Genomic DNA, 57,671 nt, shown 5'->3' with positions numbered 1-57,671 from the left:
GTCCGCATAGGATGAGTGACCAGTCCGGTCTGCGGAACGCAGCGTATGGACAGCAGGTCGGGGCGGTTGTGGCGGCGGCCGTCCCAGCAGGCAGCGGAGGAGAGGGATGAGCAACCGTACGAAGCTGCGTCCGCAATCGCGCGGGCCCGCATCGGTCGCCAAGACGCCCACCGGCCGCCGGTTGGCGTCACTTGCCTTGGCGTTCGCGCTCGGGGCCCTGCTCGCCGGTCCGATCGGCGCGGTCACCGCCGGCGACGATCCGGCCATGACCGACGAGGTGGCGCAGCTGCGCGCCGAGGAGGCTCAGCGAGACGCCGCCCAGATCGTCGACCTCACCGCCCAGGCCAGACTGGTGCAGCAAAGTCTCGTACCCGTTCTCGACGGGCTGGCCTCGGCGGTGCCGATCGGCGGGGAGCCCGGACCGCTCGCAGCCGGAACTGATGTGACCGGCTGGCAAGCGACGACAGCCAAGGCCGTCGAAGGCTTCGCCAACCCACCATCAGCCGGCACGGGCGTCAACATCGCCCGCTCCGGGTTGGCCGCAGCCGTACGGACGCTCGACATCGCCGTCGACACCTACGCGGCCGCGCTGGCCGTGCCAGCCGCCGCTCGCCCGCAGCTACTGGAGCTGGCCGGACGCCAGCGAGACGCCGCCGTCGCCACCTGGTCGACCGGCGCCACCCAACTCGACGTACTCAACATCGACGCGGGCAACGGACACGCCCACGTCTTCCTGCCCGCTGTGCCGGGCCAGGACGGGCTGACCGCCGACGGTGCTCCGGAAGGCAAGTAAGGTGCGCCGATCCCAGCCGCCGCGGCATTCGTACCACTGATCCTGCCCGCTCACTCGAGGAACCGGTCAGCGGGACTCGCGCGCTCGACCGGAGTACCGGCACCTGGTCCGCCACTACGACCGCGACCTGGTCGGTGGTTGCCGGCCGGGCTCGGTCGGCAACCACCACGACGGTCTAGTGGTCGGTGCAGCAGGGGGTCGGGTCCGGCACCTCGAAGGGCGCCAACCGGCCTCCGGCCACTGGCATCGTGACCAGGGTCAGCTGCCCGTCACGCCACTGCGGCCGGACGAAGTCCCGGGTGTCAACGAGCGTTTCGGGTGCGACCGGCAGTCCGCCGAGCTGGACCACCCGCTCGATGGCGCTGACGGCCAGTACCTCGTTCACGGTCAGCGTGCCCACCAGCCGCTCCGCGCCGGGAAAGAACACCGCTCGGCCGGACCGGCGGGCCGTGTGTTCGGCGGCGGCGCGGTCGGCGGCGTCTCGGTATCCGGGTTCGGTAGATGGCAGGCTGGCTGGAATATCGGTGTCGGTGGTCAGGCTGATCGCGACGTGCGGGTACGGCACCTGCGTCAGATGTGTACAGGCGACGAGCCCGGGCAGGCCGAGCGGCTGCACGTGTTGGCGCAGCCAGTGCTCGGCTTCCCGGTCCGTGCGATGCCCGAAGCTGAGCCCGAGCATCGAGGCGGCGGTGATCAACTCGGCAGGACCCAGATCGGGTTGGCGTAGAACCACAGGTCCTGCCACGGGTCGGCGGCGCCGGCCACATCGAGGGCTGGACCGACCGGGTCTACCCCGGCGCCCATCAGGCCTGGCTGGCTGCGCTTGCCGTCGGTGCCGCGTACCCGCAGGTAGAACGGCTCGTTGATGCGGCCGAACGAGTAGGTGAAGGAGATCCGCCCGGTGCGCTTGTTGACCTCGAAGGACTTCACGACACGGGTGTTCGGCGCGGTGAAGGTGTCCTTGTCGGAGACCGCGCCGGTGACCTTGCCGGCGATCAGGTCGACGCGGGCCAGCACCGGCACGAACTGCGACCAGTTCGGGGTGTCGGCCAGGTCGATGTCGATGGTCACCTCGACGTTCGTGCCGCGCTTGACCCGTAGCACGCCGCCGAGCGCCGTCCCGGAGTTCCCCCGGCGGTCACCGGCGACGCGGGCCCGTACGTCGAGGCCCTTGATCAGGCCGCCGTGGTCGACCCAGACCCGCCCGGCCCGGAGGCCGTCCATGACCGCCTTGTAGCTGAACGAGCTGGCGCCGACGTGGGTACGGCTGTACTGGCCCGGCCAGTAGTCGCCGGCCTCGGTCAGCAGCGGTCCGTACACCGGGTCGTTGGACTTGCCGTTGAGGTCGAAGTTGCTGTCCGGGCCCCGCTGCGAGGTGTCCAGGTAGTTGACGTGCGAGTCCGAGTTCGCGCTGATCCACCAGGCCTTGCCCTCGGCGAGCAGGCTGTCCCAGAGCCCACCGACGGTGGCGGTCATCCAGTCGTAGCCGCCCCAGGTCCGGTAGCTCTCCGCCGGGTAGCCGGCGAACGAATCCGCCGACGGGCTGTTGTCGTAGTAACCGCGGTTGCGACCCGGGGTCGCTCGGGGCAGCCCGGCCGCCTGGTGGCCGGGAGCACCCTCCATGCCGACCGCCACGGTCGGATCGGCGTCGCGCCAGGCCCGGATCTCGTGCGGCGAGTCGATGCCGCGCCGTGCCGGGTGGTTGGCCAGGAAGAGCGCCCCGTCGACGCGGCGGCGGCGGACCTGCTCGCCGAGGAACTTGATTCCGGCGATCGCGAGCGCCTCGTTGGCCGGAGACGAGCCACCGGCGTTCTTGACAGAACCGTCGAACGCGTTCTCGAACTCCTTCAGGACAGCGACCTCGTTACGTCCCGGGTGCACGAAGACCGTGGCGTGCTCGGCCGCCGGGATGTTCCACTCCATACCCTGGTACACGAGCAGGTCCTTGATCTGCTCCCGCGTCGCGACGATGTCCGGATTGACCTTCTCCACGCCGATCTTGGCATGCGCGACGCTGCCGTGGTCGGTGATGACGATCCAGTCCAAGCCGTACGCGTGCGCGTGCCGGGCCTGGTCGATCACCCGGTACTGAGCGTCCGAGCTGTACTGCGTGTGGATGTGGTGGTCACCGGCGAGCCACTTGAACCCACCCGTGGAGTCCCCGTCGTGACCCCGACCGTGGTCGTGGTCGTGGTCGTCGTCACCGTGGTCGTGCGCGAACGCCGGCGTGCCGCCCAGCACGGTCGCCGCAGCGGCGGCGCCGGCACCGAGCAGACCCGCGCGGCGCAGGAAACCACGGCGGGAGACGTCCGCGGGAGACAGTTCGCTGTCCGGCACGGAAAGGTCAAGCGCTGGCGGTACGTCCGCGTCGGCCGCATGGTCGTGATCGTGGTGATGCGGGTGGCCGTGGCCCATGTGCTGCTCCCTCAAAGGGTGAAGTCGTCGTCGCCAACCTCGTGCGGTAGCAGGAACAGCAGGTGACGCCCCGACATCGCACATGCGAACATGCGACTGCCAGCATGTGGGCTAATGAACCGGTTCGATTCAACCTCCACGCACAGCGCCAGGCCCGTCACCAGCCGGTATATGGCACCAGCCGCCTGGCGTTACACCCCGCGTAAGGTGCCATCCGTGCTTTCGGGCGAGCATCTTGCCAGGCGGTTATGCAGACAAGATCCGCAGGTTAAAACCACTATTTCTTGTTGCCAAACTATTGCAACTCTGCCACCGTGATCAGCCAAGGATGTTGGTGACCTGGCAGCGAATGAGCCAGCCATCTCAGGTCAGGTCATCAACTCCTGCCTCAAGCCGCCCGACGCCGAGTTGAGCGCTTCGGACTGGCCAGCTTTCCGTCGATACCTCATCTCCGCGGGAGACTTCCACGATCTGGATCCGTCCTGCCCTCCGGCCGGCTCGTGTCGTGGAGACGACCTCTTCCCAAAGTCGGAAGTGGTCAGGGTCGGCGACGTCGGCCCGTCTGCGGGAGGCGTTGCGCCCTCGTCGGGATGTGTCTCGCAAACGCCGTTGGCGAAACACGCCCGACCGGTCCGGCCAACACAGTCGTGGCCGGCCGTGAATGTGACGCCTTCTCTTAATCCGCGGGTTCGGGGTTCGAGTCCCTGGCGGCGCACCAGCGAGAACGATCCAGGGGCGGTCCACTGCGACCGCCCCTGACCCCTTTCTGATCCCAACGTCAGGCCTCATCGGTACGCCCTGCTCGTAGCGCAGCGTCGCGCACGAGTGGCGTAGATCCATCACAAGGCATCCAGACGGATGGCGGGATTACGTGCCGAGGGCAGGGCGGGTGGAGCGAGCGGACTACTCGGCCCAGGACCGGATGCACCCGTCGATGAGTTCCACGCGTTCCTCGACGGTTCCGGCGGGTACGTCGACCAGCTCAAAGCCGTGGTTCCGGTACGCCTGCTGGTGAACCCGCTCGAACGTGACCGACTGCGCGAGGCTGATCCGGCGCACCGCTGTCGGTCTGATGAACCCGAGCAGATGAACGAAGAAGACCCGAGGCTGATAGATCCCCTCCGCGGTCGCGCGGTCAACCTCCTTCATCAGGATCGGCGTTACCGGCAGGCCGAGGTAGCGGGCCAGCGCGAGCGTGCAGATCGGCGACCGGTCGAAGATCTGGACCGTGGTTGCCGGCGGTGCGGGTTGCTCCAGACGCTCCCGCTGGAGGAGCGTGATCGCGTCGATGAACCCCGGATCGCGCCACGCCTCGTCGCGGCCCAGGGCTTGCAGGTGGACGTTGACGTCGGTCGCCGCCTCGTCGACCACGGCGTATCCGCGGCCCCGCAGCGCCGCCAGGATCGTTGTCTTGCCGGCGCCCGGCGCGCCGGTGATGATGTATCGCCGCATAGCGGCAGATCCTCCTGGGCGTGGCGTGGCGCCGGCGCACTCGATGGGCGGCGAACAGAGTGATAGTGATGCGTTCCGTAGTCGGCCAATTGCTGCGGGTGTCACTGGCGTCAGTCGATGGCCGCACGGCTCGTCGAGGGGATGCCTCGGGCGAGCCGACGCCGACCTTCGGAAGTACCGGTAAATAACCGAAACTTTCGGTTGAGAAACCCGGAACAGTCTGTCAGCCTAAAGCCATCCATCGATGTGACCGCTAACATGATCTTTCTACCCTCTGGAGGTCCGTCCGCCTGGCGAGCGCCCATGGCTCCGCGACGCTGAATCAGTCCGCCACCCCAGAAGGTCGATACGTTCCACGACCAACCGTCCGGTCGGTCGACTGGGGATCACTCACCATAACCACCCGGTGCTCTTCCGGAACCCGAATCGGCCCACGTCCTGTCGCGGTCCCCGCCGGTCGGGCGTACGGGGCAGTATGGCCGACCTCGCGAGTTGGGCGAGCCCTTACCCGAACAGCGCCGGAACGTCGTTATCCCACAACTGGAGGATCAGAATGATCTCCCGGACCCGTCCCTCCGGGCGTCGATTCCGAGCACTCGTGGTTTCCGGATTCGCCGCGATAGTTGCGACCCTGACCGTATCGCTACTACCCAATCTCGCCCAGGCCGCCGAGGCTACCCTCGGCGCGGCCGCAGCCCAGTCGGGCCGGTACTTCGGCGCCGCGGTCGCTGGCGGCAGGTTGGGCGACAGTGCGTACACGACGATCTTGAATCGGGAGTTCAACAGCGTCACCGCCGAGAACGAGATGAAGATCGACGCGACCGAGCCGCAGCAGAACAACTTCACTTTCGGTAACGCCGACCGAATCGTCAACCACGCCCTGAGTCGGGGTTGGCAGGTGCGTGGGCACACCCTGGCCTGGCACTCGCAACAGCCGGGCTGGATGCAGGGCATGGAGGGCAGCGCGCTGCGCTCGGCGATGCTCAACCACGTCACCCGGGTGGCCACGTACTACCGGGGCAAGGTTGTGGCCTGGGACGTGGTGAACGAGGCGTTCGACGACGGCAACAGCGGCGCGCGTCGCAACTCGAACCTGCAGCGTACGGGCAACGACTGGATCGAGGCGGCGTTCCGGGCCGCGGACGCGGCGGACCCGAACGCGAAGCTGTGCTACAACGACTACAACACCGACAACTGGAGTTGGGCCAAGACCCAGGCCGTCTACCGGATGGTGCAGGACTTCAAGCAGCGCGGTGTGCCGATCGACTGTGTCGGTTTCCAATCGCACTTCAACGCCAACTCGCCGTATGCGAGCAACTACCGCACCACGTTGTCGAGTTTCGCCGCTCTCGGTGTGGACGTGCAGATCACCGAGTTGGACATCGAGGGTTCGGGCAGTTCGCAGGCGACCACCTACCGCAACGTGGTCAACGACTGCCTCGCCGTTCCTCGCTGCAAGGGCATCACGGTGTGGGGCGTGCGGGACTGCGACTCGTGGCGTTCCAGTGGCACCCCGCTGCTGTTCGAGTGCAACGGCAACAAGAAGGCCGCGTACACGTCCACCCTCGAGGCGTTGAACAGCGGCACCCCCGTGCCCACCACCCCGCCGGCCACGACCACCCCACAGCCGACTCCCACCGGGTCGGGCCCGATCAACTCGAACGCGTGGTACGAGGTGGTGAACCGCAACAGCGGTAAGTTCCTGGACGTGTGTGGGGTCTCCACGGCCGACAACGCCTGCATCCAGCAGTACGCCCGCTCGGGCGGGCAGAACCAGCAGTGGCAGTTCGCCGACTCCGGCAACGGCTACTACCGGATCCGGGCACGGCACTCGGGCAAGGTGCTGGACGTGTCCAACTACTCGACCGCCGATGGTGGCGCGATCGTGCAGTACACGGAGCACGGCGGGTCGAACCAGCAGTTCCGGGTGGCCGACTCCGGCGGGTACTACCGTTTGATCAACCAGGGCAGTAACAAGGCGGTGGAGGTCCAGAACGCGTCCACCGCCGACGGTGGACGGGTGGTGCAGTACACCGACCACGGCGGCACGAACCAGCAGTGGCAACTGATCCAGGTCGGCGGATCCACCGACCCGACGCCGACGCCGACGGCCAGTGTGACGCCGACACCGACACCGACGGGCGGTGGATGCTCCCTTCCGTCGTCGTACCGCTGGTCATCCACGGGCCAACTGGCGACCCCGAGGTCGGGGTGGGTCTCGCTCAAGGACTTCACCTACGCCCCCTACAACGGCAGGCATCTCGTCTACGCCACGACGCACGACACGGGAACCACGTGGGGCTCGATGAACTTCGGCCTCTTCTCGAACTGGTCCGAGATGGGCTCGGCGAGCCAGAACGCGATGTCTTCGGGCACCGTCGCGCCTTCGCTCTTCTACTTCGCCCCGCGGAACATCTGGGTGCTGGCCTACCAGTGGGGTGGGCCCGCGTTCTCCTACCGGACGTCGAGCGACCCCACCAACGCGAACGGTTGGTCGTCGCCGCAGACGCTGTTCTCGGGGAGCATCTCCAACTCCAGCACCGGACCCATCGACCAGGCGGTCATCGGTGACGGCACGAACATGTACCTGTTCTTCGCCGGGGACAACGGCAACATCTACCGGGCCAGCATGCCCATCGGGAACTTCCCGGGCAGCTTCGGCTCGTCCTCGACGGTGATCATGAGTGACTCGACGAACAACCTGTTCGAAGGGGTCCAGGTCTACAAGATCCAGGGCCAGAACCAGTACCTGATGCTCGTCGAGGCGATCGGCTCGCAGGGGCGCTACTTCCGGTCGTTCACGTCCAGCAGTCTGGGCGGTTCGTGGACACCGCAGGCCGCAAGCGAGAGCAATCCCTTCGCCGGCAAGGCCAACAGCGGCGCCACCTGGACCAACGACATCAGCCACGGCGAGCTGATCCGCAGCAACGCCGATCAGACGATGACCGTGGACGCCTGCAACCTGCAGTTGCTCTACCAGGGGCGTTCCCCCAGTTCCGGCGGCGACTACGGACTCCTGCCGTACCGGCCGGGTCTGCTGACGCTGCAACGCTAGTGGCGTCACGCAGGCCCAGCCCGGGTGTTCCTGACCTTCGCGGGAAACGGGCGAACGCCGAACCTGGCGAACGTTCACACGGCTCGTGGTCAGGATCGAATGGATCTGGAGCGGCGGGCTCGGCACAGGCCGAGCCCGCCCTTCCGAAGGGTCGCTGTCCGTACTCGTCGCTTCAGGCAGGCGTGGGCATCGTCGCTGTCCATGACCACCTCCGGTCCACTCGACCCGTACCGTGGTTCGGCTGTCGGATGGTGGTGGAGGGACGGGCTGCCCGCCGAACACGCCCTGTCGGGGCAAGTGAAAGGAACAACACGTGAAGTCAGCCCTTTCCACCGTCAGGACCTCGTTGCTGGCAGTCGCGGTGCTCGTCTCCGCCACGTTGCCGGCCGTAGTTACGGATCAGATGCCGGCCTCGGCGGCGGCCCAGGCGACCTACTATGTCGCTCCGGACGGTAACGACGCCAATCCAGGAACGATCACATCCCCATTTAGAACCGTGCAACGCGCGCGGGACGTCGTTCGCACGGTAAATACGAATATGACCGGCGACATCTACGTGTACCTTCGCGGCGGAAGTTATCCGGTAGGCAGCACGATCGAGTTCGGGTCGGGCGACTCTGGCACCAATGGCTACCGGGTCATATATGCTGCCTATCCCAACGAGACGCCAGTTCTCGACGGCGGTGTTCAGGTGACCGGGTGGACCCAGCACAGCGGTAACATCTGGAAAGCGCCGCTCGATCGGGCCAACAAGCTGCGTACGCTCTACGTCAACGACAAGCGTGCCCATATGGCCTCGAAGACGATTAGCTCGGCGGGATGCTACGGAACCTACAACATCACGGCCGGGCAAGCCGCGTGGGCCTGGGAATCAGGGTCGCAGTGCGATGGTGCCAAGTACAGCATGTCCGACTTCCCTGCTGTCGCCCGCAATCAGGATGATATCGAGATCGAAACGGGGACCACCTGGACCACCGCCATCGTGGGAGTCCGCCAGGTGACCACCAGTGCCGATGGCGCGAACCGCGTGGCGCTGTTCCAGCAACCAGGTGCGGCCATCGCCCAGGGCGCGTACAACGGTAACGCCCAGGTCGGCGGCACCCACAAGGTCATGAACGCCTACGAGTTCCTGGACGCGGCGGGCGAGTTCTACTTCGACAAGACCAGCCGGACGCTGTACTACTACAAGAGCAGCACCGAAAACATGTCGACCGCGACGGTATTCGCACCGAACAACGTGTCCACCGTACTGCGGATCGCCGGCACCTCGACGAGCAGCCACGCGCGTAACATCACGTTCTCCGGCCTGACCGTGCAGCACTCCGACTGGAACCTGTTCAACGTTGCCGGTTCCGCGTTCAAACAGGCGCAACAGGGCAATCTGGGCGCGCAGGCGTATGCGAAGGGGAACTTCCACGTCTACTACTACCGCAACGTCGACGTTACCCCCGGCATCATCGACGTGCAGAACGCCGACGGCATCGTCCTGCTGCGGAACCGGGTCCAGCACACCGGCGCCGACGGGATCAACATGATCAACGACGTGCAGGGCACGCAGTTGGTCGGGAACTACACCAATGACATCGCTGGGTCCGCTATCACCGTGGGCCATCCCCAGCACGTCTACATCGGAGACCACACCTCGACCAATCGCGAGAAGTATTCCCCCCAGGTCGAAGGGCTGCCGAAGAACATCGACATCAGGAACAACTACGTCTACGACAGTGCGGTCCTGTTCAACGGGCACAGCCCCATCTCGGCGTACTTCGTCGATACCCTCACGGTCCAACGCAACCGTATCGAGAAGGCTCCGTGGTCGGGCATAACGCTCGGTTGGGGATGGTGGAACTTCGACGGATCATCCGGCTCGATCGTACCCAACCGACCTACCACGACGGCGAGAAACAACAACATCAGCTACAACCACATCATCGACACGGTGCAGCGCCTCAGCGACACGGCTCCCATCTATACCCTGGGCAGTCAGCCGGGAACCACAATCAACAACAATTATCTGCAAGGCGTTCCGGCCGGCCACAAGTATGGACTTCACCCGGACGAGGGCTCGGCGTACATAACGTTCCGGGACAATGTCCTGAGCGTGGACAAGAATATCACCTGGCTTATCAACTCGGACGACTTCGGGCGCAAGCACGATCTGAGCATCACGCAGATATACGGCCCGATCAACAAGGTGTCCGAAAAGAACCTGCCCAACAGCACCATCCACGATATTCTCGTCTCCTCCGACTACGTCTGGCCGGCGGCGGCCTATGGCATCGCCGTGAACTCCGGACTCGAGGACTCCTTCCGGGACATCATCCCGCCGAGCAATCTCTCCATGCCGGACTACGTGTTGCCGGCCAGCACGTTTGTCGGCGGCGGAACGTCGTCGATTCCGATTCGAGGCACCGGCGACGCGACCAGGACGGTCTGGTTGGCGCCCTCCGGTACGACCACCTTCGTCGCGGGCCCGACGATGACCAGGGCAGCCGGAACCGCCACCTCCATCGCTGTCCCCACGTCGGCGGGTGAGTACCGGCTCTACGTCCTCGACGCGCAGGGCAATCGATCAGCCGAGTCCACGTCGATCGTCAGGCAGCAGAGCAGCGGCGGCGGCCTACAGAACGTACAGCTCGTGGGCGGCCAGTCGGGCCGGTGCGTCGAGGTGCCTGGCGGCACGACCGCCAACGGCGCTCAGGCGCAGCTCTGGGACTGCTCCGGCAGCACGAATCAGCGGTGGACCCACACCGCGAGCAGGCAGCTGACCGTGTACGGCAACAAGTGCCTGGACGCGTACGGGGCGGGCACGACCAACGGCACCACGGTCGTCATCTGGGACTGCCATGGCGGACTCAACCAGCAGTGGAACGTCAACGCTGGCGGCACCGTCACGAACGTCCAGTCCGGGCTGTGTCTCGATGCCGATGGCGCTGCCACCGGCAACGGGACAAAGATCATCCTTTGGTCGTGCAACGGCGGTGCGAACCAGCAGTGGAGCCCACGCAACTGAACCACCAGACCCGGGGCCGGGCCGACCCTGCCCGGCCCCGGGCCAACCCGCCACGGCGGCGCACCGGCGACCTCCGTCGCGCTAGGGGGCGATCCGGTACGCGCGGATGACGGTCTGTTCCGCGGAGTTGCCCGCGGAGTCCGTCACCGTTGCCCGTAGGGAGACGAATCCGGTCGTGTTCGGGTGCGTCACCGAGACGGTCCGGGTGTTGCCGGATCCCGAGACGGTGGCGTTGGTCCAGGACGCCCCGTCGTTGGTCGAGTACCGCACGGCCACGGTCCGCAGGCTGCCCGGTGTCGAGCCGGGCTGTGCCGCGAGCGTCACCGGGAACGTGAACCTGGTGGCGGCCCTCGCGGCGTTGTTGTCGTCGAGGGTCGGGCGGAACGAGGTGGTCCACAGCGGAAGCGGAACGGGCGCGCTGCCGCTCGGGGATCTCGAACCGAACGTCCACGCCGCGGTGATCCGGGTGGAAAGCTCGGCCGGTGCCGGCCGCTCCACCGTGCCCTCCAGCCGGTAGGTCGATCGGCCCGCCGGTACCGTCACGTCGGGCCAGGGGCCGTCGGTGTTGTCGGCGATGATCATCCCGTTGCGACGGAGCGTGTACTGCGGGGTGGCGCCCCATCCGGAGTGCCCGAACCCGTCGCCGAGGATCGTCGGATCCAGCCGGATGGTGTTGCCGGTACGGTGCACCCCGTCGGACGATGCCCCCAGTGCGGAGTACGACGGGCCGAGCACGGGCTCGTTCCACCCCTCGGTGACCGTGCTCCCTGCGGTGTACGCGCGCGGCGCGCTCTCCAGCGAGATCGTCGAGGCGCGCGACGCCGGATGGAAGTCCGCGAACGTCGAGAACCAGCGCAGACCGTTGCCGGTGCTGTAGTACTCGGTGTGGTTGAAGGGCAGGTCGAACCCGATCGCGAACTGGCCGGCCCACAGCTGGTCGCCGAAGAACGGGTACGACGACTTGTTTCCCCGGGTGTTCGGGGCGCTCTCGGCGAGCCGCGCGTCCACCCGTGCCAACGACGTCGTCCGGTAGGACTGGGTGAACCCGGTCGGCACGTACTGCTCGAACCGCGTAACAAGGTGGTAGCTGCGGGGCGAGTTGAAGAAGTCGTCGCCCGGCCCCGGCTGGGCGAGTGTGATGTTCAGGAAGCTGGACAGCCCGGTGGTGCGTTGGTCGGGGTCGACCTGGCCGAAGGCGATCGGGTTACTGCCGGCGTCGAACAGGTTGCTGTACGTCCGCGTGTTGCTGGCGTCGTCGAGCCACGTGTAACCCAGTTCGACGCTGAGCGGCCGCTCGTCCGGGTCGTCGGTGACGTCGACCTCGACCGGCCGCGCCGCACGGGCGTCGAGGGTGATGGTCTGGTCGTGGTCGATGCGCACGCTCGGGCTGACCAGCATCGTCTCCCGCGCGTCCGGGTCGGCCGAGTCCCCGATCCGGGACTGTAGGAAGTACCTCCCCTGCCGGATGTACCGGGTCATCGGCTCGCTCTCGGTGCCGAGGAAATAGTCCTGCCCACCGTCCAGGGAGAACAGTATGGTACTGCGGGAGGTGGCCGGCTCGCCGGTGCTGGTGAGGTGGTGGAACGTCACCTCGCCACCGGCAACGGCCCGGTCGACCGCGTAGGGGGTGACGACCCGGAGGTTGTCGCCGGCCGTCGCCGTGATGGCTCCGCCGTAGTGCCCCTCCGCGCCGTCGACCGCGGTGTTGGCGGTGAACCGCACGGTGGCGCTGCCGCCCGCCGGTACGGTGACCGACGAGGCACCGAGCGAGAACATCCCGGCCGGTGCGGCCGCGCCGTTCGGGTCCCGGCTCGTCAGCGCCAGGTTGAGGGTCAGGGCCGAGGCGCCGGTGTTGGTGTACGTCACGGTGCGGTCGAGCACCGGGTCGTCGTCGTGTGGGTGGTGCTGACGGCCCAGGCTGAGACTCGGCGGGTCGGCGAACACCGTCTGGTCGTACCCGCGACCGATGTCGAGCCGACCGGCGCCCTGTTCGAAGACCGGAGTCGGCTCGTGGGGTTGGGCCGAGCCCATCAACGCCGACTTGAGCTGGGCCCCGGTCCACTCCGGGTTGCGCTGGGCGAGGATCGCCGCCGCGCCGGCCACGTGCGGCGCGGCCATCGACGTGCCGTCGAACTGTACGTAGGACTCGCCGGGCGGCGTCGAGACCCCCGTGGAACTGGCCGCCGCGGTGATGCTCTGGCCGGGTGCGGTCAGGTCCGGCTTGATCGCGGTGTCGCCGACGCGAGGGCCCCGGGCGCTGAAGTCGGCCAGGTAGTCGTCGTCGCGGACGGCGCCGACCGACAGCGCCGCGTCGGCGGTGCTGGGGCTCTCGACCGTCATCTCGCCGGCGCCCCTGTTGCCGGCCGAGACCACGAACAGCGTGCCGTGCTGCGCGGTGAGGGTGTTGACGGCCTCCTCCATCGGGTCGATGCCGACGGTGTCGGCCCCACCGAGGCTGAGGTTGACCACATCCGCGCCCTGCCGCGCGGCCCACTGCATGGCGGCGATGATCGCCGACTCCTGGCAGTTGCCCGAGGCCGCCACTATGCAGACCTTGCCGTTGAGCAGTGCTGCGCCGGGTGCGACGCCCTTGTAGGCGCCGTCGGACGCCGCGCCGGTGCCGGCCACGATCGACGCCACGTGGGTACCGTGGCCGAGCATGTCCCTGGTGTCGGGCTCCGAGGTGAAGTTCTCGGCGGCGACGACCTTCCCCACCAGATCGGGGTGGGTGGTGTCGATGCCCGAGTCGAGCACGGCGACCTTCGCGCCGGTGCCGTCGTAGCCGGCGGCCCAGGCCGTGGGCGCGCCGACCTGTGGCACGCTGCTGTCGAGGTTCAGGCTCAACTTGCGGTCCAGCCACACGCCGCCGATCTCGGCGCGCAGCTCCCGCCGGCCGGCGCCGGTGGTGATCTCGTTCCAGAACGACGCCGCCGTGGCGGACGACGACTCCACCGCGGCTCCGCCCACGCTGGGCAGGTCCCTGGCGAGCCGCGCGCGGCCATTGCCGAACCGTTCGCGTGCCGCCGGGCCGCCGTTCTTGCCGTACTTCACGATCAGCGGCGTGCCCCCGCGGCTGCTGTCGTAGCCGTACGCCGCGAGCGTGGTCACGTCGAACAGGTTCCGGTCGAGCTTGCCCTCCACTACGAGGTTCTCCGCGTCGGACGGCACGACGTGGACGTGCCCGTCGACGTCGCGGTACGTGGCGAAGTGGATACCGCGCCGGTGCTCGGCCGGATCGATCTTGACCGGGCCGGTGGCGTCGAGGGTCACCCGGTCACCGGTGAGCAGCGTTACGACGCGGGTGGTGTCCGGCCTGGTGTTCTCCCGTGCGGTGTTCACCCGTGCGGTGTGCTCCCGCGCCGCCGAGACCGTGGGTGTGGGCCGAGGCTCGGCGGACGCGCCGACCGGGGTCGTGCCGACGAGTCCGGCTGCCGTGATCAAGGCAGCCGCGGCAGACGCCAGGTAGAGGCGTTGTCGCATGCGGTGCTCCATTCCGGACGACCGACCGGAGCTTCACGGCGGCACTGCCGTCCACCCGGTCCGGTGGAGGGACATCTTCGAGGCTCGCTGGTCAGTGTCTCCACGCCGTGAACCATCGATAGACATTGAACTCCAAAAAACGTCCCAGTGGATTGGTGCCCTCGGGGCTGCGCACCCCTCGTCGTGACCTGCTCCGGGTACACCCAGCCCTACGGGCGGAGTACCCCTGGCTGTACCACCATGTCGGCAGTAGCCGGGATTGGTCGCCACCTTCCTGGTCCATACCGTTTTGGACATCGAAAGACGTTCCGTCCTTGCCCTCGGGTCGGGCGTCACGAATGGGGATCCGGCCGAGTGGGCGCCGGGCCCGATCGGAAGGAGTCGACAATGTCCAACCCGGAGTCTTTCTCGCGCCGTCGCACGTCCTGGGGTCGTACCGTCGGAATGTTGTCCGTGGCCGCCGCGGTCCTTGCCGTCGGCATGCCGGTCGCACAGGCCCAGGCGCCCAGCCGGACCGGGGCGGAGGCCGCGACGGGCTGGTCCGGGATCGTCCGCGAGCCCGTCTCGATCGGCATGGAGAAGAACTGGACGTCGAAGGGCGAGTTGACGTACCCACGGGGGGCGGGCAAGCGGCTGCCACTGGTGGTGCTGCTGCACGGCAGCGGTGACAACGACATGGATCAGACCCTGCCCGAGGGTGCCGGTTCCATCTTCAAGCCCGTGGCCCAGGCCATCAACCGGAAGGGCTACGCCGTCCTGCGCTTCAACAAGCGCGGCGTGACCGACGTCGGGCCGGTGCTGACCGACGACGTCGCCCAGCTCAACCCGCCCGAGCCGTACGAGCAGATCCTCCGCGACGCGGCGTCGGTCGTCCGCTTCGCGGCCAAGCTGCCCAGGATCGACCCTTCCCGGATCCTCCTGCTCGGTCACAGCGAGGGGACACAGGTCGCCAGCAACCTCGCCGCGAAACCCGCCGCCGCCGGCATCCCCGAGCCGGCCGGGGTGATCGCGATGGGCGTGGTCGGCTCGAACATCCGCGAGCTGATCACCTACCAGCTCTTCGGCGCCCGGCTCGCCCAACTGCATGAGGAGTTCGACGTCAACGGCGATGGACAGCTCACCGCCCGGGAGTCGGTGGACGGGCTCATCGGACAGCCGGACGAGCTGGTCACGTACTACCGGAAGGTGCTGTTCTCCGGCGCGACGCTGAACCCGGCGACCGACCGTGACCGCGACGGCAGACTCGCCATCGACGCGGAGGTCGGCCCGGTCCTGCGGACGGAGAGCGGCATCGACAACTACCCGTACGCCAAGGACATCCCGCCGGACATCAGCGCCTACCTCCTGGACATCGACCGGTTCAACGACGTGACGGAGGACCTGCCCAGGTTCGGCGGCCCCACGCTGCTGCTGAACGGCGAGAACGACGTCCAGACCCCGGCCCGCTCGGCGCTGATCGCGGACGCGGCCATCGCCAGGGCCGGGCGTACGGACCACACGGTCATCACCTACCCGGGGGTGGGGCACGCGATGAACGTCACCTCCAAGTTCACCGGCTCGTACGGCGAGCCCGACGCGGCCGTCCTGGCCGACCTCGGGCGCTGGCTCGAAGAGCACCGCTGAGCACCACGGCACCCGAGCAGCCCGCCCCGCCCCGCTTCCCTCGGGACGGGGCGGGCGGTGCGACCATGCGGACGTGGGCAACAGCTTCACCGCGTACGCGGCATCGGACGGACCCGGCGACCTCTACCTCTCCAACGGCGGTACGGACGTGTTCTTCGACGTACTCACGCTGGCGGGCTGCCAGCTCGCCGAGACGCCGTGGCAGCAGAACCTCGTCCTGCTGTTCGCCGACGGCCACCGCTACTCGCGAGGGTTCTCCGGCTTCGACCTCGGCGAGATCCCGTGGACGGGCGACTGGCAGGCGGAGCAGGAGTTTCTCCTCCGGGTCATCGACACGGCACTCGCGCGCCACGGCTGGCACCGGCTCCGTTACGACCCTCCCGCCGCTGCCGGGTACCTCGCGAGGTACCGCGAAATGGTGGCGGCGTTCACGCCGGTGCCGGTCGACGCTCCCCGGTGGGGGGACTGGCGGACGGCTCCGGCACCGAGCCTGCTGACCCGCTGCCCCGAACACGACCTGTACGAGGGGGAGGCCGGATGCCGCCTCTGTGATCCGTCGATCCAACCGATCGGACGGCAGTGACCGGGGCCGGCGCGATCGCGCCCGCCCGATGAATCGCCGTTACCAGTGCCAGTCGCGCCAGGCCAGCAGGTGTCGCTGCCCGCGTGCCGCCGTACTCGTCCGTCGGGCGATCCGGACGAGCAGTGGCGCGACGAGCCAGAGCAGCACCAGGGCGTAGCCGGCGAGGGCGGCGCGTTGCGGCCCGGTCAGGGCCGGGGTCTCCACGAACGGCAGCCACAGTGGGCTGTACTCGGGGGTGAAGTGGCAGAGCGCCTCCAGGCGCCAGTTGTTCTCGTAGCAGATCCATGGTCGTAGCTGCCCGTACACGAGGCTGTTGGCCGCACCCCACACCGAGAGCAGTACGGCGCCGAGGGTGCCGAGGTGCGCCAGGACTCCGGCCCGCTCGGCTCCCAGGCACACGGCCAGCGCCAGGCAGGCCGGCAGGATGGCGAAGAGGAAGAACCGTGGCCCCCAGTACATGCCGCCGTACCAGCCCCACCAGGGCGCGTACACCAGCACCAGGCCGGCCACGAAGACCGTCCAGAGCAGGCAGATCGACCGGATGTCGCCGCCGGCCGGGTCGCCCTCCTCCCGCAGCCGCCGCCGTACCGGGAGGAAGAGTCCTGGAGTGAACCAGAGCAGTCCCTTGCCGAAGGAGAAGAGGATGGCCGCGACCCCGAGCGGAAAGGGATAGGAGAAGCCGGGCTCGCCGGAGTACGGCATGACGGTCTCGCCACCGCCGTTGTTCGCATAGGAGCTGTGCAGCGGATCGCCGAACCGTAGCCACGCCTCGGCGATGATCAGTATCGCGGCGGCCAGCAGCACCGACAGGTAGCGGATCCGTCGTTCGCGGAAGCAGAGGACGGCGACGACGAGCCCGAGCGCCACGATGGTCGGCGGCGTGTTGGCGACGCCGAGGACCACCGCGACCCAGCCGGCGAGCCGGGTCCACCGGCCGGTCCCCGTCAGCGTCGCGGCGAGCAACCCGACGCCGACGGTCATCGCGGTGAAGACCTCGCCGTAGAAGTCCTGCACATGCGCGGCGATCATGCTGCCGGCGACCAGGAGCAGCAGAAACCGGCGGAGCAGTCGCGGATCCGTCCGGTCGCGGAGCAGGGCGTGGATCGCCGCCAGGCCGAGCGCGAAGAGCAGCAGGTTGTACTGCACCACCACGACCTGCGGGTTGCCGTACCAGCGGCCGACCGCCCAGAGCGGGGTGGCGAACAGCGGACCGATCAGCGAGTACGGCAGCTCCGAGATCTGGTGCCGTTCGAGGAGCTGGATCAGCGCCCAGTACCGGGCGAGGCCGTCGCCCATCATGGGAGGTCTGGGGGTGACCGCCAGGAGCACCAGGCCGGCCGCGATCAGGATCCGCTCCACCACGGCCGCCGTTTTCCCGCCCGGGGGACCCGGCGGAGGCGGCTGCCGTGCGTCGGCCTCCGGCTGTCCCTCCGGCTGTCCCTCGGGCTCGTCCCGGACGTCGCTGGCCGACGGCGCGCTCATCGACAGTCCCCCTTGTCGGGCCAGCGCATGCCGGTGGAGGTCGGGTCACCGGCGACGTGCCGAACAACGTATCGAATCTATAGAGACGATCCTGAATGTCAATGGTCTTGGTCGCCATTGTTCTTATGGAAACGGCGGAGACACTCGGAGATAACGCAGGAAGGCTAGGTTCCCGGAATCGTCGAGTCACCTTTCAGAAAGGGCAACCAAGGCAGTTCCGAATTTGGGTGGAATCAGGGGACATCCGGGGGTAGGGCGAGATCCGGGCTGGTCCCCGGCCTCGACCGGATCAGAAGGTGAAGTGCGGGTTTCCGGCGGTCAGCCGCACCGTGAAGGCGTCCGGGCCACGGTGCATCGCCACGTGACCACAGGACTGATAGGTGATCCACAGGCCGAGGCCGCCCGAAGACCCGTTGCGGGCCGGGATCAGGCCGGCGAAGGGGTCCTTCGGCCCCGTACCGCCGTCGCTGACGGCGACGACGATGCGGTCCTCGCCGGTCCAGAGGCGGAGCCGGACCGGTGGGCGCCCGTACCGGAGCGCGTTGGTCACCGTCTCGCTGACCGCGACGACCAGGTCTTCGACGTCGTCGATCGGCAGGTGGCCCGGGTCGGCGCCGTACACGGCACGGCGGGCCTGCGTCGGCGTGGGATCGGTCAACTCGACCACCGGCGTGGTCCGCTGGAGCGGATCCGGCAGCAGCGCACGCGCCTCGGTCAGGTACGCGGTGGGATCGGTGTAGGTGTCGCTCGGGACGTGTCGGCCGTCCGCCGTGGCGACGCGCGGATGGGTCCGCATGATGTCGCTGAGCACCGGCGCGGGCGTGATCCGGGCGTCGTAGGCGCACATGCTCCACAGCGGGAAGTCGTCGTACACCCGGTTGATCGCCGATTCGTACCGGGCCCACCAGTCCCAGGTCGCGCCGAGCGCGACGCGCGGCACCTCGCCGATGATCCTGATCTGCCGCGCGCCGTCGGCGACGTGCTCGGCGAGCAGTTGCTGGTACGCCTTGATCGCGGCCGCCGGTCGGGCGTACACGTCGCCGCCGGTCAGGAACGTGACCGGTGCACCGGCGGGAAGCGCGGCCCGGACCAGTGTCTCGTTCTGCTCTCCGAAGGACACCACGGTCGGCTCTCCCGCGGCGACACCGTCGAGCAGGAAGGGCACCGCCACGGCGAGCAGTTCGGCGTCGGACCGGTAACAGACGGCCTCGTGGTAGTAGCCGTCGTGTCCGGCGGCCGCGCCCGTTCTCATCGTGCCGTCTCCACCCGGATGTCGGACAGGGCCAACAGGTCGACGAGGCGGGCGGCCGTGGACCGCGAGGTGCGCAGGACCGCGGTCGCGTCGAGCCGGCGGGCGTGGTCCCGAAACCGCGTCAGGCAGTGATGGTCGATGAACCGTAGGTCGGTCGCCCACAGCACCAGTTCACCGTCGACGGGACGGAGGTCGGCACGGTCCAGTGCCGTCGAGAAGAGTTCGAGGTTGAACTTGTCCAGTTCGCCGGCCAGTGCGGCGGCGCCTTCGTCGGGGCCGCACGCGTGCAGCCGGAACAGGGCCTCGTCGGCGTTGCTCTCGGGATGCATGCACGCCAGTTCCGCGACCGCCTCGTCGCCCAGTTCCCGCCGGTCGTAGCCGCACATGGCCGACATCGGCCGGGTCCGCATGTACCGGTCGATCAGGTGCTCGTACCGCGCGAAGGCGGCCCGTCGCGCCGGGGTACGTACCAGCGACGTGGCGTCGGCCACCACCCGTAGCCCGCTGTGGCCGGTCGCCAGGGCCTGCTCGGTCGCGGCCTCGTAGACGGCCACCTGGGCGGCGGGATCGACAGCGTCGCCACGGTACGTCGAGGTCAGCGGGACGGCCTGGGCCGATCCCTGGTCGAGTGCCGCCGCGAAGCCACTGACTTTCCGCAGTTGCTCCACAACGTTCCGTGGCTGTTCCGTGGTGACGAGCCAGACCTGCTCGCCGGCCGCGATCCCCTCGACGAGAAACTCCCGGGTCCGACAGTCGAAGTCCACCGGATCGTCGTACGACCAGCAGAGGTGACCGTACGGCGGCGCAAACTGCCCGATCACGCCGGTCGCCCTCATGGCCACAGTTTAATCCGGCCCGGCACGGCTGCTCGGACCGCGATCACCTGACGCAGCGGAGGTGCCTCCGGTCGACCGGCACCGTCAGGTCGGTAGGCCCCGATTCGCCTCGGCGAGGAACTCGGCCAGCACCTCGGTGTGGGTGGAGAAGGCGAGTTCGGCCGGCTCCGTGAGCACGAGCCATTCGGTGGACTCCTCGGTGGGTGCCGAGGCAGGCAGCGAGTCGGCCCGCCGCGCCGGCAGCACGCCGAAGATCAGCAGGGTTCCACCAGCCGGCGCGCTGTGCACGGCGAACGGCCGTACCGCCTCGGCGGACCCGACCAGCCCGGTCTCCTCACGCAGTTCCCGGACCAGAGCGTCGCGCCAGTCCTCGCCGTGTTCGATGAAGCCGCCGGGCAGTGCCAGCAGGCCCCGGGCCGGCTCGATGTCGCGGCGCTGCACCACCACACCGGTCCGGGACGGGGTCAGCACCGGCAGGATCGCCACCGCCACCGGGGTCGGATTGCGCCAGGTGGTCTGGCCGCAGGCGGGGCACACCCGGGGCCAGGTCGCCGGGGCCGGGTAGGCGGTGCCGCAGTACGAGCAGTGCGAGTGCAGGACGCCGGTCACGCCGCACGACGATACCGGTCGGCCCCGGCAGGGCCCGGCTGCCGCGGTGACCCCGTCGGCCGTCAACGCGTCGAACCGGGGCTGGAGTTCGTCGAGAGCCGGCCGTCCGAGTCGGCTCAGCTCCGTACCGCCGCCGGGGCGTGCCGGGACAGGTCCTGGATCTTCCCGCCGAGCGGCCGTGGCCGGGCCCGCCAGAGCCAGGCCACGTCGCGGGCGAAGGACCAGACGAGCATGGCCAGCGCCAGTCCGACCCAGGCGATCGCCAGCGGCCGGGGCAGGATCCCGCTGACGGCGACCACCAGCATGATGCCTTGGAGCGCGGCAACGGTCTTCCGGGAGAACCGGGGCGGCAGGGCCGCCCGCAGCCACGGCAGCACCCGGGCCGCCACGACGAAGACGTAGCGCAGGGCGCCGATCGCGAGCACCCAGGGGCCCAGGGAACTCGCGACGAAGGCGCTCAGCACCAGGATGAGGAAGGCGTCGACCTCCATGTCGAAGCGGGCGCCGAGCGCCGAGGTCGACCCGGTACGCCGGGCCACCTGTCCGTCGACCGCGTCCAACGCCAGCGCGACGGTGGCCAGGGTCACCAGCACCGCGATGGGGGTGTGTCCCCGGAACGAGTCGGCCACCAGCGCCGCGACGCCGCCGACCAGGGTCGCCCGGGCCAACGTCACCTGGTTGGCCGGTCCCAGCACGTACCTGCCGGATCGGCGCAGCGCGTGGCTGAGCAGCAGCCAGGTGGTCAGGGCGTACGCCGAACCGAGCAGCCACCCCGCCGGGCCGAGCCCGACGCCGGCCGCGAGCGCCGCCAGCAGGCCGAACTGTACGACCATTCCGACGGCCGGCTCGTCGACCGGTGGTACTGCGACGGGGCGTTCGCTGACAGTCACCGTTTCTCCCTCGTCCTGCGGCACAATTCAAGATCCGCGTATCGTTACCGCGTTCCATCCCATGGACACGGGAAAAACGGACCTACGGTTCAGCCAACCGAGCACGGATGCCGAGAAAGGGACTGCCGATGACGCACAGTGGTCGCGCGTTCTGGCTCCGTGCACCGGGTCAGGGCGAGATCCGGCCCGTCACGCTCGCCGGGCCAGGGCCCGACGAGGTGCTGGTCCGGACCCGCTACTCCGGGGTGAGTCGGGGCACCGAGACGCTGGTCTTCCGGGGCGGGGTGCCCGAGAACCAGCACGCGGTGATGCGGGCCCCGTTCCAGGAGGGCGACTTCCCGGCGCCGGTGAAGTACGGCTACCTCAACGTCGGCGTCGTCGAGGAAGGCCCGGCGGACCTGCTCGGCCGTACCGTCTTCTGCCTCTTCCCCCATCAGACCCGGTACGTGGTGCCGGTGGATGCGGTCACCGTCGTACCGGACGGGGTGCCGGCGGCTCGGGCGGTGCTGGCGGGGACCGTGGAGACCGCGGTGAACGCGGTCTGGGACGCGACTCCGCTGGTCGGCGACCGGATCGCGGTGGTCGGCGCCGGCATGGTCGGTTCCGCCGTGGCCGGCGTGCTCGCCCGGTTTCCCGGCGCGCGGGTGCAGCTGGTCGACGCCGACCCCGGCCGGGCGACGGTGGCGGCGGCGCTCGGCGTCGACTTCGCGCTGCCGGCGGACGCGGCGGAAGGGTGTGATCTCGTCGTGCACGCCAGCGCCACCTCGGCCGGGCTCACCCGCTCGCTCGAACTGCTCGCGCCGGAGGGCACCGTCGTCGAGCTGAGCTGGTACGGCGACCGTCAGGTCAGCGTGCCGCTCGGCGAGCACTTCCACTCCCGGCGGTTGGTCGTCCGCGGCTCCCAGGTGGGTACCGTGTCACCGAACATGCGGGGTCGGCGTACCTTCTCCGACCGGCTGGCGCTCGCCCTGGAGCTGCTCGCGGACCCCGCGTTCGACGCGCTGATCACCGGCGAGTGTGACTTCGAGGAGCTGCCCGAGGTGTTTCCCCGGCTTGCCAGCGGCGAACTTCCCGCGCTGTGTCAGCTCGTCAGCTATCGCTCCGAGTCCGGCGACGGGCCGGCCGGCTCCGACATCCGTGGAGGGTGAAACCGTTGTTCAGCATTACCGTCCGTGACCACATGATGATCGCGCACAGTTTCCGGGGCGAGGTCTTCGGCCCGGCCCAGCGGTTGCACGGGGCGACCTTCGTGGTGGACGCCACGTTCCGCCGCGCCGAACTCGACGCCGACAACATCGTGGTCGACATCGGCCGGGCCAGCGAGGAACTGCGCGGCCTGCTGGGCGAGTTCAACTACCGGAACCTCGACGACGAGCCCGCGTTCGCCGGCATCAACACCTCGACGGAGGCCCTGGCCAAGGTCATCGCCGATCGGCTGGCGGAACGGGTGCACGCCGGAGCGCTCGGCGAGGGCGCCCGGGGGCTGGCCGGGATCACGGTCACCCTGCACGAGTCGCACATCGCCTGGGCGAGCTACGAACGATCGCTTTGACTTCCTCCCCGTCCTAACGCTAACGGGCGGGGATTCCCTGGATCACCCTAGGGGTTTCCTGTTTCCCGGCCGATTGCAGAAGGGAGGGCCCTTGCTGTCTCACATCAGCTCCGCAGGCATCGCCGGGTTCGGTCCCGGCTACGGCTCGACCGGCCGCAAGAATGTTCTTGGCCGCGTTGTGGTCCCGATCGTGTCGAATGCGGCAGTCGGGGCAGGTCCAGGCCCGGGTGGACAGGTCCAGCGTGACGAGCAGGTGCCCGCAGGTCGAGCAGGTCTTGCTGGACGGGTACCAGCGGTCGACGACGACCAGGGTCCGACCGGCGCGTTCGGCTTTGTATTCGAGCTGGCGTCGGAACTCGCCCCAGCCGCAGTCGGAGATCGCCCTGGCCAACCGCCGGTTGCGGACCATGTTCCTGACGGCGAGGTCTTCGACCGTGATCAGGTCGGCGGAGCGGACCAGCCTGGTGCTGGCCTTGTGGAGGAAGTCCTGTCGGGCGTTGCGGACCTTGCGGTGCGCGCGGGCGACTTTCGCCCTGGCCTTGCGCCGGTTGGCGGAGCCTTTCCGGCAGCGGGCCAGGCGCCGCTGGTAGCGGGCCAGGTTACGGGCCCTGCGGTCCAGGTGGCGCGGGTTGGCGATCCGGTCGCCGTCGGAGGTCACGGCGAAATCCTTGACCCCGAGGTCGACACCGATCTCGTGCCCGGCCGGGTCGGCGGGGATGGGGCTGTCGGTGTCGGCGGCGAAGGTGGCGTACCAGCGGCCGTCGGTGTCCCGGGGGATCACCACCATCGTCGGATTCAGGGCGTTCAGGTCCAGGTTGGGCCACGACCAGGCGACCGTCAGGGGTCCGTCGGTCTTCGCGACGTACAGTTCGCCGTTTTTGATCCGGAAGGCGGAGCGGGTGTAGTGGGCCGACTGGCGGCCGTCGCGGGACTTGAAGCGCGGGTGGCGGGCGCGGCCGGCGAAGAAGTTCACGAACGCGGTGTGCTGGTGCCGCAGTGTCTGCTGCAACGGTACGGAGGAGACCTCGGACAGGAACGCCAGTTCGGTGGTCTTCTTCCAGCCGGTCAACGTCGCGTCGGTCTGCCGGTACGAGGTGCGTTCGCCGCGCTGGTGGTAGGCGGCGTGCCGGGCGGCGAGGGTCTTGTTCCAGACCAGGCGTACGCAGCCGAAGGTGCGGTGGAGCACCGCCGCCTGTTCCGGGGTCGGGTAGGCGCGGCATTTGTATGCCGTACGCATGTTCGAAGATTATTCAAGGTGGGGCGTTGAGTAAGGCGACACGCCGCAGGTCGGTGGGGTCCGCTCGCGGACCGTCCCGGCTCCGCCGGACCGCTCCTGACGGAGTCCGGATTCCTTCCCGGTCTGAAGGCCGGAGCATTCTCCGGAGGATCCGGTGACCGAGCGGACCGCCCGGCCCGGGGCGGAGGCGAACCCGGTCTACGTGGTCCTGCCCGGCGACGTCGACGACCAGGCGTCGCCGAGCGGCGGCAACGGCTACGACCGCCGGGTGTGCCGGGGACTGGCCGCCACCGGCTGGCAGGTGTCCGAGCTGCCCGTCCCGGGGGCCTGGCCCCGGCCGGGACGGTCCGACCGGGCGGGACTGGCCGAAGCGCTCGCCGGCGTACCCGATGACGCCGTCGTGCTGCTCGACGGCCTGGTGGCCTGCGGCGTTCCCGACGTCGTGGCCGCCGAGGCCGACCGGCTGCGCCTGGCGGTGCTGGTCCACCTCCCGCTCGCCGACGAGACCGGGCTCGCCCCGGCCGAGGCGGCGGAGCGGGACGCGCGGGAGCGGGAGACCCTGCGAGCGGTCCGGGCGGTGATCGCGACCAGCGCCTGGACCGGACGCCGGCTCGTCGAACACCACGGGCTGCCCGCCGCGCGGGTCTCCGTCGCCCCGCCGGGCGTGGACGCCGCACCGCTGGCATCGGGTACGGCGGACGGCTCCCGGCTGCTCTGCGTCGCCGCGCTGACCCCGCGTAAGGGCCAGGATGTGCTGGTCGAGGCGCTCGCCACCATCGCGGAGCTGTCCTGGACCTGCCACCTGGTCGGCCCGCTCGGCCGGGCCGTGGAGTACGTCGACCGGCTCCGCCGATCGGTCGTCCGGCACGACCTCACGGACCGGGTGGTGTTCACCGGTCCCCGCGGCGGGCCCGAGCTGGCCGCGAGCTATGCCGCCGCCGACCTGCTGATCCTGCCGTCGCACTCCGAGACCTACGGCATGGTGGTCACCGAGGCGCTGGCCTGCGGGATACCCGTGCTGTCCACGGAGGTGGACGGCATACCGGAGGCCGTCGGGCGGGCTCCCGACGACAGCGTCCCCGGGCTGCTGGTCCCGGCGGCCGACCCGGTGGCGCTGGCCCGAGCGCTGCGTCGCTGGCTCACCGAGCCCGACCTGCGGAGCCGGTTGAGGACGGCGGCCCGGGACCGTCGGGCGACCCTACTCGGCTGGGAAACCACCGTACAGACCATGTCCGGCGTGCTGGAACGGCTGCGCCGGGAGCCCCGGAGGGCCGGATGAGCGACGACAGGACGGGTACGAGCCGGATGAGCGACGACAGCACCACACCGAGCCAGGACGAGTTGGACGAGGCCGCGCGGTACAGCCTCGCCTGGCTGGGGCTGCGGGAGCCGGCCGACGCACAGGCCCGCGCCACGGAACTGCTCGAACCGCTGCGCCGGCAACTGGCCGGGACATCCCGACCGGTGATCCACGATCTGGGCTGCGGCAGCGGTTCCATGGGGCGCTGGCTCGCCCCCCGGCTGCCCGGCCCCCAGCACTGGATCATGTACGACCACGATCCGGACCTGCTCGCCCACGCCGCCGCGAACATGGTCGGCAGCGCGGCGGACGGATCCCCGGTCACCGTCGAGACCCGGCGGGCCGACATCACCCGGCTGACCGCCGACGACCTGGCCGGGGCCACCCTGGTCACCGCCTCCGCGCTGCTGGACCTGCTGACCCTGGAGGAGGTGGCCGGGCTCGCGGCGGCCTGCGTCGGCGCGGGCAGCGCGGCGCTGCTCACCCTCTCCGTGCTCGGCCGGGTGGAACTCGCGCCGGCCGATCCTGCCGACGCCGAGATCGCCGCCGCGTTCGACGCCCACCAGCGGCGGAACAACGGCGGTCGGCGCCTGCTGGGCCCGGACGCCGTCGACGCCATGACCCAGGCGTTCGGCCGGCTCGGCGTCCAGGTGCAGGTCCGGACCAGCCCGTGGCGGCTCGGCCGGGACCAGGCCGCGTTGACGGCGCAGTGGCTGCGCGGCTGGGTCGGCGCCGCGTACGAGCAGCGGCCGGAGCTGGCCGACGACGGCTATCTGAGTCGTCGACTGGCCGCCGCCGAGGCGGGTGAACTGCGGGTCGTCGTGCACCACGCCGACCTGTTCGCGAGATTGGAATGAACTTTTGGCGCCGCTGCCTCGTAAGGGTCTGAAGAAGGCTCATCGAGGGAGGACCCGTTATGCGCGGCGCCAGCCAACCACCGCTCGCGGCACAGTCAGGCCGTGCGGCGTCGTGACGCGTACCTTCTGGGCCTGGGCCCGGGTGCTCGGCGGCGCCGGCATCCTCGCGCTGCTGCTGTGGCGACTCGGTAGCGGCGCCTTCCTGGACGGCCTGCACGTGATCGACGGCGGCACGCTGCTCGTCGCGGCCGGAATCGGCCTGCTGACCACCGTCTTCAGCGCCTGGCGCTGGTGCCTGGTGGCCCGTGGGCTCGGTATCCCGCTGCCGCTGCGGGGCGCCGTCGCGGACTACTACCGGGGACTGTTCCTCAACGCGGCGCTGCCCGGCGGCGTACTCGGGGACGTCCACCGCGCGGTACGGCACGGTCGGGACGTCGACGACGTCGGCCGGGGCGTCCGGGCGGTGGTCCTCGAACGTGCCGCCGGCCAGGTGGTGCTCGTCACGGTAGGGGTGGCGGTGCTGCTCGCCAGCCCGCTCCCCGGACACCTGCCGGCCCGGTTCGGCGCGCCGTCGGCCGTGACGCTCGGGTTCGTGGCGGCCGGGCTGGTGGCGGTCGGGCTCGCCGTCGGGCTTGCCGTACGGCTGCGGCGCCGGAACAGGTCCGCCGGGTTCGGCTCCGATGGGGCTCCCGCCGGAACGTCCCGGTGGGCCCGCGCCTGGCGTACGGGGCTCTCCGACGTACGGCTCGGGCTGCTCGCCCGGCGTAACTGGCCGGGGATCGTGGTGGCGTCCGCCGTGGTGCTGGCGGGACACCTCGCCACGTTCGTCGTCGCGGCCCGCGCCGTCGGGGTGTCGGCACCCGTCACCGAGCTGGTGCCGCTGATGCTGCTGGCCCTGCTCGCGATGACGCTGCCGGTGAACATCGGCGGCTGGGGTCCCCGGGAGGGCGTCACCGCGTGGGCGTTCGGCGCCGTCGGGCTGACCGCCTCGGTCGGGCTCACCATCGCGGTGGTGTACGGCGTGCTCGCCTTCGTCGCCAGCCTGCCCGGAGCCGGCGTGCTCGCCGTCCGGTGGTTCGCCGCGCGCCGGGCGGCCCGCCGGGCGGCCGATCCCGAGCCGGCCCGGGTACGGCAGGTCGTCGCGCAGCCGGTCGTCGCGCAGCCGGTTGTCCAGCGGCGGATGGTCCGGCAGCGGATCGTTGCGCAGCCGGCCGGAGCGGACCCGCTCGGATCGGATCCGCTCGGATCGGACCCGCTCGGATCGGAGCAGGCGGATCCGACGCGGGAGCGGGTGCGGCGCGGCAGGTCCCGGCGTGGCGGTGCCGTGCGGGAGATCGTCTGGCGGGGCGGGCATCGGCCGGGCGGTCCCGAGTGGGCGCCCGCGTCGCGGCCGACTCCCCGACCCCGGGTGGCCGCCGGCCCCCTGGTCGGTCAGCTCTCGCCGAACCGGTCCGAGAGTGCGTAGCGCAGCAGCACCACGTCGCCGATCTGCTGGCAGCCGGCCAGCACCGCGCGCCGGTCGGGCCGCCACGGGAACCTGCCGTCGCCGACGAAGCGCGGCGCACGGGAGTCACCCACGAAGAACGGTGCGATCACCAGGTGCAACTCGTCAACCAGGTCGGCGGTGAGGAACTGCGTGTGTATCTTCCCGCCGCCCTCGACCATCAACCGGCCCACGCCGCGGTCGTGCAGGTCCGTCACCACCCGGTGCAGGTCCACGGGTTCGCCGCTGTCCACCACGGTCGCCACCTGGCCGAGTCGCCGTCGCGCCTCGTCCAGTGCCGGGCTCGCACAGTAGACCAGCTTGTCGATGTCACCCAGGGCAAAGAACCGCGCCTCCGGATCGAGGTCGCCCCGGCCGGTCACGGTCACCTTCACGGGTGTCGGCCGCAGCCCGCGAGCCACCCGTTCGGCGCGGCGTGCCTGCGACCTGACCAGGAGTCGTGGGTTGTCCTGCCGGACCGTACCGGCCCCGACCAGGATCGCGTCGCATTCCGCCCGTACGGCGTCGACCCGGTCGAAGTCGGCGTCGTTCGAGAGCAGCAGCCGCTGCCCGGTCGCGTTGTCCAGGTAGCCGTCGATTGACATGCCGCAGCTCAGCAGGACGTACGGTCGGTCAGCCAAGGCTGGCACCTCCACGGCGGTCGGCAGACGGCCTACTCGATGAGACAGAAGATCCTGGCGTGCCGCCAGTGCTCGTCCGCCCTGACGTCGATCCCGGATGTGTTTCCGGTAACCCCGTCCGGGAAACCCGGCCGGTGTGAAAGGTGTCAACCTGGGCCGGTTGGGTGTTCCGGCATCCTACGGGGGCATTCTAGATCGTCATGCAGAACTCATTCGGGTTCGACGCCGGCCGGTGGCGACCGCGCCGACGGACCGAAGCGCTCCGCCGGGGGCCTGAACGGCGCTGGCGCCTGCCGTCCGCCGCCGGCTGTCCGGACGTCCGCCGGCGAGTTCGTCGCCGTCCACCGGCCACGCCGCTGACCGGAGCGGTGGTCAACGTTGTCCACGTGAAGGAGAGCCAATGCCCCAGATGTCGCCCGAGCTGTCCAGCGCCGTAGAACCCGTCTCCCCCAGCGGGACCGGACCGGTTCCGGTGGCCAAGGTTCGGACGCAGGTGACGGTGCCGTTACGCTTCGCCGACGGGTACGCCACCACCGCGCGGGTGTTCACCTTCGACGGCCTCGTGGACGGCAGGGAGCACCTCGCATTCGGCCTCGGCGACTGGCGCGAGTCACTCGACCGCTCCGCCGCCGGTGGGCCGGCACCGCTGGTGCGACCGCACAGCGAGTGCCTGACCGGCGACGTCTTCGGCAGCCAGCGGTGCGACTGCGGACCGCAGTTGCGCGAGGCGGTCCAGCGGATCGCCGACCGGGGTGGGTTCCTGCTCTACCTGCGCCAGGAGGGTCGCGGCATCGGGCTGTACGCCAAGCTCGACGCGTACGCCCTCCAGGATTCGGGGCTCGACACCTACGAGGCCAACGTCGCGCTCGGCCGAGGCGAGGACGAGCGGAACTACACGGCCGCGGCGCAGATGCTGCACACCCTCGGTGTGGACCGCGCGGCGTTGCTGAGCAACAACCCGGACAAGGCCGAACAGCTCGGTCGGCTCGGGGTGGAGGTCACCGAGCGGATCGTCACCGGGGTCTACCTGTCCTCGGCCAATGCCCGGTACCTCGCGGCGAAGGCCGCACACACCGGCCACACCATCGAACTGCCCCTCGGCGGCTGAGCCGACCACCCGGCGAGCAGCGGCGGACCGCCCCCGGCCGGTGGATATCGTGTCGATGGCGATCATCCGACGGCAAGGGGTGCGATGTTCCAGATCGGCTGGCTCCGGCTCGTCGCCGGCCGGCTCCGCCAGGGTTGGCTTCCGGTGGTCGAGGCGACGCTGGCCGCGACCGTCGCGTGGGCGGTCGCGAGGACGCTGCTCGGGCATCCGGAACCGTTCTTCGCCCCGGCGGCGGCGCTGATCGTCCTCGGGCAGGCCCGGGGGCAGCGGATGCGCCGGGCGGTGGAGGTCGTCCTCGGCGTCGCGGGCGGAGTGCTGGTCGCGGACCTCGTCGTCCAGGCCCTCGGCCGGACGACCTGGACGGTCTTCACCGTGGTGCTGCTGACCGTCGGCCTCGCCGTGGCGGTCGGCGCGAGCAGCGTCTCGGTGGTCCAGGCCACGGTGTCCGCCCTGTATCTGGTCGTGGTCCCGCCGTCGACCGACGCGCTCGTGCCGTTCCGGTTCGTCGACGCGTTGATCGGTGGGGGAGTGGCGCTGGCCGCGAGCCAACTCCTCACCGCCCGGCAGCCGCTCGCCCCGCTGGTCGCCGAGGCTCGCCAGACCTTCGCCGCGCTGGCGGGCCTGCTGATCGAGGTCACCGAGGCGCTCGACCAGCGGGACGAGGCGGCCGCGCTGGCCGCCCTGGACCGGGCCCGGCAGTTGGATGCCGCGGTGGAGCGGTTGCAGACGGCCGTACTGGCCGCCGGCGAGGCACTGCGGCTGCACGTCCGGCGCCGCCGGCACATCGGACGGGTGCACGCGCTGAACGAGTCGAGCCGCCAGGTCGACTACGCCGTACGCAACGTGCGGGTCCTGGCCCGGGCCGGGGTGGCGCTGACCAGGCTGCCGGTGGCCAGCCCACCCGAGTTGGGAGCCGCGCTGCGTTCGCTCGCCGAGGGGGTGCGGGCCGCAGGGGATGCGCTGGCCGCCGACCTGACCGGCCAGGACGACGCGGCCGACAGGTACGCCGAGCAGACCGACGCGGCCGCGCTCGACGCCGTACGCACCGCTGGTCGACTGCTCACCCGGGATCCGCCGCTGCCGATAATCATGATCGTCGGTCAGATCCGGGCGACCGCCATCGATCTGCTCCGGGGGGTCGACGCGGACGACGTTGCCGTGCTGGGCCGGGTCGACGAGGCGCTGGGCCTGCCGCCACTGTGAGTGACGGGCAGCGGTTCCAGGGTGTCCGGCCCGCGGTGCCGCCCGCTCAGGCGGCGCCGGTCGGCCGGAGCTGCGCCGGTCCGGCGGCGGCGCGGCGACGGATCGCCAGTAGGGCCACGTCGTCGGCGGGTTGGTCGATGCCGAGCGAGGCCATGATGGTCGCGCACACCGTTTCGGCTGGTTCGGAGGGGATCGCGGCGCGCAGTCGGTCGAAGCCGACGTCGATGAGTTCGCCACGACGTTCGATGAGCCCGTCGGTGTAGCAGACCAGGATGGCGTTGCTGGGAAATTCCACGACCGTGCTGCGGCGTGGCCCCGGGCGACCGATTCCCAGCGGCAGGTCGACGGGGAGGGCCGGGGCCGCGACGCCGTGGTCGGGCTGGGCGAGCATCGGGGGCAGATGCCCGGCCAGGGAGATCAGGATCTGCTCCCGATCCGGACTGATCATGGCGTAGAGGGCGGTGGCCAGGTTGCCCGCCTCGAAATGCTGGATCTTGTGGTCGAGCCGGGTCAGCGCGTCGGCGGGGTCGTCGCACTCCAGGGAGTAGGCGCGCAGCGCGCTGCGGAGCCGACCCATCACCACGGCCGCGCGCAGCCCGTGCCCGGACACGTCGCCGACCACTATGCCGAGCCATCCCGAGGGGAGCGTGAAGACGTCGTACCAGTCGCCGCCGATCCCGGTCTGGTGGCCGGGAACGTACCTCGCGGCCATGTCGACGCCGCTGACCTCCGGCAGGCGGGTCGGTAGCAGGCTCCGTTGCAGGGCGAGCGCGGCCGTCCGGTCGATCGTGCCGAGCCGGGCCTGGCTGGCGAGGCTCGCGCGGTCGGCGACCAACTGGAGCAGTCGGACGTCGTCCTTGGTGAATCGGCGCGGTGTGAGGCTGCCGACGTGCAGGACGCCGACCAGTTCGGCGCCGGCGAACATCGGTACGCCGAGCATCGACTGGATGCCCTTGTCGAGCAGGATCGGGTTGACCACCTCGGTGGGAGTGACCTGCTCGAGGATCACCGGCTGCCGGTCGTGGGCGACACGTCCGGCGAAGCCACGGCCGACGGAGATCCGGAAGCCCTGCTGGACCTCCTCCTCGAGACCCTTCGCCGCGGTCGCCACGAGCTGCTGGGCGTGCTGGTCGAGCAGCAGGATCGCCGCCGTGTCCACCCGGAGGAGTTCCCGGACCCGGCCGAGCAACTCGTCGAACAGGTCGTCCACGTCGAGCCGGGACAGCGTGGAGTCGGTCACTGCCTCGATCCGACGTAGCCGTTCGTCGGCTCCGGAGTCGTCTGCCTCGATCACGGGGTGAAGCCTAGCCTTCGCCGTAGCGACCAGCGCGGATCGAGGGGTGATGGAAGCCGCCCGGTCCGTCGGCCCGCCCGTCGCCGGCCTCGGCACCCCGAAGTCATCATTTCGTGCCAACAGGCTCCTGGTACGTCCGCCGTGGCAGCGATCGGTTCGTAGGTTCGGTCCGTCACGCAGACCGACCGAACATGACGTCGGTCGGCACCGGGCCGGAGATCCGATCCGGTCAGCGTCGGGCCGGGACGGCCCGCACCCCGGTGGCGGCCACAGCGGCCGCCGCTCGGTGGTCGTAGCAGGGAGGAAGATTCGTGGGTTTCCGTAGGACAACCGTGTTCGGCGTGTTGGCGCTGGCCATGACGCTGCCGTTGCTCGGATGTGACGTCCTCGGGGGGTCTGACCCGAGCGCCCCGACCGGCTCGGCGGGAGCCGCAGGGGCCGCAGGGGCGGCACCGGCCGGACCGGACGACCTCGGTGAGGTCATCGCCACCCGGGACGTGCAGGTCAGCGAGAACGGCGACGTCATTCCGGTCCGGGTCGAGCTCTACCAGCTCCGCCGGAAGGACGGCTTCGTCACCGTCAACCTTCGGATGACCAACACCGGCACCGAGGGCGCCGGGCACCGCTGGCAGATCGCGGACGAGTTCGCCGGCGACACCCCCGGGCACACCCTGGCCGGCGTCTCGCTGGTCGACCGGAAGAACCGGAAGCAGTACCTGGTCGCGCGGACCGCCGGGGACGCGGCCGACGGTGCCGGCTCGGACAACCAGGACCGCTACCTCGCCTCTTTGCAGCTCGCGGCCGTGTTCGTGCAGCCGGGGCAGTCCGTCAACCTGTACGCCACGTTCGGCGCCCCACCGGACGACGTCCGGGCGGTCGACGTCGTCGTTCCGAACGTCCCGGTCTTCGACAATGTCCCGCTCAGCTGACCGGCGATCGGTGCTGCTCGGCGTCCTGCTGGCCGGCTGCGTACTCGTCGCCGAGCCGGCGGTCGCCCGGGCCGAGCCGACCGCTCCGGTGCCCGTAACCACCATCGTTCCCGGTCCACGGGTGGCTCCGGGGGAGTCGGTGACCGCACCGGTCGTCGACCTCGAGACGCCCACCCGGGAGATCTACCTGCAGACCGGGGACCTGGACGGAGTGTCCCGGGAGGCCGAGTCCAGCGACCGGATCGAGTTGGTGCTCGCCGCCGACGTCCTCTTCGCGTTCGGCAAGGCGGACCTGTCGCCGGCCGCCCGGGATCGGCTGGCGCAGGTCGCCGAGCGGCTCCGCGTACAGGCGAGGGGGACGGTGCGGATCGACGGCCACACCGACGCCATCGGCAGCGACGCGGCGAACCTCGCGCTGTCCCGGCGGCGTGCCGAGGCGGTCCGGGACGTGCTCCGGGGGGCGCTGTCCGGGACGTCGCTGGCCTTCGAGGTGACCGGCTTCGGCGAGAGCCGGCCGGTGGCGTCCGAGTCCAAGAACGGTCGGGACAATCCGGCGGGACGGGCCCGCAACCGCCGGGTCGAGATCCGCTTCGACAAGTGACGGATCCCGCCGTCGGTGGTCCGGCCGGCGACCGGTTCGCGTCCGCCGGGACACTAAACTCGGCGGGCGCGAACCGGTCGCACGCTCCTGATCAGCCGTTCGAGGAGATCCAGATGATTTTTATTACCGCGAAGTTCCGAGTGCTGCCGGAGTACGCCGACCGGTGGCCCGAGATCGCCGACGAGTTCACCCGGGCGACTCGCGGTGAACCCGGCTGCCTGTGGTTCGACTGGTCCCGCAGCCTCGACGACCCCGAGGAGTACGTTCTGGTCGAGGCCTTCCGCGACGGTGACGCCGGTGCGGCGCACGTCCAGTCGGCGCACTTCCGGCAGGCACAGCAGACCCTGCCGCCGCACCTGGCCGAGACTCCCCGGATCGTCAACGCGACGGTTCCGCAGGACGACTGGTCGCTCCTGGGCGAGATGGCCGTACCCGAGCGGAGCTGAACCCGGCGGACCGGGATCCGGTCCGCCCGGCGGACCCGGGGCGGACCGGATCCGATCGGCGTCGACCCGGTCGTCAGCTCCGCGGCGGGTCCTCCGCCCCGATCAGGTCGTCGCCGTGGCCGTAGTAGCTCGTTCCCAGCATCGGTCCCCACTCGACGGTGAGGACCGGTGCGGGCTCGTCGGCCGGAGCGCGGAGCGGGAAGCCGGCGCGCAGCAGCGGCTGCCACTCGACGGTCAGGAAGGCGCCGCCGCTCATCGCCATGCCTCCTCGGCCACCAGCGGGTCGTTGGACAGCTCGGGCGGTACGACCTCGTCGGGCGCCAGCTTCGGCGACCGCTGCGCCGCCGGGTCGAAGACCGGGTCCGCCGGAGCCGCCCGGTGGTACTTCGGGTACCGGTCCTGGTAGTCGATGGCGGCCTGGATCAGCGCCGGTTCCGAGAAGCGCGGTCCCCAGAACGCGGCGTTGATCGGCAGCCCCTCGCCGGAGTCGTAGCCGATCGGGAACGACACCATCGGCCAGGTCAGCGCGTTCGGCAACTGGTAGAAGGTGCGGTAGTTCGGCAGTTGCGTACCGCCGAACCGTGGGCCGATCCGCCCGCCGATCGGTAGCACCAACATGAAGTCGACGCCCGCGTCGTCCAGCGCCTTCTGGTAGTTGGCCTGGAGGGTCCGCCGTCGTCGCTCACCCTCGTCGCGGACCGAGGCCGGGATGGCGCCGGCCGTGGCGGCGGCCGCCGCCAGGTCACCGAACTGCCGCCGCAGCGCCTCGGCGTTCTCCGGGTGCGACTCGGCGAACGCCTGTACGGCCTGCCAGTAGCGGATCTCGTACCGGTTCGGGCTGAGTACGGCGGTGGCCGGCGACACCGGGCTGCCGGTCGGTACGGGAAGCCGGTCCGGGGTCCGGAAGTAGGGGTCGTTGGCCGGCACGGTCACGTCGAGCCCCGGGAAGTCCTTCACCCGGGCGCCGAGCGCGACCAGTTCGGCCTTGAAGCGGGTGAAGGCGGTGCGGTGGTCGGGATCGTAGGTGTCCGCCGGTGGGGCGCCGGTGCCGCCCCGGGTCATCCAGTCGGTCTGCGGAATTCCGATGGTGATCCCGGCGAGGGGCCGGTGGCTCCGCCGGGCGGCGAACGGCAGCGCCGGGAAGGGGTTCGGGGCGGACAGCGTCAGCGGGTCGGGTGCGGGATCGGGGCCGAGGATGGCGGCCAGGACCAGGGAGGCGTCCCGGACCGAGCGGGCGATCGGCCCGAGCACGTCGTACCCGGGGGAGAGTGGCATCACCCCGGCCGTCGAGACCAGGCCCAGCGACGGCTTGATCGCGCTGGCCCCGTTGGCGGCGGCCGGCATCATGATCGAACCACCGGTCTCCTCGCCGATGGTGGCCGCGGCGAGCCGGGCGGCGGTGGCCACCCCGGAGCCCTGGCTCGAACCGCCGGGGACGTAGCGCGGGTTCCAGGCGTTGCCGGCGAAGGTGCCGGAGATGGAGCCGGAGAACGCCGAGGCGATGGTGTGGCCGATGATCACCGCACCCTGCTCGCGTAGCCGGGCCACCACCGTCGAGTCGCGGTGCGCCAGGTTCCCGGTGTACGCGTGCGTGCCGTTCTTGGCCTCCAGTCCCTTGACCCCGACCGAGTCCTTGATGCCGAAGGGGATGCCACACAGTGGTGGTACCGCCCACGACGGTTCCTTGCGCAGTCGCCGGTCGGCGGCGGCGGCCTGGGCGAGTGCGCCCGCGCGGTCGACCCGGACGAACGCGTTGTAGCCGCCGTTGTCGCCGTACGTCTCGAAGGGTCCGTTCAGTCGGTCGATGCGCTCCAGGTAGGCGCGGGTCAGGTCGACCGAGGTCAGTCGCCGGGCCCGCAGCAGGACGACCAGTTCGGCGATCTCGTAGTCCACGATCCGTGACCGGCGGGGGATCTGGCCGACCGACGGAAGGGCGTCGAGCAGTTGTCGGATCGGGTCGGAGCCGCTCGGTCCGTGCCCGGTGGCGGCGGCGGGATCGGCGACGACCAGGGTGGCCGCCGTGGCGCCGGCCACTGCGGCGCTGCCGCCGAGGAACGTGCGCCGGCTTACTCCGGAACGTGAGCCGGTATCCGGTTCGGAGGTGGTGGAGGGTGGTATGTCGATCGCATCGGCCATGGCGAAGGACTCCGGTCTGCAGATGAGGTGGGTACTGCGGAAGTGCCCGCCGACCGCCTGGCCGGTGGGTGTTCAAGATCGTTACAACGGGCCGTCTCGGCGATGTTCCGGTCCGCTTTCCACGCGGTTAACCGGCAGGCTGACCAGGATGGACGATGGTCAACTCGGCGGTTCGGCCGTCGAGGACCGCCGACCGGCATCCGAACCGGCCCGATCGCTCGGGTGCCCGGTTAGGGTGAGCGGAAATGCCCCCAATCAGATCAGTTGGGGCATATCCAGAGGAGAGCGCCGGACATCATGAAGCTTGGCCTACAGATCCCCAACCTGAGCTGGCCGGACGGGCCGGCAGGGCTCGGGCGTGACCTCGCCGCTGTCGCCCGTACGGCCGACCGGGCGGGCTTCGAGTACATCGCCCTGATGGACCACTTCTTCCAGATCCAGACCGTCGGCCCTCCCGAGGCGGAGATGCTGGAGGCGTACACCACGCTCGGCTTCCTCGCCGCGCACACGGAGCGGGCCACCCTGCTGACCCTGATCACCGGGGTACACCACCGGCCGCCGGGCCTGCTCGCGAAGATCCTGACAACGCTGGACGTGCTCTCCGGCGGACGCGCGATGCTCGGAATCGGCGCCGGCTGGAACGAGGAGGAGTCGCGCGGGCTCGGCTTCCCGTTCCCGCCGATCGCCGAGCGCTTCGAGATCCTCGAAGAGACGCTGCGGTACGTGCTCCAGATGTGGTCCGACGACGACGGGCCGTTCTCCGGCCGGCACATCCAGGCCGACCGCCTGCTCAACTCGCCGCAGCCGCTGACCCGGCCGCACCCGCCGATCATGATCGGCGGCGGCGGGGAGAAGAAGACGCTGCGGCTGGTCGCGAAGTACGCCCAGGCGTGCAACCTGTTCAACACCCCCGAACTGGAACGCAAGCTGGAGATCCTCCGGGGGCACTGCGAGCGCGAGGGCCGGAACTACGACGAGATCACCAAGACCGTCTACCAGTTCATGGACATCGGGGACAACGGTGAGAAGACGGAGGCGCTGATCGAGGAGCTGCGCCGGTTGCGCGGGCTCGGCTTCGACATGGCGATCGGCGCCGTACCGCAGCTACCTCGGCTGGACGTCCTGGAGCGGATCGGCACCGACGTCATCCCGGTCGTCAAGGCGCTCTGACCGGCCCGTACGGCGGGTCGGGCCGGGATGCTCCGGTTTCGCCACGCCGCCCGGTGCTCGGTGGCACCATCAGAGCAGAGGTGCTCGGCGGGGCGGGGCGACCGGGTGGGCGGCCGACGGACATCGCCGTGAACACGCGTTGGTCGGCGCGGTGTCCGCCGCCACGGCCCGCGGTGGCTGTCGCACGAGTCCGGAAATTACCGCCGTGGCAGGCGGTACTCGACTGTTCCGGGAGAGCGGGCCGTGGGCCGCATCCGGCGAGGTCGGGTCGGGCAGCCGGACGGGAGGGAGAGCCATGGGGGACGTTTCTACCGGCAGAACCACGAGCGGCGACGGCGCGACGACTCCAGAACTCGTGCAGCGGGCCACCGAACAGATTTCCGGGCTGCTCCGGGAGGAGATGGCGCTGGCCCGGATGGAGGTGGCCGAGAAGGGTAAACGCGCGGGCTTCGGCGCCGGCCTGTTCGGCGGCGGCGGTGCCCTGGCCTTCTATGCCGGCGGTGTGCTGGTCGCCGCCGCCGTGGTGGCGTTGAGTTATGTCATACCGGCCGCACTGGCCGCGCTCGTGGTTGGTGTCGTACTGGCGATCATCGCTGGACTGCTGGCCCTCTCCGGGAGGAAGCAGGTCGGCCGGGCGATGCCACTGACGCCGAAGTCGACGGCGGGCAGCCTGCGTGCCGACGTCGACACGGTGCGGGGCGCGGCCAAGGATCGGGGGCGGCGATGACGACGGGCGACGGCGCGGGGGACATGGACCAGACCCGCGCGGAGATCGACAAGCGGCGGGCCGAACTCGGCGAAACGGTCCAGGCCCTGGCGGCCCGGACGGACGTGCAGGCCCGCGGCCGGGAAAAGGCCGCGCAGGTCGGTAACCGTGCCCGGGAACGGTCGGCGCAGGCCACGAGCACCGTACGCGAGAAGGCCACGCAGGTGCCGAAGACGGCGGGCCAGAAGCTGATGCAGGTGCCGAAGACGGCGGGCCAAAAGGTGGTACAGCTACCGAGGAAGGCGGGTCAGATGGCGGTGAACGGTGCCAAGACGGCTGGCCAGCAGGGCGCACGCGGTGCTCAGGCGGTGGGCGCCTCGGCCAATCGGGCCGGCGGCGGAGTCCGCCGGAATCCGGTGCCGTTCGCCATCGGTGCCGTCGCGGCGATCGTCGGCGTGTCGGTGGCGCGCAGGCGTAGCCAAGCGGCCCGGGCGAAGCGCCGGACCGGTCGTTGGGACACGGATCGGCTGATCCGGATGGCCCGGCCGGTGGCGCCGTGGTGGTCCGCCGCGGCCGGCTCCGTGAAACGCCTCGCACGGTCGCGGACGCGCGGCGGTCGATGAGGAAGACGATGTCGGCCCCTCGCGGCCCCCGAGGTCCTGGCGATCGATCGAGAGTGCTGGCGTCAGGAGGCTCTGACCAGTAGGGCCGGACAACAGCCACGCTTCGGCGGCGGACCGCCGCCGGCTGGGCGCCGGGTGAACCAGTTCTGCATGCGGGCGGCGGCGGGCTCACTGTCCGCTATAGACAACCGGTACCGGCCCGATCCGATCGGGTGCAGGACAGCGGCGACGTCCCCGACGTAAAGCCGCAGGTGCTCGCTGTCCTCCCACAACACCGGGCCGGAGCCGGCCGCGCCGACGAGTCTCCGCCAGTCGCCGTCGCCGGCAGAGACGGTCAATCGCGGGCCGTACGGCCATGGCCGCCGCCATCGGGCCCCGAGCCTCCGGTTCAGGTCCTGCTGCGTTGGGGCCGGCGCGAACTCCAGGTCCGCGTGGGTCATCGCGTGCCGGAAGTACCGGCGTGCCTCGGCCAGCGCCGGCCGGCCGTCGAGCCGGGTCCCGACCTCGACCCCGGAGAACATCCCGTGTACGGCGTCGAAGTTGGCCGAGAAGAGCGCGCCGTACCGGCCGTCCGCGATCACGCCCTTGGCGTGGGTGTCCGAGTCGCCGTGGATCGTCACTCCCAACCCGGCCAGCGCCGCCGTGTCGGCCCGGTGCGCGGCGACGTTGTTCCGGGCCCGCACCAGCAGCCGTACGTCGAGGTCGTGTGCGGCCATCGCCCGGCGTAGCGGGTCCAGCAGCAGTTCCGGCCGGTCCCGGATGCCGACCAGGCTGAAGGTGGCGAGCAGCAGTTCCTCGCGGGCGCGGCCGATCACGTCGTGCAGTGCCGACAGGATGCCCAGCTCCCCGTGCGTCCCGTCGCCGTCCTCACCGCCGTACGTCCAGATCACGCCCGTACCGTCGGTAAGCGGCGGAGCGGTGGCCGGGCTCCGCCCCGGGGTACGCCGGTGCAGCGCGTACTCCGCGCCGGGCAGCGCGGCCCAGGTGCACCCGGCGAACCAGAGCCGGGTGAAGAGCCGCGCCAGCCGATCCACCTCGACCGGATTGCCGAGCAGCACCCCGTTCTCCCCGGTGGCAGGCTTGCGGGCGGTGTCGACCAGTGCGCTGGTCTCCAGGTTGGCGCTGGACACCAGTGCCACGGAGTCGTCGACGACCAGGAATTTGGCGTGGCAGCCCTCGTGCCCGCGCAGCGCGATCCCGCGCCGGGTCAGTTCGTCGAACTGCTTCTTCTGGGCCTGGACGTCGATGTCGTCGATGTCCTCCAGACTGGACAGGTCCCGGCGGAGCGAGTCCTCGGTCCACGACGTGATGACGTATACCCCGCCGTGCAGCCGGTCCACGGCGGCGAACAGCGCGTCCAGCAGTTCGCGGTCGCCGATCCGGAAGCTGGCCAGGAAGATCTTGTGCTTCGCCCCCTCGACCAGTTCGATCGCCGCTCGCCGGATCGAGGCGGCGGAGCCCCGGTAGGTGAACCGGTGCCGGTACTCCTGATCCGGATCGGGGGCGCCGGGAAACGGCGCGGCGGGCGCGTCCCGGAGCAGGTAGTACCCTTCCGGCGCGACGAGTGCACCCAGATCCAACTCGTCAGGCACGGCTGTGTCAGGCACGGCTGCGTCAGGCATAACCGAAGTCCTCCGCTTCCCGCAGCGCGTACACCAGCCCGGGGAAACCCAGCCGCCAGGCCCGCTCCCGCATCGCCCGGGTTCGCGGCACCGGCGCCGGGTCGGCTCCCGGCTGCGCGGCGGCGGTGAGCAGCTCGTCCGTCCGGATCATTTCCGTGGCGGTCGGGTCCGCGCCGCGCAGGTCGATCGCCACCTCGACGACCGCGTCCTCACCCCGGATCGCCATCCCGAGTGGCAGGGCGAGATTCCGTCCCCGGTCGGCGAGCCGCCGCGCGGCGGTCGGGGAGAGCCAGCAACTCCACCGCCCCGGGCCGGTACGTTCCGCGCGTGGTGCCGTCCGCTCGTGCCAGCCCAGCAGCCTGTCCCAGGCCCGGGCCCGGGTGGCGGGGTCGCCGAACGCGTCGACCAGGGCCAGCCAGCGACCGGCCAGCCCGTGCGCGCCGGGCAGCTCCACCGTGACCGGGTCGCGTTTCCCCTCGCCGGGCAGTGTGACGGCCGGTCGGTACCGGTCGCCGTCGCGCCGCAGCTCGCCCCGGCACCGGTACACCGGGCACCAGCCGTCCGGGCCGATCGGGGGCGATTCGGCGGGGAGTTGTGCGACTCCGGTGAGGTCGTCGGGTGCTCCGGCCAGTGTGCCGTCGCGCAGCCGGGCGGACAGGTGGTCGGCGAGCCGGGTGCCGGCCAGCCGGGGCGACACCGGCGCACTTCCGACCGAACGCGGCCGGAGCCGCTCGACCTCGCGCAGCCGGGAGGAGCGGGGATCCAGTGCGAGCAGGTCGCCGGAGAGTGGCAGCAGTACGACGTCGAGGCTGCTGAGCCGGCGCTCGTACACGGTCTGGGTACGGGCGGCCCGCTCCGCGTCCGGGGACAGCGGCACGTACCCGCCGTCGGCCGGGGCCAGCGCCCTGGCCGCGACCAGCCGCCGTGTCGCGACCGGGAGCAGCGTCGGCCCGGGCAGGTTGGTGATCTCGAAGAACTCCTCCGGGTCCGCCCGGCCGGTGGTGAGCGCCAACTCCAGGGCGAACCGTTCCAGCGGGGTCATCGAGACCGGCTCCGCCCGTTCGAACGGCACGCCGCGCCACCAGTACATCGGGACCAGCACCTCGGGCAGCACGGCGACCACCCCGTCCGGCACCTCAAGCGGTCGGTCCACCGCGTCGAACTCGATCATCCGACGCCCTTCGCGATCTCCATGTCTCCTCGCCCGCCGAGCAGCGTGAACAGGTTGCGGTAGAACTCCTCCGCCTCCGGTACGCCGTTGAGCTGGCGCAGCGTCGGTGCGTGCCCGACCAGCACCAGCCCTCTGCGCGCCCGGGTGCAGGCGACGTTGAGCCGGCGGATGTCCTGGAGCCAGCGCCCGTACCGGGCCGAGGGTCGACCCCGGCCGAGCCAGGTACGGCAGAACGACAGGAACACCAGATCGCTCTCCTGGCCCTGGATCTTGTCGATCGCGTCGATCACCTCGAAGTCGAGGACCCGGAAGTCGGTGAAGTCCGGCCCGCCGAGCCGGTGCCGGATCTCGGCCGCCTGCCGCCGGTAGAACGTCAGCACGCTCGCGGTGACCCGGTCCCCGCCGGAGCGGCGCAGTCGCCCCTCCCAGGAGCGGCACATCCGGGCGATCAGCTCCGCCTCCAGGTCGTTGACGAATCCGCTGCCGACCAGGCGTTCCTCGGCCTTGCGGCCGTACACGGAGGTGTCCACCAGCACCACCGGGGTGTTGGTGCCGCCGTACCGCAGCGGGGTCACGTCCGGCCGCTCCGGCGTCAGGTAGTCGCCGCCGTACACCGGCCCGGAGACCAGCGCCGCGATCGGTTCGATCATCCGGCGCTGGGTCCGGAGCCGCTGGCGCAACGACGCCGGCACGCGGGCCACCGACACCTCGAACAGGCTGCGCACCAGGTGGTCGAGCATCGCCCGCAGCAACGTCCGCTCGGCGTCGTCGCCGACCTCGCGCAGCCGCCGCCAGGCAGCCTCGAACGTCCCCCGGTACGGCGTGTCCCACGCACCCGAGTCGCGCAGCCGTTCCGCCGTCCGCAGCACCGTGTCGGTACGGAACCGGTGCAACTCCTCGTCCTCGGTCCAGATCGCGGCGAGCCGGTCGACCGCGGCGGGCAGGTCGGGCACGGCGCGCCGCCCGACCATGTGCAGTGCGGACAGCGCGTGCAGGTGATGCTCGTCGGCCGGCTCGACGTACGGCGGAAGCTGGTGTTCGTCCCCGACCAGCACCCACCGGCGGGCCCGGACCGCGCCGATCAGGAATTCACTGTCCACGACCCGGCTCGCCTCGTCGACGATGAGCGTGTCGAAGTCGGACTCCCCGAGATTCTTCGTGACCCCGGTGGTGGTGCAGCAGATCAGGTTCGCCGACCGTCGCAGGTCCGCGTCGACCTGATCGGCGAGCGACTCCTCGGAACCGCCCGCCAGCCCGGACAGGGCGAACCACCGCTGCTCCAGGGCGATTCGGTGCTCCCGCCGGGTCATCTCGGCGTGGAGCTGGTCCCGTCGACGCGCGAGATCCGCCTCGGATGTACCCGTCGGGTCGAGCCCGGTCAGCCCGCGTAGCCGGCCCGCCGCGCTGTCGACATCGGCCTGCGCCGCCTCGACCTTCGCCCGCCGCCGGTCGATCCTCGCCGCGTGTTCCCGGGTCCCGGCGATCCGCTCGGCCTCCAGCGCACCGATCCAGCCCTGAGCCTTGGCGAGCCGGCGGGTCCAGCCGGCCTGCTCGGACACCAGCCGGCGGTGTTCCGCCTCGCTCTGTCGATACGCCTCGGTCAGCTGTGCCACCTCGCCGGGGGCGTCGAAGAGGACCCGGAGCCAGGACCAGATCCGCCGGCCGAGTGGCACCGCCCGGAGCTGGGCGTGCAGTGCCTCGGTCCGGGCCCAGACCAGCGGGAGCGCGCCGGCCAGGTGGTGCAGCGCGGCCTCCGCCGCCTGCCGCTCGGACTCGGCCCGCGTCACGTCGACCTTCAACCGCCGCCGCCACTCCACCTGTTTCGTCGTGGCCGCCACCAGCTTCGCGGCGGTCCGTTGTCGCCGGCCGGTGGCCGCGAGGAAGGCGTCGGTCGCGTCGTGCTCGCCCCGCAACCGCTCGATCTCCGCCCGCCACCGCCCGGCCTGCGAGGTCGCCGGCCGGCGCGCCTGCCGCAGGTACGTCCGGGTCACCTGCTCGGGCAGGTACCGGCGCAGCTCCTTCGCCACCCGGGACTCGTCCCAGGAGATCCGCAGCGCCAGGATCCCGGGCTGGTCGGCGAGGCGCCGCAGCACCTCGTCGACGGCCACGTGCATCGGGGCGAGCAGCAGCACCCGTTCACCGGCCGCGACGAGTTGGCGCACCACCTCGGTGATCACGGTGGTCTTGCCGGTGCCCGGCGGGCCCTGGACGTGGTAGACGTGCGGGCTGCGGACCGCGCCGGTGACCGCGGCCCGCTGCTCGGCGCTGAGCCGGTCGTCGAGGTACGTCCGCAGCGGCGGCATCTCGACGACCGGCAGCCGCTCCGGTTCGCACAGCAGCAGTGCCAGGTGCTCCCAGTCGCCCTCGACGCGTTCCTCTAGGAACCTCGCCAGTGCGGCACTGTGCTTGCCGAGCGCGAACCGGCCCTGCTGCTCCAGCTTCAGCCGGGTCTCCGGCTCGATCGCCGTACGCGGTGCGGCCAGCGCCAGGAGCCGGTCGTCGCCGTCGGGCTCGACGGTCAGCACCCGCAGCTTCGCCTCGACGCCCGGCCCGCGCACCGTCACCGTACGTCTCTCGGCGAAGGTGCTCCGCTGGTCGAGCCGGAGCCAGAGCACCGGCTGCCCCTCCAGTTGCCCCTCGCCGACCACGATGCCGCCGCCGCGTACCGTGCCCTCCTGGGTACTCCGCTGTTCCAGCAGCTCCAACATCTGGCGCAGTGGTTGGTACCGGCGGCGGACCTGGGCGTGCAGCTCGCCTCGGGGTCGGGGCGCGGTGCCAGTGCGGGTCAGCCCCCGCCGCGTCGACTCGAGCAGCGACCGTCGTCGCCGCGCGATCCACAGCCCTTCGGCGAAGATCTCCGCCAACTCGGCGAGGTCGCAGTACTCCTCGTCCCGCTTCGGCGCCAGATGCACCAGCCAGGGGCGAACGGCCTCGGTCCGGCCCAGGCCGCGGGCCGGTTTCACCGACGTCACGTACGCCTGCGGCACCCCGCTGTTCTGCGCCGTCGCGGGGTCGGCGAAGACGTCGAACCGGGTGCCGCTCAGCCGGTAGTACGGCCCCCGGCTGCCGGCGAGCACCTCGACGGACAGGCCGGCGGCGAGGTCCGCCCCGACCTCCTCGGGATCGTGTACGGCGAGCCAGCCGGCCTTCAGCCCGTGCGACAGCCGCACCTCGGCCAGCTCCGCCGCGCACGGGGCGAAGAGATCGGGCTCGGTCGCCCGGCAGTGCTCGTCGGCCCAGGAGTTTGGGATCCGCAGTGGCTTCACGTGGGTCTCACCGGTCGTCGCGCAGGAACCGCAGCTCAGCGCAGAACTCGTCGATGTCGTCACCGTCACCGTGCAGCGCCCAGTACGCCGTGAGCAGCCCGGACGCCTCCTGGCGCAGTGACTCGGTGTGCACGTCGGCGATCGGCTCGGTGCCGTGCGCGAGCACCGACTTGTTCCGGGCCCAGGCACGGTCCCGCAGCTCGTGCAGGCGGTCCGGATCGACGAGCCGGGTCCGCCGGGCCAACTCGTCGTCGAGCGAGGCGAGCAGGATGGCGGCGGCGAACAGGGTCAGCTTGTTGGGCGGTCCGGCCGACGAGGGCGGGGTGAGGGAGCGGGACACCGCCGCGTACCCGGCCCGGACGGTGGCCGGATCGCCGATCAGGGTCCAGTCGCAGTCGTCCGGCTCGAAGCCCGGGTAGCGGTGCCGGAGCCGGGTCGTCAGACAGGCCTCGACGGTGCGGTAGAACAGCAACGCGGCGAAGTCGTGCCGCCCGAGCTGCTGGTAGTGCCGCCCGAGGACGTAGAAGCAGACCACGAAGGCGGTGGGCTCACCGGCGGCCAGCCGGCGGGCGAAGGCCAACTGCCGGTCGACGGTCGCGGCGGTGGCCGGGGTCAGCTCCCGGCGCCCCTGCCGCAGGCTCTGCTCCACTCCGGACACCGCTGACGGCAGTGCGGCCAGATCGAGGTCGCACCAGGTCCGGTACAGCTCGGCGAGAGCGCGCATCAGCCGCGCCCGGCCGGGTACCGCGATCCGCTCGGCGATCTCGTCGTACCGGCGGCGGGCCGCCTCGAACGCGCCGGACCGGAACGTCTCCAGCGCCCGCGCCAGCTCCTGCTCGCCGAAGAGGGTGGTCGGGTTCTCCAGCGCGATCAGCCGGACCTCGCCGTGCCGCAACTGCCGGGTCACCGGGTCGAACTGGTTCTCGACGTACGTCAGCCCGAGGTTGAGCTGCCAGGCGGCCAGTGCCGCCGCCGCGCTCATCACCTTTCGGCCGCCGGTGATGTCGATGACCGCGTGCCGGCCGTCCCGTCCGGCCAATTCCCGGGCGATGTTTTGGTACATGTCGAGCGGGTCGCTGGCGTCCACGAGTACGTGCCGGAAGTCCTGGAACCGCAACCGGTCCGGGGCGACCAGCCGTTGACCGATCAGGTCCACGCTGTCCGGAGCGTCCCGGGAGGTGATCACGACGAGCCGGCGCGGGCGGAGCAGTTCGTAGGTCAGCACCGTCGGGGTGGCCGCGAAGCCGCAGAGGCTGATCAGCACGTCGACCTTGCGCCGGGGCAGGTCGCTGGCGGCTCGGGCCCGCGCCACCGCGTCTACGAGGAGGTGGTCGAGGTAGTAGGCGGTGGCCTGGAGCGCCGGGCTGCCGTCGCCGTACTGCTGCTCGCCGCGCTCGATCCGTTGCATCGCCGCCACGCGTTCGGCGAAGGTTCCGGCGTGGTCTGACGGCATGCCCGACCTTATCGAACCCGACCCCTGCCCCGCTGTACCGATCGCGCGTCCGGGATTCAGTCCGTCGGCTCTGGCCGGCTCCTGGACGCGCTCGTCCGGGTTGGCCGCCCGCGCGCCGGCATGATCCCGACGGCCGGCAGGATCGCCTGGTCGACGATGGCGGCGAGGACGTCGTCGTCCGGTATCTCGCCGGTGTCCGTACTGTGCTTGAGCACCAGTGCCTCGCCGATGTCCGTCACCACCGGGGTGACCAGGGCGGGATCGAGGTGCCCCTGTGCGGCGTAGTGCCGCAGGACGGTGCTGGTGAACGTGCCGCCGCGGGCGTCGAAGACCCGGGTGTACATCGCGTCCACCAGTTCCGGGTGGCGGTGTCGCTCCATCATGATCGCCACGACGGCGGTGGCCGCCGGGGTACGGATCCAGGCGACGAGTTGCCGCAGCGCCTGGATCAGATCGCCGCGCAGGTCGTCCGCGCCCGGCGACGGGCTCTCCTGCGGATGCGCCTCGTGCAGCGCGTCGATCAGCAGCTCCCTCGGTGAGGACCAGCGCCGGTACAGCGAGGTCTTGGCGGTCGCCGCCCGCTTGGCGATGCCCTCCATGGTGAGCCCGCTCACGCCGACCTCGCCCACCTCGGCCAGCACCGCAGCGTGGATCGCCTGGACCAGGTCGTTTCCGCGTCGCCGGGTGCGTCGTTCCGCCGCCGGGCCGGGCTCTCCGTCAGTCATGCGAACTCCACACCTAAGAAACGCTTGCGTATCTTAATCCTCCGAAGGTTAGATACGCATGCGTAGCTAATCTTTGCCCCTGACTCCGAGATTGTGCCGCCGTCCGGCCACGGGCGGCGACCTGCCCGGCCCAGGGGCCCGGAAGAACGGGGTGGATCATGTCCAGACTTCCCAGTCCTGCCGACGCCGGGGCGGACGCTCCGGCCGCCCCGCCCGTCGGCGGCACCCTGACCTCGGCCGACCGCTCCCTCGCCCCCGACCTCGCCCGGGGAGCGATGTTGCTGCTCATCGCACTCGCGCACGCCCACATGTACCTGTACGGCCAGCCGACCGGCTTCCGGGGCTACGCCCTCGACGCCGGGCCGGTCGACCAGGTGGTGGCCGGCCTCCAGGTGCTGTTCGTGGACGGCCGCGCCCTCCCCATGTTCGCGGCGCTCTTCGGGTACGGGCTGGTGCGGCTGGCGGACCGGCGTGCCGCGACCGGGGCCGACTGGCCGGAGGTACGGGGACTGCTGCGCCGACGCAGCCGCTGGCTGATCGCGTTCGGCTTCGCCCACGCGCTGCTGCTGTTCTTCGGCGACATCCTGGCCACGTACGGCCTGCTCGGGCTGGTGCTGGTCGGCATGGTGCGGGCCCGGGACCGTACCCTGCTCTGGGTCGCCGGGCTCTGGACGCTGGTCTTCGCCGCGATCTCCACGATGCCCGCCCTCCAGCTCATCGAGGCGGGCTCGATGCCGCTGCCGACCAGTGTCGAGTCCCCGTTCGCCGCGATCGGCCCCCGGCTGGCGGCCTGGGCGGTGCTGGTGCCGCTGCTGGCCCTGGACGTCGTCACCCCGCTGCTGCTCGGCATCTGGGCCGCTCGGCGCCGGCTGCTCGACGACCCCGGCCGGCACCGGACCCTCCTGACCCGCACCGCAGTCGTCGGGATCGCGCTCGCGGTGCTCGGCGGCACCCCACTGGCGCTGATCGACGCCGGAGTCTGGAACGGATGGACGGCCGCCACCGCCGTGCCCGCGTACGTCCTGCACGGCCTGACCGGGATCGCCGCCGGGCTCGGCTACGCCGCACTGGTCGGGCTGATCGCGGACCACCGGGCCGCCGTACCCGGACGGATCATCACGGCGCTGGCGGCCTGCGGGCAGCGCTCGCTCACCTGCTACCTGCTCCAGTCGGTGGCCTTCGTGGCGCTCTTCGCGCCGTTCACCGCCGGGCTCGGCGGGCGGCTCACCGACGCGGGTGCCTCGGCGGTCGCGGTGGGTGTCTGGCTCGGCACCGTGCTGCTCGCGGAGTTGATGCGCCGATCCGGGCAGCGCGGCCCGGCCGAGGTGCTGCTTCGTCGGCTCAGCTACCGCACGGTCCCGGCCCGGACGCGCGGCCCCGCGGGCACCACCACCGGCCGGGACCAGGCGGGCACCACCGGCCCCGACCAGGTCACGGCGTCAGCGACCGGTAGCGCCGGCCCGGCCGACCGGCGCCGACTACTATCGTGATCTCAGCGGCCTGTGGCTGGAACAGGCGCCGACGCCCCCGCCCTCGGGTAGCCGGCCGTCCAGCCCGTCGGGGCCCGACCATTTGATCGAGGAAGGGGCCCCGGTGGCGGCCATAGAACGCACTCTTGTCCTTCTCAAGCCCGACGCGGTCGCGCGCGGGCTGACCGGCCGGCTGGTGCAGCGGTTCGAAGACGCCGGGCTCAAGATCGTCGGCGTCAAGATGAGGCACATGGACGCGGATTTCACCCGGCGGCACTACTTCGACCTGGAGGAGCGCTTCGGCAAGGACGTCTACGACGCGACCGCCACGTACATGCAGCAGGGGCCGGTCGTGGCACTCCTGCTGGAGGGCGTCGAGGCGGTGGCGAACGTCCGCCGCATGATCGGACCGACCTTCCCGGGGCAGGCCGCACCCGGCACCATCCGGGGCGACTTCGCACACATGTCGAAGGCGTACGCCGAGACGACGGGCAAGGCCATCGCCAACCTGGTCCACGCCTCCGGCAGCGTCGACGAGGCGAAGTACGAGTCCGAGCTCTGGTTCGGCGACGACGAGCAGTTCAGCTACCAGACGCTCGCCGAGCGCTACGTCTTCTGATCGGTCGACCCGGAACACCGGTCCCGACGGGTGGCGCAGACCTCCCTTCGGGACCGGGGTTCCGGACAGCCCCGGATCAGCGGGCCAGTGCCGGCGTGCTGGCCGGTGGCCTGCGGTGTCGGGTGGCCTGTTCGTAGTCATAGCCCATGGCGAGCAGGGTGGGTTCGGTGAACGGTAGTCCGAGCAGTTCGGCGCCGATCGGCATGCCGTCGGGGGTGAAGCCGGCCGGCACGGTCAACGCCGGGAAGCCGGTGTTGGCGGACATCGAACAGTTGCTTCCCGGCTGGCTCTGCGGAATCTGCACCGCCTGTTGCTTCACCGTGGGGTAGAGCACCGCGTCGAGATCGAGGCCGCTGATCAGCTCCCGCAGCGTGTTCTGCAACTCGGTACGGTTCGCCAGCCGTTGGATGTACGCGTCGGTGGGCTGGGTGCGGCCGAGCCGGTTGCGGAGCGATTCGAGCACGGTCGGGGTGACCTTGCCGGAGGTGACGATGTCGGCCAGGGTGACGGCGTTCCTCGGCTCCGCCAGCTCGGCCAGGCCCTTGGGGAACCTGATTCCGGGCTGGGCGAGGTAGCGGTTCAGGTCCCGCTCGAATTCGTCGTTGATCACGCCGGAGCCGGAGATCAGATCGAGGATCCGCTGCTGGTGGCCGACCTCCACCACGGTCGCGCCCTGGGCGGCCAGGTCGGCGGCGGCCCTGCGGATCAGATCGGTTGCCGGCTGTTCGGCCGCGGTGGTGCCGAGGTAGTCGGTGAAGAGGCCGATCCGCCTTCCGCGCAGTGCGGTGGTGCTCAGAGCGGTCGTGTAGCTCGTCGGGATCTGGCCGATCGAGGCGGCGGTGACCTGGTCTTTGTAGTCGTAGCCGACGGTGGCGTCCAGCACCAGCGCCACGTCCCTGACCGACCGGCCGATCGGGCCGCCGACGTCCTGGGTCGCCGACATCGGCGCGATGCCGTCCCGGCTCGAGAGGCCGAGACTGGGCCGCAGCCCGACCAGACTGTTGTGCGCGGCGGGGATCCGGATCGAGCCGCAGGTGTCCGAGCCCATTCCGACCGGGGCGAAACTCGCCGCGACTCCGGCACCGGTACCGCCGCTGGAGCCGCCCGGGTTCCGGGTCTGGTCGTACGGGTTGCGGGTCTGGCCACCGAGCGAGCTGATGGTGGTGATGCCGGAGGCGTACTCGTGCAGGTTCGTCTTGGCGATGATGATCGCCCCGGCGGCGCGGAGCTTCGCGATCTGGGTGGCGTCGTCGGGCGGGCGCAGCCCGGCGAGCGCCTCGGAGGCATTGGTGGTCGGCAGGTCGTGGGTGTCGTAGTTGTCCTTGACCAGGATCGGGATGCCGTGCAGCGGGCCACGTACCCGGCCCTTGCGGCGCTCGGCGTCGCGCGCCCCGGCCTCGGCCAGTGCCCCGGGGTTGACCGCGATGACCGCGTTGACCCCGGGCTGGTCACCGTACGCGTTCTCATAGGCGTCGATCCGACGCAGATACTCCCGCACCAGGTCGACCGAGCTGACCCGCCGGTTCTGGAGCAGTTGGCGTAGCTCGTCGACGCCCATGTCGACCACGTCGGCGGAGAGGCCGGGCCGGGTCGGGAAGTGCGCGGTCGCCGACGACTGGCTCGGCGCCACCAACGCACCCGCGGCCAGGCTCAGGGCGAGCAGGGACGGTAGGACGAGTCGACGGCGCCGATTGATTCGGGCTTCCTTCACGCGATCACGCTCCTGTGATGTCAGGGTGCGGGCGTGGAGCGGGCGCATCGTTGCGTCGGCGGCAGCGGCCAGCACAGCGCGAAGCTATGGAGACAAGATTCGATGATCATCACGGGCTCGTTAACCGCTGGTTACCTGGCCGGAATCACACCCGGACCGGCCAGCCGAGGCAGCGGCCCGCCGCGACGGCGCCGACCGGTCGAAGTGGACGGTGGACGCCGACGCCCGGAGCGTCCACTATGATCGATCGATGGCGATCCGCTCGGCGGGGCCTCCGCGCAGCCACGGGTACGACGGGGAGCTGGCAGGAATCCGAGCGGCTGACCGGGGTGCGCTACCCGCTGCCGTCCGGCTCGGATCACTGACGGTTCATCCGGACCTGGCTTCCCGCTCCAGCCGCTGGCTGCGCATCGCGTGTTCGAGGACGGCGATCAGCACCTTCTTGCCGGACTCCCGACTCCGGGCGTCGCAGAGCAGGACGGGGACGTCCGGGTCGAGACTGAGGGCCTGCTGTACCTCGGCGAGCTGGTACTGCCGGGCGCCGTCGAAGCAGTTCACCGCGACGATGAACGGCGTGCCGTGCTTCTCGAAGTAGTCGATCGACGGAAAGCAGTCGGCGAGCCTGCGGGTGTCGGCGAGCACCACCGCGCCCAGTGCGCCGAGGGACAGTTCGTCCCAGACGAACCAGAACCGGTCCTGGCCGGGGGTGCCGAAGAGATAGAGCACCAGGTTGTCGTTGATGCTGATCCGGCCGAAGTCCATCGCCACCGTCGTGGTGGTCTTCGCCTCGACCCCGTCGAGGTTGTCGATGCTGACGCCCTCCTCGGTCAGGAGCTCCTCGGTCCGCAGTGGCCGGGTCTCGCTGACCGCTCCGACCAGCGTGGTCTTGCCGACACCGAAGCCGCCGGCAATCAGGATCTTGACTGCGGTCGGCAGCTGGTCACTGAGCGGCCCGTCGTTCCGGCCGTCAGAGTGCTCGTAGCCCATTTATCACCTGTTCGAAGATGCCGTCATCGGTAAGGACAGGCGCCGGACGTGGCTCGATCACCCGGACGAGCCGCCGTTCGAGCAGATCGCCGAGGAGTACCCGGACGGTGCCCAGCGGAAGATCGAGGTGCGCCGCGACCTCGGCGACGGAGAGGATGCGTCGGCACAGCGCCACGATCGCCAGGTGCTCCGGGCCCAACCCGATATCCCCGGTGGAGATCGTCCGCGTGGTGCTGACCAGCGAGATCAGGTCGAACTTTCCGGTCACCGGCCGGGCGCGCCCCCGGGTCACCGCGTACGGGCGGACCACCGGACCGGCGTGATCGTCGATCCAGCGCGTTTCGTCGGACTCCTCCGGTTCAGTCGTCACGGCGGATCACTGCGGTTTGGGGGGCTGGCCGGGGCCACGGGTGTCCGAGGCGAGGTACTTACCGGCGCGGGTGACGAGCATCGCCATCTCGTACGCGATCAGGCCGACGTCCGCGTCCTCGGATGCCAGTACGGCCAGGCAGGCACCGTTGCCGGCCGCGGTCACGAATAGGAACGCCGAGCGCATCTCGATGATCGTCTGCTGCACGGGCCCGCCGCCGAACCGCTTGCCCGCCCCACGGGCCAGGCTCTGCATCCCGGACGCCACCGCCGCCAGGTGCTCGGCGTCGTCCCGGTCCAGATCCCGCGAGGCGGCCATGAGCAGCCCGTCGACGGAGAGCAGGATCGCATGCTGAGTCTGCTGCACCCGGCCGACCAGGTCGTCGAGCAACCAGGTCAGGTCGAGATTCGATGCTGTCTTCTGCACGGGGATGTCCCTTTCTGTGCCGGTGGTATCGACAGGGCTGAGCCGGGGCGGTCTCAGATGCCGGCCGGGTCAGGCGGCGAGGCCGTACCGTCCTCCGGCTGGCGTGCGGCGTCCGACCGCCCGCGCCGGGTGCCCGACTGGTAGGAACTCATCAACCGGCGGATCTGTTCGGGTGACCGGGCGGCCTCCTCGCTCACCGGCTCCGGCTCGGCCCGGGGGTCGGCGTCCCGTAGGGACGGGGCGAGATTTGCCTGCCGGACCCGGACGGGCAACCCCGACGGGGTCAGGTTCGGCGTACCGCCCGCAGCCGGCTGACCCCCGACCCCTGCGGATGGGGTCGGCTCGGCCTCCGCTGGTGCCGGCGGTGCCGGCGGTGCCCACCCGGTCGCGGCCCCCCGTTCCGGCCCCGGAGCCGTCGGTGGCCTGAGGTCCGGCTCCGGTGGGGCGTGGCCGGGTCGGACCAGCGGCTCGGCGAACGGCGCGGGGGGCGGGCCACCCCTCGGATCGCGGTACCGACCCCGATGCGGCGGGCGGCTCTCCGGATCACCACGCTCGGCGAGGCGTCGGACATCGCCACCGACCGTGCTGGGCGCCAGATGCTGGCCCGATGACGAACCCGACGGTTCGCCGTCGGCCGTACGGTCGGCTATCAGGCTCAGCGGGATGAGGACCACGGCGGTGGTGCCGCCGTAGGCGGATTCCTTCAGCCGGATCCGCACGTTGTGTCGGCGCGCGAGCCGGCTGACCACGAACAGGCCGAGTTGGGCGGTGGCGGAGAGGGTGAATTCGGGGTTGCTGGCGATCCGGTCGTTGGCGTTCGCCCGGTCCTCCGGGCTCATGCCCAGCCCTCGGTCCTCGATCTCGACGGCGTAGCCGTTGGCGACCAGCTGGCCGCTGACCTGGACGCTGGTGTGCGGCGGCGAGAAGGACAGCCCGTTCTCGATCAGCTCGGCCAGCAGGTGGATGACATCACCGACGGCACGCCCGGCGAGGTCCACCGGCCCGACCGGCAACACCGTCACCCGGGTGTAGTCCTCGACCTCGGCCGCCGCCCCGCGCAGCACGTCGACCATGGGTACGTTGCGACGCCAGGCGCGGCCGGCGGTCGAGCCGGAGAGCACGATCAGGTTTTCCGCGTTGCGCCTCATCCGGGTGGCCAGGTGGTCCACCCGGAACAGGTCCTCCAACTCCTCCGGGTTGTGCTCCCGGCGCTCCATCGTGTCGAGCAGGGTGAGCTGCCGGTGCAGCAACGCCTGGGTGCGCCGGGCCAGGCTGAGGAAGATGTCCCGGACGCTGCGGCGCAGTTCGGCCTGTCCGAACGCGGTCCGGAGCGCGGTCTCCTGCGCCGCGTTGAACGCCTGCGCCACCTGCCCGATCTCGTCCCGCCCGGCATCGAGCGGCGGCGCCTCGGACTCGATGTCCACCGTCTCACCCCGACCGAGCCGGGCGACCAGGTCGGGCAGTCGGTCGTTGGCGAGCGTGAGGGCCGCCTGCCGGAGCCGGTTGAGCTGCCGCACGATCGTCCGGGCGGTGTTCACCGAGAGGATGACGGCGATCAGACCGAGCACGGCGGCGATCAGCACCCGGACGGCGATCCCGATCGTGACCGGAATGGCCTGGGCAACGACCTCTTCGCCACCGGCGAGAACTATCTGTAGCAACTCCTGCGACGCCGGGTCCACCACCCGGTGCCAGTCGTCCGCCGAGACCGGCAGCCGGCCGCCCGGCCGGGCGCCCAGGACGATCTGGTCCTCGACGGTCAGCAGCCGGGAGTTGGCTCCCTGCTGGACGATCTCGTCGTAGCGGCTCCGGTCGATTTCGGGCAGGTCGGCGGCGGCGGTGCCGGCCATGAGGCGCCGCGCGCCCACCAGTTGGACGAACTGCGCGTGTTCCACCGGGGTGATCCGCCCGGCCGCGAAGGTGCCGGCGAGCAGCGCGTCCTCCTGGGCGATCAGCTCGCGTACCTGGTTGAGGCTGATCAGCGTGGCGGCGTACCGGTCGATCTGCCCACCGTCGAGGTCGCCGAGCGCGTCGTAGATCCGGAAGATCTGCCGGATGGCCTCGGTGAAGGCCGCCGCCGCGGCCGTACGGTCGATCCGACGGGCGTCGACCTGGTCCCGTACGGTGGCCAGCCCGTCCAGCGCGGCGATGGTCTGGGCGATCCGCCGATCCAACTCGTCGCTGCCGGCGAATCTGGCCCACCGGCCCTGCGCCGTCTTCCGGAACGCCTCCGCGTCGGCCTGTGCCTTCTGTCGTTCGGTCTCGAGGGTGGTCCGGGCCGGTGCCGTCGGGCTGCCGAGGTGTGCCAGCGAGAGCCGGCGTTCCACCTGGAGGTTCTGCACGAGGGTCTCGGTCGGGGCGTAGACCTGTGCTTCCAGGGTCTGCACCCAGACCAGGTTCAACCCGTCGCGGAGCGTGACCCATGCGCCGAACGCCCAGAGCGCGGTCAAGGTGGCCAGCAGGGCGACGACCTTGGTACGCAGACTCGAACTACGGAAGCCCATTGCACCGTCCCGTAACGGTCGAAGGCGATCATCGGCATTCGCCAGGTATGTGGCGTCGCGGCATGCCCGAGTGCTCATCCACGATCGTCGAGTACCCGGCGCACGCTAGCAGTGTCCCGGTCCGCCCCTCAACCCCGCTTTTGGCCCGAGATTGGTGGTTTCCGCCCGTCTCGGCCGGGTGGCCTGCCGGTTGTCGGTCCACAATGGATCTTGAGGTTCGTCCACCGTGTAGAGACCTTTTCCGTCGTGCGATGCGGATCGGCGGTGACCCGACAGTTGTCCGACGAATGCGGCGTGAGCATACATCGAAAACCATCGTCACCAGCCATCCGTGGTATCCGCGGCCGGGCGGGGGAGGTGAACTCCCTCCGGTATGGGTCGGCTGAGTAGCCTTTGTCGAAGCACGAACAGTGATCAGGAGCGGAGCGGATGCCCGACCAACGGCTGCACCATCATCTGGTGACCTGGCTGGGACAGTGGCCGGCCGGTACCTCACTGGACGTCGTGGGTTCCGAGCGTCGGGTCCAGCCGGGTTGGGACGGCGAACCGCATCCGGTGATCGGAATCGGCAACCGGGACGGCGTCGTGCTCTCGGTGTCGCCGGCCCGGACCGCCGCCGTACGGGCGCTTGGTCGCCGGGCGATAACGGACCTGTTGCCCGAACTGCCCGTCGCGGTGAGCCTGCCTGGTTGGTCGGGCTACCGGGCCGTCTTCCGGTACACACTCGCCCCGACCCCGTCGCCGGACATGGGCGAGTGGATCGGCGCAGACGAGCCGGCGGTCCCGGGCTGGCTGCGGCCGTTCGGTGGCGAGGTGCTGGTGATCCGCGACCACGACGGCCGCTACCTCGCCGGGGTCGGAATCAAGCGCCATGACGGGTACGGGCACGAACTGGCCGTCGGCACCGAGCCGGCCGCCCGGGGTCGGGGACTGGCCCGGCGGCTCGTCGCGCAGGCGGCCCGGCGGGTGCTGGACGAGGGGGCGGTGCCGACGTACCTGCACGCCCCGGACAACGTCGCCTCCGCCCGGGTCGCCCGGGCCGCCGGCTTCGTCGACCGGGGCTGGTCCGCCTACGGCCTGTCCAGACCGGAGCCGACCCCCGCCTCCTGAGGACCCCATCCCCGATGGCGTGGTGCGGCGAGGGTCGCCGTGATCAGGGCCGGTGCGCTGGGGGTCGGCTCGGTGCCGCGCGTCCGGTTCCCCCGATCACGGCGATCCTCGGGGACGGGGATACCGGATCAGACGCAGACCTTGCCCACTCCGACCCCGCCCGAGACCGTTCCGGGCACGCTGGCCGGCGCGTCCACGGTGTACGGGTAATAGGTGCGCGGCTCGATCACGGTCCCGGCGGTCTGCGGTGCACCGGAGTTGACGTAGAGGTTGTTCCGCTCCACCACGCGGCCGGGCCCACTCTTGTCGTATCCGACGTAGATCGGATGCGCCACGTTCTCGAAGTAGTTGCCCTCGACCATCAGGCCGGCATTCTCCGTCGACGCGATTCCGTACAGCGCGTTGTTCCGGTAATAGTTGTTGAAGACGTGTACCGGGTCGGCGAATCGTACCCGTGGGTGCCGTTGGTCCGTACTGTCGAAGAAGTTGTGGTGATAGGTGACCCGCAGTTTGCCGACGTCGGCGGTGTAGGTGTCCGAGTGGCCCACCAGCGACGACTTGCTGTGGTTGTGGAACCTGTTCCAGGACACCGTCACGAAGTCCGACTCCCGCTTGATGTCGAGCAGGCCGTCGTAGCCGTCGGACAGGTCGTTGTGGTCGATCCAGACGTGGTGCGCCTTGTTGGTGACGCTGATGGAGTCGTCCTCGGCGCCGGTGAAGCGGATGTTCCGGATGATCACGTTGTTACCCGGGCGGGTGGTGGAGCCGAGCTGGAGTCCGCCACCGGTGATCTCGGCGCTGGTGCCCACCCCCAGGATGCTCTTGTTGGCGACGACGGTGACCATGTCGTCGACCTGGATCCGTCCGGAGACCCGGATGATGTACGGCCCGGCCCGGCCGACGTAGTCCTCCAGGGCGGAGGCGGTGGTCACGGTTATCGTCGGCCCGCCCGCGCCGCCGGTGGTGCCGTTCTGGCCCAGGGCGTTGACCGAGGCGAAGCCGATCGGTGCGTCGGTGCAGGAGATGGTCGCGTCCGGCGCCGGGGCGGCCAGGCCGGACAGCCCGGCTCGGGCCGGGCCAGCGGCACCGAGCAGCGGTAACACGAGTACGCCGACCAGGCCGGCGGCGAGTGCCGAGCGTCCGGGTTCGGGCTTGGGGGACGGGGTGGCAGCGAGGCGAGGTGTCATCTGAGTCTCTGTTTCTCTGGGCGCCGCCCGCTGGCGGCAACGCGGGCGTCCGGAAACGTCTGGTTGCCCCCGCGACGTTCGGCGCGGACGTTCGCGCGGAGGAGCCTCCGCCCGGGCGGCCAGTGCGGGCGAGGCACAGAGAGGAAAGCGCTTTCCCGTACGCCACCATAGGACGGGCGCGCATGTTCGTCAATGAGTTGCCCCGAACGGCCCGGGCCGGCGCCCGCCCACCCGCTCGTCCGGTCCGGTGACAAGCCGCGGACCGTGGACCCGGGCGAGGGT

45 protein-coding genes and 1 pseudogene are annotated in these 57,671 nt (G+C 70.6%); 21 read left to right on the top strand and 25 right to left on the bottom strand.

Going from position 1 to position 57,671, the window contains the following annotated elements:
• Window positions 1-106: 106 nt before the first annotated feature.
• Complete coding sequence (locus tag ACFP2T_RS16065) at window positions 107-793, top strand: hypothetical protein (RefSeq protein ID WP_377422197.1); 687 nt, start codon at window positions 107-109, stop codon at window positions 791-793.
• Between the two features lie 175 nt (window positions 794-968).
• Here the strand turns inward: ACFP2T_RS16065 and ACFP2T_RS16060 are convergent, their stop codons facing one another.
• From ACFP2T_RS16060 to ACFP2T_RS16050, 3 genes are all read right to left on the bottom strand, one after another.
• The gene (locus tag ACFP2T_RS16060; RefSeq protein WP_377422195.1) at window positions 969-1,490 is read right to left on the bottom strand and encodes a hypothetical protein; all 522 of its coding nucleotides are present in this window, start codon (window positions 1,488-1,490) and stop codon (window positions 969-971) included.
• Window positions 1,487-3,208: a PHP domain-containing protein gene (locus ACFP2T_RS16055; RefSeq protein ID WP_377422193.1), complete on the bottom strand. Its 1,722-nt coding sequence runs from the start codon at window positions 3,206-3,208 to the stop codon at window positions 1,487-1,489. Before ACFP2T_RS16055 ends, ACFP2T_RS16060 begins: the two co-directional genes overlap by 4 nt.
• A gap of 903 nt (window positions 3,209-4,111) precedes the next feature.
• Window positions 4,112-4,660: an AAA family ATPase gene (locus ACFP2T_RS16050; RefSeq protein ID WP_377422191.1), complete on the bottom strand. Its 549-nt coding sequence runs from the start codon at window positions 4,658-4,660 to the stop codon at window positions 4,112-4,114.
• 553 nt (window positions 4,661-5,213) lie between these two features.
• Here ACFP2T_RS16050 and ACFP2T_RS16045 point away from each other — a divergent pair.
• Window positions 5,214-7,715, top strand: coding sequence for a non-reducing end alpha-L-arabinofuranosidase family hydrolase (locus ACFP2T_RS16045; protein WP_377422189.1), 2,502 nt, complete (start codon window positions 5,214-5,216; stop codon window positions 7,713-7,715).
• A 313-nt stretch (window positions 7,716-8,028) separates the two neighbouring features.
• Window positions 8,029-10,728, top strand: a complete 2,700-nt coding sequence (locus tag ACFP2T_RS16040) for an RICIN domain-containing protein (protein ID WP_377422188.1) — start codon at window positions 8,029-8,031, stop codon at window positions 10,726-10,728.
• Window positions 10,729-10,809: 81 nt separating this feature from the next.
• Here the strand turns inward: ACFP2T_RS16040 and ACFP2T_RS16035 are convergent, their stop codons facing one another.
• A complete protein-coding gene (locus ACFP2T_RS16035; RefSeq protein ID WP_377422186.1) occupies window positions 10,810-14,208 on the bottom strand; it encodes a S8 family serine peptidase in 3,399 nt (1,132 codons plus the stop codon).
• 453 nt (window positions 14,209-14,661) lie between these two features.
• On the opposite strand from ACFP2T_RS16035, the gene ACFP2T_RS16030 reads away from it, so the two are divergent.
• Together ACFP2T_RS16030 and ACFP2T_RS16025 are read left to right on the top strand one after the other, a co-directional pair.
• Complete coding sequence (locus ACFP2T_RS16030) at window positions 14,662-15,831, top strand: alpha/beta hydrolase family protein (RefSeq protein ID WP_377422184.1); 1,170 nt, start codon at window positions 14,662-14,664, stop codon at window positions 15,829-15,831.
• Between the two features lie 73 nt (window positions 15,832-15,904).
• Window positions 15,905-16,414, top strand: a complete 510-nt coding sequence (locus ACFP2T_RS16025) for a hypothetical protein (RefSeq protein WP_377422182.1) — start codon at window positions 15,905-15,907, stop codon at window positions 16,412-16,414.
• Window positions 16,415-16,453: 39 nt separating this feature from the next.
• Here the strand turns inward: ACFP2T_RS16025 and ACFP2T_RS16020 are convergent, their stop codons facing one another.
• The 5 genes from ACFP2T_RS16020 to ACFP2T_RS16000 all read right to left on the bottom strand — a co-directional run bounded on the left by ACFP2T_RS16020 (window position 16,454) and on the right by ACFP2T_RS16000 (window position 21,483).
• Window positions 16,454-17,896: a hypothetical protein gene (locus ACFP2T_RS16020; protein ID WP_377422180.1), complete on the bottom strand. Its 1,443-nt coding sequence runs from the start codon at window positions 17,894-17,896 to the stop codon at window positions 16,454-16,456.
• Between the two features lie 289 nt (window positions 17,897-18,185).
• On the bottom strand, window positions 18,186-19,148 hold the full coding sequence (locus tag ACFP2T_RS16015) for an anti-sigma factor RsbA family regulatory protein (RefSeq protein WP_377422178.1): 963 nt from the start codon (window positions 19,146-19,148) through the stop codon (window positions 18,186-18,188).
• Window positions 19,145-19,984, bottom strand: coding sequence for an MEDS domain-containing protein (locus tag ACFP2T_RS16010; protein ID WP_377422176.1), 840 nt, complete (start codon window positions 19,982-19,984; stop codon window positions 19,145-19,147). Before ACFP2T_RS16010 ends, ACFP2T_RS16015 begins: the two co-directional genes overlap by 4 nt.
• Window positions 19,985-20,068: 84 nt before the next feature.
• Window positions 20,069-20,593, bottom strand: coding sequence for an NUDIX domain-containing protein (locus ACFP2T_RS16005; RefSeq protein WP_377422174.1), 525 nt, complete (start codon window positions 20,591-20,593; stop codon window positions 20,069-20,071).
• A 116-nt stretch (window positions 20,594-20,709) separates the two neighbouring features.
• Window positions 20,710-21,483, bottom strand: coding sequence for a CDP-alcohol phosphatidyltransferase family protein (locus tag ACFP2T_RS16000; RefSeq protein ID WP_377422172.1), 774 nt, complete (start codon window positions 21,481-21,483; stop codon window positions 20,710-20,712).
• Between the two features lie 128 nt (window positions 21,484-21,611).
• On the opposite strand from ACFP2T_RS16000, the gene ACFP2T_RS15995 reads away from it, so the two are divergent.
• Both ACFP2T_RS15995 and ACFP2T_RS15990 read left to right on the top strand, forming a co-directional pair.
• The gene (locus ACFP2T_RS15995) at window positions 21,612-22,631 is read left to right on the top strand and encodes a zinc-dependent alcohol dehydrogenase (protein WP_377422170.1); all 1,020 of its coding nucleotides are present in this window, start codon (window positions 21,612-21,614) and stop codon (window positions 22,629-22,631) included.
• 5 nt (window positions 22,632-22,636) lie between these two features.
• On the top strand, window positions 22,637-23,035 hold the full coding sequence (locus ACFP2T_RS15990; RefSeq protein WP_377422169.1) for a 6-pyruvoyl trahydropterin synthase family protein: 399 nt from the start codon (window positions 22,637-22,639) through the stop codon (window positions 23,033-23,035).
• Window positions 23,036-23,054: 19 nt separating this feature from the next.
• Here the strand turns inward: ACFP2T_RS15990 and ACFP2T_RS15985 are convergent, their stop codons facing one another.
• The gene (locus tag ACFP2T_RS15985) at window positions 23,055-24,272 is read right to left on the bottom strand and encodes an RNA-guided endonuclease InsQ/TnpB family protein (protein ID WP_377422167.1); all 1,218 of its coding nucleotides are present in this window, start codon (window positions 24,270-24,272) and stop codon (window positions 23,055-23,057) included.
• A 154-nt stretch (window positions 24,273-24,426) separates the two neighbouring features.
• Between ACFP2T_RS15985 and ACFP2T_RS15980 the strand changes: the two genes are divergently transcribed.
• The 3 genes and pseudogenes from ACFP2T_RS15980 to ACFP2T_RS15970 all read left to right on the top strand — a co-directional run.
• On the top strand, window positions 24,427-25,551 hold the full coding sequence (locus tag ACFP2T_RS15980) for a glycosyltransferase family 4 protein (protein ID WP_377422165.1): 1,125 nt from the start codon (window positions 24,427-24,429) through the stop codon (window positions 25,549-25,551).
• Window positions 25,548-26,429 (top strand): class I SAM-dependent methyltransferase, encoded by an 882-nt coding sequence (locus ACFP2T_RS15975; protein WP_377422163.1) that lies wholly within the window; start codon window positions 25,548-25,550, stop codon window positions 26,427-26,429. The genes ACFP2T_RS15980 and ACFP2T_RS15975 overlap by 4 nt, the downstream gene beginning before the upstream one ends.
• Window positions 26,430-26,541: 112 nt before the next feature.
• Window positions 26,542-27,501: pseudogene (locus ACFP2T_RS15970) on the top strand (lysylphosphatidylglycerol synthase transmembrane domain-containing protein); the annotation flags it as partial.
• A gap of 359 nt (window positions 27,502-27,860) precedes the next feature.
• On the opposite strand, the gene ACFP2T_RS15965 reads toward ACFP2T_RS15970, so the two are convergent.
• Entirely contained in the window at window positions 27,861-28,553 is a 693-nt protein-coding gene (locus tag ACFP2T_RS15965) for a RibD family protein (protein WP_377422161.1), read from the bottom strand.
• A 409-nt stretch (window positions 28,554-28,962) separates the two neighbouring features.
• Between ACFP2T_RS15965 and ACFP2T_RS15960 the strand changes: the two genes are divergently transcribed.
• Both ACFP2T_RS15960 and ACFP2T_RS15955 read left to right on the top strand, forming a co-directional pair.
• On the top strand, window positions 28,963-29,661 hold the full coding sequence (locus ACFP2T_RS15960) for a GTP cyclohydrolase II (RefSeq protein WP_377422859.1): 699 nt from the start codon (window positions 28,963-28,965) through the stop codon (window positions 29,659-29,661).
• Window positions 29,662-29,745: 84 nt separating this feature from the next.
• Window positions 29,746-30,864 carry an FUSC family protein gene (locus ACFP2T_RS15955; protein WP_377422158.1) on the top strand — a complete coding sequence of 373 codons (1,119 nt, stop codon included), beginning with the start codon at window positions 29,746-29,748 and terminating at the stop codon, window positions 30,862-30,864.
• A 46-nt stretch (window positions 30,865-30,910) separates the two neighbouring features.
• Here the strand turns inward: ACFP2T_RS15955 and ACFP2T_RS15950 are convergent, their stop codons facing one another.
• A complete protein-coding gene (locus ACFP2T_RS15950) occupies window positions 30,911-32,158 on the bottom strand; it encodes a PP2C family protein-serine/threonine phosphatase (RefSeq protein ID WP_377422156.1) in 1,248 nt (415 codons plus the stop codon).
• A gap of 311 nt (window positions 32,159-32,469) precedes the next feature.
• Between ACFP2T_RS15950 and ACFP2T_RS15945 the strand changes: the two genes are divergently transcribed.
• The 3 genes from ACFP2T_RS15945 to ACFP2T_RS15935 all read left to right on the top strand — a co-directional run bounded on the left by ACFP2T_RS15945 (window position 32,470) and on the right by ACFP2T_RS15935 (window position 34,134).
• Complete coding sequence (locus ACFP2T_RS15945) at window positions 32,470-33,087, top strand: hypothetical protein (RefSeq protein WP_377422154.1); 618 nt, start codon at window positions 32,470-32,472, stop codon at window positions 33,085-33,087.
• A complete protein-coding gene (locus ACFP2T_RS15940) occupies window positions 33,071-33,688 on the top strand; it encodes an OmpA family protein (protein WP_377422152.1) in 618 nt (205 codons plus the stop codon). The genes ACFP2T_RS15945 and ACFP2T_RS15940 overlap by 17 nt, the downstream gene beginning before the upstream one ends.
• 113 nt (window positions 33,689-33,801) lie before the next feature.
• Entirely contained in the window at window positions 33,802-34,134 is a 333-nt protein-coding gene (locus tag ACFP2T_RS15935) for a putative quinol monooxygenase (RefSeq protein WP_377422150.1), read from the top strand.
• A 73-nt stretch (window positions 34,135-34,207) separates the two neighbouring features.
• On the opposite strand, the gene ACFP2T_RS15930 is transcribed toward ACFP2T_RS15935, so the two are convergent.
• Both ACFP2T_RS15930 and ACFP2T_RS15925 read right to left on the bottom strand, forming a co-directional pair.
• Window positions 34,208-34,390 carry a hypothetical protein gene (locus ACFP2T_RS15930; protein ID WP_377422148.1) on the bottom strand — a complete coding sequence of 61 codons (183 nt, stop codon included), beginning with the start codon at window positions 34,388-34,390 and terminating at the stop codon, window positions 34,208-34,210.
• Window positions 34,387-36,270 (bottom strand): amidase, encoded by a 1,884-nt coding sequence (locus ACFP2T_RS15925; RefSeq protein WP_377422146.1) that lies wholly within the window; start codon window positions 36,268-36,270, stop codon window positions 34,387-34,389. Before ACFP2T_RS15925 ends, ACFP2T_RS15930 begins: the two co-directional genes overlap by 4 nt.
• Before the next feature lie 297 nt (window positions 36,271-36,567).
• Here ACFP2T_RS15925 and ACFP2T_RS15920 point away from each other — a divergent pair, with 297 nt between their 5' ends.
• The 3 genes from ACFP2T_RS15920 to ACFP2T_RS15910 all read left to right on the top strand — a co-directional run bounded on the left by ACFP2T_RS15920 (window position 36,568) and on the right by ACFP2T_RS15910 (window position 38,769).
• A complete protein-coding gene (locus ACFP2T_RS15920; protein ID WP_377422144.1) occupies window positions 36,568-37,440 on the top strand; it encodes an LLM class F420-dependent oxidoreductase in 873 nt (290 codons plus the stop codon).
• A 295-nt stretch (window positions 37,441-37,735) separates the two neighbouring features.
• Window positions 37,736-38,167, top strand: a complete 432-nt coding sequence (locus ACFP2T_RS15915; protein ID WP_377422142.1) for a phage holin family protein — start codon at window positions 37,736-37,738, stop codon at window positions 38,165-38,167.
• Window positions 38,164-38,769, top strand: a complete 606-nt coding sequence (locus ACFP2T_RS15910; protein WP_377422140.1) for a DUF3618 domain-containing protein — start codon at window positions 38,164-38,166, stop codon at window positions 38,767-38,769. The genes ACFP2T_RS15915 and ACFP2T_RS15910 overlap by 4 nt, the downstream gene beginning before the upstream one ends.
• A gap of 62 nt (window positions 38,770-38,831) precedes the next feature.
• Here ACFP2T_RS15910 and ACFP2T_RS15905 read toward each other — a convergent pair whose 3' ends face one another.
• Genes ACFP2T_RS15905 through ACFP2T_RS15885 form a run of 5 tightly spaced genes read right to left on the bottom strand, consistent with a single transcriptional unit; the run spans window position 38,832 to window position 47,006 of the window.
• A complete protein-coding gene (locus ACFP2T_RS15905) occupies window positions 38,832-40,376 on the bottom strand; it encodes a phospholipase D-like domain-containing protein (protein ID WP_377422138.1) in 1,545 nt (514 codons plus the stop codon).
• Window positions 40,377-40,383: 7 nt separating this feature from the next.
• Complete coding sequence (locus ACFP2T_RS15900; protein ID WP_377422136.1) at window positions 40,384-41,562, bottom strand: hypothetical protein; 1,179 nt, start codon at window positions 41,560-41,562, stop codon at window positions 40,384-40,386.
• Window positions 41,559-44,828, bottom strand: a complete 3,270-nt coding sequence (locus ACFP2T_RS15895) for an AAA domain-containing protein (RefSeq protein ID WP_377422134.1) — start codon at window positions 44,826-44,828, stop codon at window positions 41,559-41,561. The genes ACFP2T_RS15900 and ACFP2T_RS15895 overlap by 4 nt, the downstream gene beginning before the upstream one ends.
• Window positions 44,829-44,835: 7 nt before the next feature.
• A complete protein-coding gene (locus ACFP2T_RS15890) occupies window positions 44,836-46,281 on the bottom strand; it encodes a TIGR02710 family CRISPR-associated CARF protein (protein WP_377422132.1) in 1,446 nt (481 codons plus the stop codon).
• A 56-nt stretch (window positions 46,282-46,337) separates the two neighbouring features.
• Complete coding sequence (locus ACFP2T_RS15885) at window positions 46,338-47,006, bottom strand: TetR/AcrR family transcriptional regulator (RefSeq protein WP_377422130.1); 669 nt, start codon at window positions 47,004-47,006, stop codon at window positions 46,338-46,340.
• Between the two features lie 158 nt (window positions 47,007-47,164).
• On the opposite strand from ACFP2T_RS15885, the gene ACFP2T_RS15880 reads away from it, so the two are divergent.
• Together ACFP2T_RS15880 and ACFP2T_RS15875 are read left to right on the top strand one after the other, a co-directional pair.
• The gene (locus ACFP2T_RS15880; protein ID WP_377422128.1) at window positions 47,165-48,496 is read left to right on the top strand and encodes a DUF418 domain-containing protein; all 1,332 of its coding nucleotides are present in this window, start codon (window positions 47,165-47,167) and stop codon (window positions 48,494-48,496) included.
• A 103-nt stretch (window positions 48,497-48,599) separates the two neighbouring features.
• Complete coding sequence (locus ACFP2T_RS15875; protein ID WP_377422126.1) at window positions 48,600-49,094, top strand: nucleoside-diphosphate kinase; 495 nt, start codon at window positions 48,600-48,602, stop codon at window positions 49,092-49,094.
• A 76-nt stretch (window positions 49,095-49,170) separates the two neighbouring features.
• Here ACFP2T_RS15875 and ACFP2T_RS15870 read toward each other — a convergent pair whose 3' ends face one another.
• The 5 genes from ACFP2T_RS15870 to ACFP2T_RS15850 all read right to left on the bottom strand — a co-directional run bounded on the left by ACFP2T_RS15870 (window position 49,171) and on the right by ACFP2T_RS15850 (window position 55,092).
• Window positions 49,171-50,805 carry an amidase gene (locus tag ACFP2T_RS15870; RefSeq protein ID WP_377422124.1) on the bottom strand — a complete coding sequence of 545 codons (1,635 nt, stop codon included), beginning with the start codon at window positions 50,803-50,805 and terminating at the stop codon, window positions 49,171-49,173.
• Window positions 50,806-51,174: 369 nt separating this feature from the next.
• Window positions 51,175-51,792: a GTP-binding protein gene (locus ACFP2T_RS15865; protein WP_377422123.1), complete on the bottom strand. Its 618-nt coding sequence runs from the start codon at window positions 51,790-51,792 to the stop codon at window positions 51,175-51,177.
• Entirely contained in the window at window positions 51,773-52,162 is a 390-nt protein-coding gene (locus ACFP2T_RS15860) for a DUF742 domain-containing protein (protein ID WP_377422121.1), read from the bottom strand. The genes ACFP2T_RS15865 and ACFP2T_RS15860 overlap by 20 nt, the downstream gene beginning before the upstream one ends.
• Window positions 52,163-52,168: 6 nt before the next feature.
• Complete coding sequence (locus tag ACFP2T_RS15855; RefSeq protein ID WP_377422119.1) at window positions 52,169-52,588, bottom strand: roadblock/LC7 domain-containing protein; 420 nt, start codon at window positions 52,586-52,588, stop codon at window positions 52,169-52,171.
• Between the two features lie 53 nt (window positions 52,589-52,641).
• A complete protein-coding gene (locus ACFP2T_RS15850) occupies window positions 52,642-55,092 on the bottom strand; it encodes a sensor histidine kinase (protein ID WP_377422117.1) in 2,451 nt (816 codons plus the stop codon).
• Window positions 55,093-55,521: 429 nt separating this feature from the next.
• On the opposite strand from ACFP2T_RS15850, the gene ACFP2T_RS15845 reads away from it, so the two are divergent.
• Window positions 55,522-56,202 carry a GNAT family N-acetyltransferase gene (locus tag ACFP2T_RS15845; protein ID WP_377422115.1) on the top strand — a complete coding sequence of 227 codons (681 nt, stop codon included), beginning with the start codon at window positions 55,522-55,524 and terminating at the stop codon, window positions 56,200-56,202.
• A gap of 128 nt (window positions 56,203-56,330) precedes the next feature.
• Here ACFP2T_RS15845 and ACFP2T_RS15840 read toward each other — a convergent pair whose 3' ends face one another.
• The gene (locus ACFP2T_RS15840) at window positions 56,331-57,389 is read right to left on the bottom strand and encodes a pectate lyase family protein (protein WP_377422113.1); all 1,059 of its coding nucleotides are present in this window, start codon (window positions 57,387-57,389) and stop codon (window positions 56,331-56,333) included.
• Window positions 57,390-57,671: the final 282 nt, after the last annotated feature.

Origin of the sequence: Plantactinospora solaniradicis (assembly GCF_042658085.1) — a bacterium.
In the GTDB taxonomy this organism is placed as follows: domain Bacteria; phylum Actinomycetota; class Actinomycetes; order Mycobacteriales; family Micromonosporaceae; genus Plantactinospora; species Plantactinospora solaniradicis.
The sequence above is the reverse complement of the archived record's forward strand: the minus strand, read 5'-3'. Positions and strand labels throughout refer to the sequence as shown.

Bases quoted from the DNA above. Each gene is read 5' to 3' on its own strand.
- ACFP2T_RS15995 (WP_377422170.1), top strand. From the start codon at position 21,612: ATGACGCACAGTGGTCGCGCGTTCTGGCTCCGTGCACCGGGTCAGGGC.
- ACFP2T_RS15935 (WP_377422150.1), top strand. From the start codon at position 33,802: ATGATTTTTATTACCGCGAAGTTCCGAGTGCTGCCGGAGTACGCCGAC.
- ACFP2T_RS15915 (WP_377422142.1), top strand. From the start codon at position 37,736: ATGGGGGACGTTTCTACCGGCAGAACCACGAGCGGCGACGGCGCGACG.
- ACFP2T_RS16020 (WP_377422180.1), bottom strand. From the start codon at position 17,896: ATGAGCGCGCCGTCGGCCAGCGACGTCCGGGACGAGCCCGAGGGACAG.
- ACFP2T_RS15885 (WP_377422130.1), bottom strand. From the start codon at position 47,006: ATGACTGACGGAGAGCCCGGCCCGGCGGCGGAACGACGCACCCGGCGA.
- ACFP2T_RS16055 (WP_377422193.1), bottom strand. From the start codon at position 3,208: ATGGGCCACGGCCACCCGCATCACCACGATCACGACCATGCGGCCGAC.
- ACFP2T_RS15845 (WP_377422115.1), top strand. From the start codon at position 55,522: ATGCCCGACCAACGGCTGCACCATCATCTGGTGACCTGGCTGGGACAG.
- ACFP2T_RS15925 (WP_377422146.1), bottom strand. From the start codon at position 36,270: ATGGCCGATGCGATCGACATACCACCCTCCACCACCTCCGAACCGGAT.
- ACFP2T_RS15975 (WP_377422163.1), top strand. From the start codon at position 25,548: ATGAGCGACGACAGGACGGGTACGAGCCGGATGAGCGACGACAGCACC.
- ACFP2T_RS15910 (WP_377422140.1), top strand. From the start codon at position 38,164: ATGACGACGGGCGACGGCGCGGGGGACATGGACCAGACCCGCGCGGAG.
- ACFP2T_RS16045 (WP_377422189.1), top strand. From the start codon at position 5,214: ATGATCTCCCGGACCCGTCCCTCCGGGCGTCGATTCCGAGCACTCGTG.
- ACFP2T_RS15930 (WP_377422148.1), bottom strand. From the start codon at position 34,390: ATGAGCGGCGGCGCCTTCCTGACCGTCGAGTGGCAGCCGCTGCTGCGC.
- ACFP2T_RS16035 (WP_377422186.1), bottom strand. From the start codon at position 14,208: ATGCGACAACGCCTCTACCTGGCGTCTGCCGCGGCTGCCTTGATCACG.
- ACFP2T_RS15880 (WP_377422128.1), top strand. From the start codon at position 47,165: ATGTCCAGACTTCCCAGTCCTGCCGACGCCGGGGCGGACGCTCCGGCC.
- ACFP2T_RS15960 (WP_377422859.1), top strand. From the start codon at position 28,963: ATGTCGCCCGAGCTGTCCAGCGCCGTAGAACCCGTCTCCCCCAGCGGG.
- ACFP2T_RS16010 (WP_377422176.1), bottom strand. From the start codon at position 19,984: ATGAGGGCGACCGGCGTGATCGGGCAGTTTGCGCCGCCGTACGGTCAC.
- ACFP2T_RS16065 (WP_377422197.1), top strand. From the start codon at position 107: ATGAGCAACCGTACGAAGCTGCGTCCGCAATCGCGCGGGCCCGCATCG.
- ACFP2T_RS15900 (WP_377422136.1), bottom strand. From the start codon at position 41,562: ATGATCGAGTTCGACGCGGTGGACCGACCGCTTGAGGTGCCGGACGGG.
- ACFP2T_RS15985 (WP_377422167.1), bottom strand. From the start codon at position 24,272: ATGCGTACGGCATACAAATGCCGCGCCTACCCGACCCCGGAACAGGCG.
- ACFP2T_RS15940 (WP_377422152.1), top strand. From the start codon at position 33,071: ATGTCCCGCTCAGCTGACCGGCGATCGGTGCTGCTCGGCGTCCTGCTG.
- ACFP2T_RS15920 (WP_377422144.1), top strand. From the start codon at position 36,568: ATGAAGCTTGGCCTACAGATCCCCAACCTGAGCTGGCCGGACGGGCCG.
- ACFP2T_RS16050 (WP_377422191.1), bottom strand. From the start codon at position 4,660: ATGCGGCGATACATCATCACCGGCGCGCCGGGCGCCGGCAAGACAACG.
- ACFP2T_RS15840 (WP_377422113.1), bottom strand. From the start codon at position 57,389: ATGACACCTCGCCTCGCTGCCACCCCGTCCCCCAAGCCCGAACCCGGA.
- ACFP2T_RS15865 (WP_377422123.1), bottom strand. From the start codon at position 51,792: ATGGGCTACGAGCACTCTGACGGCCGGAACGACGGGCCGCTCAGTGAC.
- ACFP2T_RS15890 (WP_377422132.1), bottom strand. From the start codon at position 46,281: ATGCCGTCAGACCACGCCGGAACCTTCGCCGAACGCGTGGCGGCGATG.
- ACFP2T_RS15955 (WP_377422158.1), top strand. From the start codon at position 29,746: ATGTTCCAGATCGGCTGGCTCCGGCTCGTCGCCGGCCGGCTCCGCCAG.
- ACFP2T_RS16015 (WP_377422178.1), bottom strand. From the start codon at position 19,148: ATGAGAACGGGCGCGGCCGCCGGACACGACGGCTACTACCACGAGGCC.
- ACFP2T_RS15850 (WP_377422117.1), bottom strand. From the start codon at position 55,092: ATGGGCTTCCGTAGTTCGAGTCTGCGTACCAAGGTCGTCGCCCTGCTG.